Source organism: Pseudomonas sp. SDO5271_S396 (assembly GCF_054071795.1).
Window position 1 is genome coordinate 170,765 of sequence record NZ_JBSVWB010000005.1, and the last position, 43,256, is coordinate 214,020.

Annotated in this window: 25 protein-coding genes and 1 pseudogene (1 of these 26 cut by a window edge); 14 read left to right on the forward strand and 12 right to left on the reverse strand. The window is 61.9% G+C overall.

The window, feature by feature from the left end:
* From ACW9IN_RS06410 to ACW9IN_RS06425, 4 genes are all read right to left on the reverse strand, one after another.
* Nucleotides 1–1,273, reverse strand: partial view of an HD domain-containing phosphohydrolase gene (locus ACW9IN_RS06410; RefSeq protein WP_457365089.1) — the 5' portion only. The gene continues 68 nt to the left of window position 1, outside the view; the window shows 1,273 of its 1,341 coding nt (coding positions 1–1,273); it begins with the start codon at nucleotides 1,271–1,273; its stop codon lies beyond the left edge, outside the window.
* A gap of 168 nt (nucleotides 1,274–1,441) precedes the next feature.
* On the reverse strand, nucleotides 1,442–1,714 hold the full coding sequence (locus ACW9IN_RS06415; RefSeq protein ID WP_016970719.1) for a type B 50S ribosomal protein L31: 273 nt from the start codon (nucleotides 1,712–1,714) through the stop codon (nucleotides 1,442–1,444).
* A 100-nt stretch (nucleotides 1,715–1,814) separates the two neighbouring features.
* On the reverse strand, nucleotides 1,815–3,140 hold the full coding sequence (locus tag ACW9IN_RS06420) for an APC family permease (RefSeq protein ID WP_457365090.1): 1,326 nt from the start codon (nucleotides 3,138–3,140) through the stop codon (nucleotides 1,815–1,817).
* Between the two features lie 130 nt (nucleotides 3,141–3,270).
* On the reverse strand, nucleotides 3,271–4,092 hold the full coding sequence (locus ACW9IN_RS06425; RefSeq protein WP_457365091.1) for a carbon-nitrogen hydrolase family protein: 822 nt from the start codon (nucleotides 4,090–4,092) through the stop codon (nucleotides 3,271–3,273).
* Nucleotides 4,093–4,185: 93 nt separating this feature from the next.
* On the opposite strand from ACW9IN_RS06425, the pseudogene ACW9IN_RS06430 reads away from it, so the two are divergent.
* The 4 genes and pseudogenes from ACW9IN_RS06430 (at nucleotide 4,186) to ACW9IN_RS06445 (ending at nucleotide 14,505) form a co-directional block, all read left to right on the forward strand.
* Nucleotides 4,186–4,949, forward strand: a pseudogene (locus tag ACW9IN_RS06430) (response regulator transcription factor).
* A 29-nt stretch (nucleotides 4,950–4,978) separates the two neighbouring features.
* Nucleotides 4,979–6,598 carry an FMN-binding glutamate synthase family protein gene (locus ACW9IN_RS06435; RefSeq protein ID WP_457365092.1) on the forward strand — a complete coding sequence of 540 codons (1,620 nt, stop codon included), beginning with the start codon at nucleotides 4,979–4,981 and terminating at the stop codon, nucleotides 6,596–6,598.
* 165 nt (nucleotides 6,599–6,763) lie between these two features.
* A complete protein-coding gene (locus tag ACW9IN_RS06440; RefSeq protein ID WP_457365093.1) occupies nucleotides 6,764–7,903 on the forward strand; it encodes an OpgC family protein in 1,140 nt (379 codons plus the stop codon).
* 110 nt (nucleotides 7,904–8,013) lie between these two features.
* The gene (locus tag ACW9IN_RS06445) at nucleotides 8,014–14,505 is read left to right on the forward strand and encodes an NEL-type E3 ubiquitin ligase domain-containing protein (protein WP_457365094.1); all 6,492 of its coding nucleotides are present in this window, start codon (nucleotides 8,014–8,016) and stop codon (nucleotides 14,503–14,505) included.
* Nucleotides 14,506–14,508: 3 nt separating this feature from the next.
* On the opposite strand, the gene ACW9IN_RS06450 is transcribed toward ACW9IN_RS06445, so the two are convergent.
* Nucleotides 14,509–15,927: an amino acid permease gene (locus ACW9IN_RS06450; RefSeq protein WP_457365095.1), complete on the reverse strand. Its 1,419-nt coding sequence runs from the start codon at nucleotides 15,925–15,927 to the stop codon at nucleotides 14,509–14,511.
* A gap of 378 nt (nucleotides 15,928–16,305) precedes the next feature.
* Here ACW9IN_RS06450 and ACW9IN_RS06455 point away from each other — a divergent pair, with 378 nt between their 5' ends.
* Complete coding sequence (locus ACW9IN_RS06455; protein WP_457365096.1) at nucleotides 16,306–19,425, forward strand: transglycosylase domain-containing protein; 3,120 nt, start codon at nucleotides 16,306–16,308, stop codon at nucleotides 19,423–19,425.
* Here the strand turns inward: ACW9IN_RS06455 and ACW9IN_RS06460 are convergent.
* Nucleotides 19,384–23,511, reverse strand: a complete 4,128-nt coding sequence (locus ACW9IN_RS06460) for a hypothetical protein (RefSeq protein ID WP_457365097.1) — start codon at nucleotides 23,509–23,511, stop codon at nucleotides 19,384–19,386. The two genes, ACW9IN_RS06455 and ACW9IN_RS06460, sit on opposite strands and share 42 nt — an antisense overlap.
* 251 nt (nucleotides 23,512–23,762) lie before the next feature.
* On the opposite strand from ACW9IN_RS06460, the gene ACW9IN_RS06465 reads away from it, so the two are divergent.
* Both ACW9IN_RS06465 and ACW9IN_RS06470 read left to right on the forward strand, forming a co-directional pair.
* Entirely contained in the window at nucleotides 23,763–24,293 is a 531-nt protein-coding gene (locus ACW9IN_RS06465; protein WP_457365098.1) for a PadR family transcriptional regulator, read from the forward strand.
* A complete protein-coding gene (locus ACW9IN_RS06470; protein ID WP_457365099.1) occupies nucleotides 24,290–25,057 on the forward strand; it encodes a siderophore-interacting protein in 768 nt (255 codons plus the stop codon). The genes ACW9IN_RS06465 and ACW9IN_RS06470 overlap by 4 nt, the downstream gene beginning before the upstream one ends.
* A gap of 52 nt (nucleotides 25,058–25,109) precedes the next feature.
* On the opposite strand, the gene ACW9IN_RS06475 is transcribed toward ACW9IN_RS06470, so the two are convergent.
* Together ACW9IN_RS06475 and ACW9IN_RS06480 are read right to left on the reverse strand one after the other, a co-directional pair.
* A complete protein-coding gene (locus tag ACW9IN_RS06475) occupies nucleotides 25,110–25,736 on the reverse strand; it encodes a Pr6Pr family membrane protein (RefSeq protein ID WP_457365100.1) in 627 nt (208 codons plus the stop codon).
* Between the two features lie 4 nt (nucleotides 25,737–25,740).
* Nucleotides 25,741–25,974: a VF530 family protein gene (locus tag ACW9IN_RS06480; RefSeq protein WP_457365101.1), complete on the reverse strand. Its 234-nt coding sequence runs from the start codon at nucleotides 25,972–25,974 to the stop codon at nucleotides 25,741–25,743.
* A 213-nt stretch (nucleotides 25,975–26,187) separates the two neighbouring features.
* Between ACW9IN_RS06480 and ACW9IN_RS06485 the strand changes: the two genes are divergently transcribed.
* A complete protein-coding gene (locus ACW9IN_RS06485; protein WP_457365102.1) occupies nucleotides 26,188–28,206 on the forward strand; it encodes a TonB-dependent receptor in 2,019 nt (672 codons plus the stop codon).
* A gap of 532 nt (nucleotides 28,207–28,738) precedes the next feature.
* Nucleotides 28,739–31,153 carry a glucose/quinate/shikimate family membrane-bound PQQ-dependent dehydrogenase gene (locus ACW9IN_RS06490; RefSeq protein WP_457365103.1) on the forward strand — a complete coding sequence of 805 codons (2,415 nt, stop codon included), beginning with the start codon at nucleotides 28,739–28,741 and terminating at the stop codon, nucleotides 31,151–31,153.
* Between the two features lie 68 nt (nucleotides 31,154–31,221).
* Here ACW9IN_RS06490 and ACW9IN_RS06495 read toward each other — a convergent pair whose 3' ends face one another.
* Nucleotides 31,222–32,442, reverse strand: a complete 1,221-nt coding sequence (locus ACW9IN_RS06495) for a hypothetical protein (RefSeq protein WP_457365104.1) — start codon at nucleotides 32,440–32,442, stop codon at nucleotides 31,222–31,224.
* 548 nt (nucleotides 32,443–32,990) lie between these two features.
* Nucleotides 32,991–35,327 carry a putative bifunctional diguanylate cyclase/phosphodiesterase gene (locus tag ACW9IN_RS06500; RefSeq protein WP_457365105.1) on the reverse strand — a complete coding sequence of 779 codons (2,337 nt, stop codon included), beginning with the start codon at nucleotides 35,325–35,327 and terminating at the stop codon, nucleotides 32,991–32,993.
* Nucleotides 35,328–35,702: 375 nt separating this feature from the next.
* On the opposite strand from ACW9IN_RS06500, the gene lon reads away from it, so the two are divergent.
* The 5 genes from lon to cmoB all read left to right on the forward strand — a co-directional run bounded on the left by lon (nucleotide 35,703) and on the right by cmoB (nucleotide 41,104).
* A complete protein-coding gene (lon, locus tag ACW9IN_RS06505; RefSeq protein WP_457365106.1) occupies nucleotides 35,703–38,123 on the forward strand; it encodes an endopeptidase La in 2,421 nt (806 codons plus the stop codon).
* Between the two features lie 200 nt (nucleotides 38,124–38,323).
* Nucleotides 38,324–38,713 (forward strand): protease inhibitor I42 family protein, encoded by a 390-nt coding sequence (locus ACW9IN_RS06510; protein ID WP_457365107.1) that lies wholly within the window; start codon nucleotides 38,324–38,326, stop codon nucleotides 38,711–38,713.
* 1 nt (nucleotide 38,714) lies between these two features.
* Complete coding sequence (locus ACW9IN_RS06515; RefSeq protein WP_457365108.1) at nucleotides 38,715–39,371, forward strand: lysoplasmalogenase; 657 nt, start codon at nucleotides 38,715–38,717, stop codon at nucleotides 39,369–39,371.
* Between the two features lie 36 nt (nucleotides 39,372–39,407).
* A complete protein-coding gene (cmoA, locus tag ACW9IN_RS06520; RefSeq protein ID WP_457365109.1) occupies nucleotides 39,408–40,151 on the forward strand; it encodes a carboxy-S-adenosyl-L-methionine synthase CmoA in 744 nt (247 codons plus the stop codon).
* A complete protein-coding gene (gene cmoB / locus ACW9IN_RS06525) occupies nucleotides 40,148–41,104 on the forward strand; it encodes a tRNA 5-methoxyuridine(34)/uridine 5-oxyacetic acid(34) synthase CmoB (RefSeq protein ID WP_457365110.1) in 957 nt (318 codons plus the stop codon). Before cmoA ends, cmoB begins: the two co-directional genes overlap by 4 nt.
* A 72-nt stretch (nucleotides 41,105–41,176) precedes the next feature.
* Here cmoB and tadA read toward each other — a convergent pair whose 3' ends face one another.
* Together tadA and ACW9IN_RS06535 are read right to left on the reverse strand one after the other, a co-directional pair.
* On the reverse strand, nucleotides 41,177–41,677 hold the full coding sequence (tadA, locus tag ACW9IN_RS06530) for a tRNA adenosine(34) deaminase TadA (RefSeq protein WP_457365111.1): 501 nt from the start codon (nucleotides 41,675–41,677) through the stop codon (nucleotides 41,177–41,179).
* Nucleotides 41,677–43,059, reverse strand: coding sequence for a multicopper oxidase family protein (locus ACW9IN_RS06535; RefSeq protein WP_457365112.1), 1,383 nt, complete (start codon nucleotides 43,057–43,059; stop codon nucleotides 41,677–41,679). Before ACW9IN_RS06535 ends, tadA begins: the two co-directional genes overlap by 1 nt.
* Nucleotides 43,060–43,256 lie beyond the last annotated feature (197 nt).

The following is a 43,256-nucleotide window of genomic DNA, read 5'->3' on the forward strand; positions in this document are numbered from 1 at the left end:
CGATCAACTTATCCACCAACGGCAGGTTCAGTACCTTGCCGGCATTGAGCAGCAGCATGCCGTTGTCCGCATTGAGGTTGCGCGCCAGCACCATCCCCTCCAGCAACTCGCGGGTGCCGAGCACCTTGATGGTGGGATCGCCCAGGGTTACGTCGTTGAGGTAGGTGGCGCAGACCCGCACAAATACCTCGACCATCTGCGGGTCGTAAAACCGGCCAGCGTATTTACGGATGTACAGCAGCGCTTCGTCGCTGTTCATCTGGCGCTCGAGGATCAGGCCTTTTTGCAGCTCGATGAAATCCACCGCCAGCTTCAACAGCCGCGAACCTGGCGGAATTGCTTCGCCTTTGAGGTGATCCGGCGCGCCACTGCCGTCCCAGCGCTCCTGATGGTGGCGGATCAGCCGCGCGGCATCCTTCATCGGTTCCAGGGTCATCAGCAGGGATTCACTCTGGGCGGCGTAGGCGCGATAGCGCTCACGGTCGCTGCCGTGCAGCAGGTCCGAGGGCGAGGCCATCATGCTGTCGCTCCAGCTCAGCTTGCCGATGTTGTAGAGCGCGGCGGCCATGGTCAGGTCGCGGGTGCTGGCTTCGTCAACGCCCTGGGTGACGCACCAAGTACGCACCAACTCGATAATCTGCCGGTTGGTCTGCTTGGCGCGCGGCAGGCGCAGGTTGGCCAGCAACGAGAACACTTCGGTGCCGGTGGCATAGCTGTGCTTGAGCTCTTCATAGGCCAGGTCGAGCATGTCGGCGGTTTGCTGCAGTTCGCTGGTGCGCGAGGCCACGCGTTTTTCCAGGGTGGCATTGAGCTGCTTGAGGGCTTCGTTCTGTTGCAGGATCAGTTGTTCGAGGCGCAAGCGTTCGCGCTCGGAATGCTGATGGGCCAGGGATTGGCGCAGGGCCATGAGCAATTCTTCATCGTTCCAGGGTTTGCTCAGGTAGCGGTAGATTTCGCCCTCGTTGATCGCCTTGATGATCAGGGTCAGGTCGGTCTCGCCAGTGAGCAGGATGCGCACGGTATGGGGGTAATGCTGGTGGATATGGGCCAGCAGCGAGGCGCCGTCCATGTCCGGCAGGCGTGCGGCGCTCATCACCAGGTCGACGGGTTGGCCGGCGAGGATCGCCAGGGCGTCAGCCGCGCAAGTTGCGCTGTGCAGGTCGAAAGGTTCCAGCCGCAACAGTTGCGTGAGGCTGTGCAGCACGTCCGGGTGGGCATCGATCAACAGCACCACGGCGCGGTCGGCATCGGTGAAGGCTACGGACTCTCCCATGGAACACCTCGGATCGTCGGTGTGCGCTCCTTACGGTATGGGCCTGCCTCCCTGGCGGATACTGAGTAGTCTAGTCGGTTTCTGGCAGAATGATGGCCTTACGATATCAGCGCATAAAAAAAGCCGCTCCAGATACCGGAGCGGCCTTCGAGGTGAAACGTGAAACCCTCACGCGTCGGCTTTTTTCGGGCTTGAACCGAACGAAGCAAAACGCTTGTTGAACCCGGCAATCCGGCCTTCGGCCTGGGTCTTGCGCTGTTGACCGGTATAGATCGGGTGCGAAGCGCTGGACACGTCCAGCGGGATGTAAGGGTAAGTGTTGCCGTCGCTGTGTTTATGGGTGCGATCACTGTCGGCAGTGGAGCCGATCAGGAAGAACACATCGGCGGCGGTGTCATGGAACAGCACGGTGCGGTAGTCGGGATGGATACCAGCTTTCATAAGGCCTCCGGGGCGTCGGGGTACAAAATATGTGTTATACAGTAACACAAATCATGCACCCAAACGAGAACCTATTGCAATAAGAATAGGCCCGGTGCTTCTAAGCGGTTTCCTGAAAGTCCATTTCCGGTGGCTGTTGCGAGAAACCACGGGTGAGTACCCCCAGGTAAACCAGACCGATCGCCAACCACACCAGCCCCAGGTAAATCGCCAGGTGATCGAGGCTCACCATCAGCCATACGTCCGCCGCCAGGCCGATGGCCGGGAACACCAGGAACAGCACGAGTTCACGCAGGCCACGCGCCTTGGCGCCGATCCAGTAGTGGAAGATCACCGACAGGTTCACCAGGCTGAACGCCAGGAATGCACCGAAGTTGATGAACGACGTGGAAGTGGTCACGTCCAGCTTCAACGCCAACAACGCCACCACCGCGCACAGCAGGATGCTGTTGACCGGCGTGCCGAAGCGCGCATGCAAAGTGCCGAAGAACGATTTGGGCAGCACGCCGTCACGCCCCATGGCGAACAGCAACCGCGAACCACTGGCCTGGGCCGACAGCCCCGAGGCGAACTGGCCGACGATCAAGCCGATCAGGAAGATCGACACAAACAGATCGCCGCCGATGTTGCGTGCAATTTCATACGCCGCCGAATCCACGTTGGCGAACTCGAAGGACGGATGGGCAATCTGCACGAAGTAGGACACCGCCACAAAGATCAGCCCGCCAATCAGGGTGATCAGCATGATCGCCCGTGGGATGGTGCGGCGTGGGTCGCGGGTTTCTTCGGTGAGGGTGCTGACCGCATCAAAGCCCAGGAACGAATAGCAGGCGATGGCCGCACCACTCATGATCAATGGCATGTGCATCTGGCCATTGAAGAACGGCGCGATGCTCCACAACGGCTTGCTTGCGTCGCCGCCGATGTAGTGAATGCACAGTGCGACAAATGCGATCAGCACCAGGAACTGCACCAGCATCAGCAAGGCATTTATGCCGTTGGCCAGTTTGAGGCCGACGATATTGATAACGCTGGTGATGCCGATGAACGCCAGTACCCAGACCCACTGCGGCACCGCAGGGAACGCCGAATTCAGGTACGCCGCGCCGATCAGCCAGATGGCCATGGGCAGGAACAGGTAGTCGAGCAACACCGCCCAACCCGCGATAAAGCCCAGTTTGGGGCTGATGGCCTTGCGCACATAGCTGTAGGCGGAACCGGCCACCGGAAACGCCGAAGCCATGCGCCCGTAACTCATGGCGGTGAAAAACATCGCCACCAGCGCCGCAAGGTAAGCGGCGGGAACCATGCCGGCGGTGGATTGCGCCAGGATGCCGAAGGTACCGAGCACAATGATCGGTGTCATATAGGCGATGCCAAACAGCACCACCGCCCCTAACGACAGGGTGCGTTGCAAACGAGCCATGGGTGATTCTCCGCGCAATTATTAGATTTATGGCAGAACTGAAGTCGGTGAAGCGAGTGCATTGATTCTTATGGGTGCAGCGCCCCCTTGTAGGAGCCCGGCTTGCCGAACTCCTGCAAGGGGGGTGGTGTCAGGCTTTGGGGATCAGCAGTTCGCGCGTCCCGTCGCTGCGCTCGATCACCTCACCTGGCAATTTCAAGCGCTGGTCGTCCAGGTAGCGGTAGTCCTTGCGCGCCGCCGCCAGTTGGTCGAGGTCCAGCTCGACGGTGAATTGCCCTTCTTCACGTCCGGCTTCAAACAGCAAGGTGCCGAACGGGTCCACCAGCGCACTGCCGCCGGCAAACACCAATTCGCCATCGCCGTCTTCCACACGGTTGACCATCAGCGCAAACGCCTGGTTTTCCTGGGCGCGGGCCATGATCGCGGTGCGGTGTGTGGGGCCATACGGGTCCATGTTGCCGTTGGTGACCAGCAGCAATTGAGCACCCAACTGCCCCAAAGCGCGGGCGGATTCCGGAAATTCGATGTCGTAGCAGATCAACAGGCCGACGCGTATGCCCTTCCACAGGCAGGTGGCATAACGATCACCGGGGCTGACCACGCCGCGCTCCAAAGGCCACAGATGGGTCTTGCGATAACGCAAGGCGATGCCTTCGGGCGTGATCAGCAGGGTGGTGTTATAGAATTGGCCGCCGTCGTTCTCGATCATGCCGATCACCACGGCGACATCGCGTGCACGGGCAGCCTGGATAATGGCTTGCACGGTGGGACCGTCCAGCGGCTCGGCAACAGCGGCGACGGTTTCAGCCGAGGGGAAACCGGTCAGGTGGGTTTCCGGGAATACGATCAGTTGCGTATCGTCGGCGCAGGCAGCAATGGCCGCCAAGGCGCGCTCAAGGTTGTAAGCTGTATCGTTATCACGACCGGCCAACTGGGCAAATTCGACCTTCATGGGTATTCCTTGTTCTTTAGCTGTGCCGCAGTATGCGCAGCCTCAACCCACCAGGGAATCACGCGGCGGGGGTAACCCGATAGGGGTAGATCAATGACCATGTCGCTGCAAGACATCGCCTGGCACCGTGCGGTGGGGCAAATGATAGACGCGCTGGACCAGCCCAACTTCTGGACCCAGCTTGTCCGATTGCTGGACCAATACGTGCCGTCCGACAGCTGGGTGGCACTGCTGTTCAGCAGCGCGCACCGCCCGCTGGTGTTCGCCGAATGCCCAGGCGCCGACGGCACGCCGGACCAATTGTCCAGGACTACCTCAACGGCCTGTACCTGCTCGACCCCTTCTACATCGCCAGCCGCGAGCGTGCCCACACCGGGCTGGTTCGCCTGGCCGACGTCGCGCCGGAGCATTTCGAACTCACCGAGTACTACCAGCGCTACTTCCGCCTCAACGTCGTGGCCGATGAAATCCAGTTCAATTGCCACCTGCCGGACGGTCGCACCCTGTGCCTGTCCCTGGGCTCGAACCAACGCTTCGATCCGCAGCAAATCGCCCTGCTGTCACTGATCCAGCCCTGGGTGCTGAGCCTGCTGCGCCAGCGCCTGCCCCATGAACTCAGCCAGGTCAGCGTGCCGCAGCCACCGCTCCAGAATGACGACTGGGGCGCGCAGCTCACCGCCCGCGAGCTGGACGTGGGCCGCTTGATGCTCAGCGGTTGCTCCAGCAAGGAAATCGCCCGTAAGCTGGAAATCTCCGTGGAAACCGTGAAAGTCCATAAGAAACACATCTACAGCAAGCTGGGTATCAAATCCCAGTCGGAGCTGTTTTCGATCTTTCTACAGGCGCAAAACGCCTAGCCGATGAGTCCGAACCCAAGGAAAACCGTATGAGCCTGTCGTTACTAAGCCGTTACGCCTTCTTTGCCGTGTGCGTCATTTTCACCCTCGCCAGCCTCCCCTTTATCGAACATGAATGGCTGTGGCCCATCACGGTGGTCACCGGCGTGCTGAGCCTGATCGGCCTGTTCGACCTGCTGCAAAGTCCCCACGCGGTGCGCCGCAACTACCCGATCCTGGGTAATATCCGTTACCTGGTGGAAGCCATCCGCCCGGAAATCCGCCAGTACCTGCTTGAGTCCGACAGCGACGCCCTGCCCTTCTCCCGGGCCCAGCGGTCGCTGGTGTATTCGCGCGCCAAGAACGAAAGCGCCGACAAGCCCTTCGGCACCCTGATCGATGTGTACCAGTCGGGCTTCGAATTCATCGGCCACTCCATGCGCCCGGCGCCACTGAGCGACCCCAGCGCGTTTCGCGTGATGGTCGGCGGCCCGCAATGCAAGCAACCGTACTCGGCCTCGGTGTTCAATATCTCGGCGATGAGTTTCGGTTCGCTGAGCGCCAACGCCATCCGCGCGCTCAACCAGGGCGCCAAACTGGGCAACTTCGCCCATGACACCGGCGAAGGCAGTATCAGCCCGTACCACCGCGAACACGGCGGCGACCTGACTTGGGAGCTGGGCAGCGGCTACTTCGGTTGCCGTACCAGCGACGGGCGCTTCGACCCGGAACGCTTTGCCGTGCAGGCGCAGAACCCGCAAGTGCGGATGATCGAAATCAAGATGAGCCAGGGTGCCAAGCCCGGCCACGGCGGCATCCTGCCCAAGCACAAGGTCACCCAGGAAATCGCCGACACACGCGGCATCCTGATGGGCGAGGACTGCATTTCACCCTCTCGCCACAGCGCGTTTTCCACGCCGCTGGAAATGATGCAGTTCATCGCCCAACTGCGCGAACTGTCCGGCGGCAAACCGGTGGGTTTCAAATTCTGCCTGGGCCATCCGTGGGAGTTCATGGGCATCGCCAAGGCCATGCTCGAAACCGGCATCCTGCCGGACTTCATCGTGGTCGACGGCAAGGAAGGCGGCACCGGCGCCGCGCCGGTGGAGTTCACTGACCACATTGGTGTGCCGCTGCGTGAAGGTTTGCTGTTCGTGCACAACACCCTGGTGGGTCTGAACCTGCGCGACAAAATCAAGCTCGGCGCCAGCGGCAAGATCGTCAGCGCGTTCGACATCGCCAGCGTGCTGGCCATCGGCGCCGACTGGGCCAACTCGGCGCGCGGCTTCATGTTCGCCATTGGCTGCATTCAATCGCAAAGCTGCCACACCAATAAATGCCCGACCGGCGTGGCCACCCAGGACCCGCTGCGCCAACGCGCGCTGGTGGTGCCGGACAAGGCCCAGCGCGTGTTCAACTTCCACCGCAACACCCTCAAGGCGCTGGCGGAAATGCTTGCGGCGGCAGGGCTGGATCATCCGTCGCAACTGTCGGCCAAACACCTGGTGCGACGCATGTCGGCGACCGAGATCAAGCTGTTCTCGCAGTTGCATGTGTTCCTCAAACCCGGCGAATTGCTCACCGGCGAAGTGAATGGCGAGTTCTATTCGCGCATGTGGCAGATGGCGCGGGCGGACAGCTTCGAACCCCACGAAGCCAGCGCCGCGTGATGTTCCCCTGGCCTGCCCGGCACCGGGCAGGCTTTACATTCAGTAATATCCCGCCTTTGCAATTGCTTACAAATACCGCCAACCTGCGCCGGCCCGACGTGCGGCGTACGACAACACGCGCATTCGCCTGTCTTTACTAAACCTTTTGTTCAAGAGCCCGCTGCCATGCTGAACGGACGCGACCCGCGCATCGATTTTTTTCGGGGCCTGGCGTTGATCTTCATTTTCTGGGATCACGTCCCCCACAACCCCCTCGGCCAGATCACCCTGCGCAACGTCGGCTTCAGCGATGCGGCGGAAGTCTTCGTGTTCCTCGCCGGTTATGCCGCCGTGCTGGCCTACGGCAAGATCCTGCAACGCGACGGCTACTGGATTGCCTCGCTGAAAATCCTGCGCCGTGCCTGGGTGTTGTATGTGGTGCATATCTTCCTGCTGGCGATGCTGATGGGCATCGTGTTCTTCGCCAACAGCCATGTGGAAACCCGCGACCTCGTCGAGGAGATGGGCCTGACGCACTTCGTCACCCACCCGCAACAAGCGCTCACCGATGAACTACTGCTGCGCTTCAAGCCCAACCTGATGGACCCGCTGCCGCTGTACATCGTGCTGCTGGCCGGCCTGCCGCTGGTGTTGCCGCTGCTGCTGCGCAAGACCTGGGCGGTGGTGGCGGTGTCCACCACCATCTACCTGTTGGCACCGTGGATGGGCTGGAATCTGCGGGCCATTGCCGATGGCGTTTGGTACTTCAACCCGGTCACCTGGCAACTGCTGTTCGTGCTCGGTGGCGCGGCGGCGATCCACAGCCGCCAGCCACGGCCTGTCGAGAACAGACCACTGAAGCATCAGCCGATATTCGTCGGGGCATTGGCCTATGTGCTGGTCACCGGGGTGATTACCCTGTCGTGGCGCTGGCCCGAAATTCATGACGCGGCAATGCCGGCGTGGCTCAGCGACCTGATCTACCCCATCAGCAAGACCGATCTATCACCGGTGCGCCTGCTGCACTTCCTCGCCCTGGCCTACGTGACGGCCAAACTGCTGCCGGGCCGTACCTGGACAGAGGGACGATTGGCCCAGCATCTCTGTCGCATGGGGCGCTATTCGCTGGAGGTATTTTGTCTGGGCGTGGTGCTTGCGCCGCTGGCGGACATGATCAACGCCCTGGCCGACGATGCGTTCGCCATGCAGATTCTGACCGCGCTGGTAGGCGCCCTGTTAATGGCCGCACTGGCGCTGTGGCTGGAATTCAACCAGCAGCTGGACCAGTCGCTCAAGCCGGCACCCAAACGGGTCAGCGCCGTCTGAACGTATTCGAACAGCGCCACGAGTCGACGCACGTTATATAGGTAGCCCTCGCCACAGGCGGGCGGATGTTCCCATTTCCTTCCACGTCTCACTGTGTAAGGAAATGGCTCATGCCCGATCACCCTCTCAATAGCCCGTCCGGCCAATTGCAGTCCAGCGAACCCTGGGGCCGGCAACAGGCCCTGGAACTGCTGCGTCAAACGCTGGCGCAGTCGCTGAATAGTCTGACCCTCGTCCAGCAGCGCGACTACGTGCGTCTGCAACGGGAAGCGACTGCCGCACTCAAGGCACTCGAAACGGAAAATGCACGCCTGATCCAGGCGTTCAAGCACAACGGCCTGGCACTGTTGCGCAGCAAACTGGGCGGCCTCGACCCGGAAGCCATCTTTATCAACACCCGCTACCTGGAAAAAATCGACGTCCCACTGCCCTGGGAGCGGCGCAGCAGAGCCGTCGACGAGACACCGCAGTCGCCGCGCCCCGAGCGTGCCCTGGACGAGTCGCGATACCGCACTCATATTTCCAGGTTTTCGCTGTGGGAGGCCGCTTGCCTGAACTTCGATTTCGGCACCGGTAATCCCCAACGCTCCGGCCACAGCTACGTCGACGCCTCCTACCTCACCGGTGTGGACGAAAAGCAACTGAGTGTCAGCCAATTCATCAGCATCTGTCGCGAACTGGACCTGGGTGGAAAACTGCAGGTCGATTTGGCCGCAACCTTGGGCGCTGGCGGCAAGCTGCACGGTTTGATCGAAACCAGCACCCGCGCTCACCTGCGGTATGAAGCACTGGAGGCCTACCGCAACCGTGATAGCAGTGGCGTCACGCAAGCCCTGTATGAAGCGCTGGTGACCACGATCGAAGACACGGGAGCGCCGCTGCCTTTCGACATGCTGAGCATGAATCTGGATCTCACGCTGCTGCCGGCCGTGCCGTTTACCCCCTCCGGTACCCGCATCCAGGTGCCCTTGCTGTTGATTCGTGTGGGCAGCCTGGGCGTGATCGCCTATTTCCCGTTTCGCCCGGGCGGAGCCTTGCGCTATCACCCCGACGCCCGAAGCGCCGGCGCGCAATTCCATGCCGACCTCAAGAACAGCCATCAACAAGGCGACCTGGAGTGGTTCTCGCGACAGCTACCGATCACCGAGATCAATCAATTCAAAGACTTGCTGCACGACGAACCGCGACCATCGGGCCCGACCGGCTTTGCGGGTTTTCTCTACGACTCGTTTCATACCTTGTTCTCCGAGCGAACCCTGGAACATGTCCGCTTCGTCAACGACCCCAAGCCGGCGCGTGCAATGACGCTGGTGCAAGCGCTCAGCCTTCGTCATATCCAGCACTATCAGGCCAACCTGGGCATGCTCGCCACCCAACGCTCGGAGCGTGACTTGCAGGGGCTCATCGACGGTGCGGCGGCCATTGCCGGTGAGGTCATGGAGCTGTTGATGACCCCCATGCCCGGTGGCGTCACCGGTTTGAACCGGCTGATGCAGGGGGTGGTGTTCGGCAATCTGGCCTACAGCCTGATCATCGGTGTCAATGAGGCGACCAAAGGCCGGGCCGGTGATTTCGCAGCCGCCATGTCTGACGTGGCGGACCTGGCAATCAATGGTCTGTTGATTTCTACCGCAGGGCGCGTGCACCGCCAGCGCATGGAAAACCTGCTGCAACGCCTCGGCGATCCCCGCAAGGTGCCGCGCAGCGACGGAACGTTCGAACTCTGGAAACCGCAGCTCGCCCCTTATGCGGTCGCCAACCAGAACCTGCTCGCGGGCAAGGAGCCTGACGCCCAGGGTTTGTATCAGATCGACGGCAGGCAATATGTGCGTGTGCAGCAAGACGCCGTACAGGTTGTGGCCGAAGTCACGGCAAATCCAACCTCCGCCGGTTTCGTGCTCAAACACAAAAATGGCAACGGCTTTGCTGCGCCGGTGGTTTTAAATCCCGCGCTGCAAACCTGGAGACTGGACCTGCACGGCGCCGGCCAGCTTTCCGATGCCCAACTGCTCGCTCAAATGTTTCCCCACGATGATGCGCCCGTGTCCGAGGAACACATGCGAAACCTGCTGCGCAGCACCGGCGTGTCCCGCGCAACGCTGGATCGTATCTGGGCGGGAGAGGCACCACCGGTCAACCTGATCGAAGCCAGCCGGCGCGTGCAGGTCGACCGGGTCATCGAGCAACTGAGCAGCCGTTTTCACCGCAGCGGCACGATGCCGGCCCATGCCGACAGCGCTGTGCTCAGCTTGCTCACGCAACTGCCCGGCTGGCCCGCCGAGTCGATCATCCATGTGCATGACCAGAGAGGTCATTTGATCGAAAGCCATGCGGCCAACATCGACGCCGCGCGAGCGATCAACCTCAAACGCAAGGACGATGGCACCTACATCGCGCTCGACGCGCCGGACACCACGGTGGCCACCCAGGACGCACTGTTCGAGCTGATCCTCCGTCAGCAGCCCGCGACGTCGACCCTGGGCAAGGAAGGCAGCCCCGGTCTCACCGAAGCCCAGCGTATCGCCCGCCTGCGCCTGCAAATCAGCGGGTTGGCAAACAAGGAGCGGATTGCATTGTTCCAGGCTCTGACCCGCTACGCCGGCCAGGCCCGGGCCCAAGTGCCCGCCGACGATCCGGCACGGGTATTCGTGCCCGTCAAGGCGGCGTCCGAGGGTGTGACACCGTTGCTGAACAAGCTGCACGCGCAATTCCCGCCATTGAGCCTGGCCAGCCTTGAGCAGTTGCTGGAAAAAAAACCATTGAGCCCGGCACAGCAAAACGCCTATCTCAAGGGAGAACCGTTGCAGGTCGACGTACGTGAACATTTGGAGCACTACCGCACCGCCTTGCACATCGACGCCATACTCGACGAGCTGTACTACCCACGCGCGTTCAGCCACGCCGCCGACCGGTGGGCTCGGGAACTCGCCACCGGCCTGCTGCTGGAGCGCCTGGATCGTCACTTCGTCGTTACCGAATTCGTCGATGGCAACGCGCAAAATCGCTACCGCAACACCGGGCCCGAGGACACCACCGTCGAACTGTTGCATTACGGTAACGGGCGCTATGAAGCCTACGACATGCGCAATGGCGGGCCTATTCCGGTATCGCCCGACGTTAACAGTTTTTACCTGGCCATCGACTCGGTGCTGCAACCCCATGAGCGCAGGTTGCTGGGCATGACCTCGCCCCGCGACACCCGGGGCTTGCGCCAGACCCTGGCGGACCTGATGAGTGAACGCCGCACCCCTGCTGGGCTGGTCAAGCTGCTCGATGATTCGTTGCGCCAATATCAGCAGAATCCGGTACTGCCCGTTGATTTGCAGCCCAATTCCGAAGGTTTGTATGACTGGCAAGGCGGTCAATTAATGCCGCTTTACGGTTCGTTTTATCCCGTGATCCATGATCTGCACGTACGCAAGTGGCGGCTCAAGCATCCGAACAAGGTTGGCGTCGAGACACCGCTTCTTGAACACAATCGCCACGGTGCCTGGCGCCTGGAAAGCGAAAATCCGTTGAAATGGGACGACCATCACCTGTTCTCACGCTTGGGCGGTGCCGACTTCAATGTTGACTCATCGACCGCCGAACGCATTGTCAAGGTCACCGACACACCGGCCCGCGCCTTGCGCGAAGTGCACTGCGCCGGCCTGCCGCCGCCCCCGTTGCTCAAGGACAGCAGCAAACGCTTTGCCATCGAGCGACAGATCCTGCACTTCATCAAAACCATGACCCACTACTCGGCAGCAGGCAGAGCACGGCCATCGCTGCAATTACTGCTGGTGTGCGCGTTGCCCCAATGGCCAAAAAGCCATGTTCTGGAAGTGCATGACGAGGCCGGTCGAACCATCACCCATTACCCTGCGGCCAACGCCCACGCACCACAGAAAATCCGCATGTCACGCGAGCAGAGCCGCAGCCTGGAACCCCTGCTTCGCCTGGTGAGCGACGATATGCTGACCCGTGCCCTGCTCGGCGAATTGCCCGAAGGCCAGGAGCAGCGCTTGTTCAAACTGGCAAAGAAAATCGCCGAGTACGCGCACCGCGAGCGCGGACAACTCTTCGAAATGCTGTACGCCCAAAGCGAACCCAACGGGAATGGCGTGGAAGGCCGCTTGCGCAATCACTATCCACAGATGCCCAGCAGCGCCATCAAGGCCCTGATCGAACATGCGACCACCAAAGAACTCAAGCAACTGAACGAGGGGGGGCCAATTCCGTTGCGCCTTGAAGAACAGGCCAGGCTGACGAGCCACGACCTGCGCTTGAACCGCGCCTTCGAAGGTTTGTATCTGACCACACTGAACAACCCGGACAGCGAAAAAATCATGCTGCACCTGCTCAAGCATGTGCCCGGCTGGCCCGACCAGCTGCGCATCGATATTCATCGAGACGACGCCGGCGGCCCGTTGCTGGAAAGTGCCGGGCACCTGAGCGGCACTGTGCGCAAGGTCCTCGCGCAGACAGACGGGCGCTACCAGGCCTACGACACCGGGGGCAAGCCGGTGGCCGAGAGTACCGATCTGCTCACCGCCCTCTGGCATGGATTGGACGACAACGAGCGCCACGCCCTGGGCCTGGACGACAGTGGCGACACCACACCGCTGCGTAACGCGATCGCCGACCTAGCCTTCAACCAGCGCGTGGCCATCAAGGGCTTGCTGGGCTTGCCGCATATTCCTTATTGGCTGCAACCACCGGTACCGATACACAGCACATTCACCGCTTACCCGTTCAGTCTGAGCAATCTATGGCCATTCGGCGGCAACCAGCCGGCGGACATCGTGGCCAGGGTGCGCGAACTCTATCCAAGGATGAATCGCGCCGCGGCCAATGACTTTATCGACTCGTTGGGCATGAACGACGCGCAACTCGTGCTGGAGCTGGACCGACGCAAGGCAGAGTACGCGAGCCTAGAATTCGGGCTGGAGAAATGGGCATCCGACCACTCCCCCCTGGATGACGATGACCCACTGGGCATGAACCTCGCACGACGCAGGTATGCAGGGCAGCAGATTCTTCGCGCCTGGCGCAGGGAAACGCAGCAAATGATCGCCGGAGGGCTGTTCAACGCTCACACTCTGGAATTGCAACTGGACGCCAATACCCTGCCTGATCCCGACTTCATCCTCGGCACCAGGGGCTTCGAACACATCGACTACCTGAAGATTTCCAGCGACGGTTTTCCTCCTACCGGTAACGCCTTCTTGAGCAAATTCGCCGGTCTCAAGTCGCTACGGCTCGATTGCATGCTCACCGACCTGCCGAACAGCCTCACCGACATGGTGCAATTGGAACACCTGGATCTGAGTGACAACCAGATTGTGCTGACAAATGAATCCCGCCAGCGCCTGGCCGGCCTGACACGCCTGGAAATTCTGAATCTTGACGGCAACCCGCTGGGACTGACGCCCGACGTTTCGGCCATGCACTACTTGCTCAACCTGAATCTGCAAAACACGGGCATCAGCCAATGGCCCATCGGTGCCGAACATCTCACCCAACTGCACAGCCTGCTGTTGCAGGAAAACCGTATTACCACGGTGCCGGAGGTATTGTTCACCAACACGGCCATGCAAAGGACAAATCGCGGCACGATCCTGCATGACAACCCCCTGGATGCCCCGACCCTGCAACGACTGACCGAGTACCATCAGCGCACCCGCATACTGCTTGGCGGGGCGATGCCCGGTACCTTGCATGTGCAGCCGTCGGCGGATGATTTCACGCCGTGGCTGGCCGGTGTGCCGCCTGCCGATCATGGGCAACGCAGAGTCGTCTGGGAGCAACTCCAACGGCATGAGGGGGCGAGCCCGGACGATGTCTTCCGGGTCTTGCGGGATCTGACCCAGGCCCACGACTATAGAAGCCTGCCGCGACGGCCGGCGCTGGTGTCCAGGGTCTGGCGCGTGCTGCACGGCATGGCTGAATCCCACGCGTTGCGCGAACAGATTTTCCTCAATACGTACCTCGCAGGCACGTGCGGCGATGGCGCCATTCTGGCGTTGAGCAACATGGAAATCCTGCACAGGCAGCACCAGGCCATGGAACGCCCCAATTCCAACCAGGCCAACCGTGATCTGCTGGAATTGGCCGAAGGTCTGTTTTATCTACGCACACTGGACAACTTGGCCGATGACCATCTGACGGCCTTGCGCAATGCGCGCGGACCTGAAGGGCAAGAGCCCGATGATGTCGAGGTCAAACTGTACCTGCGGCTGCATTTCCGAGTGAACTACAGGCTGCCGTTGCAGCATGAGGAGCGGCTTTACGCACCGGGCAACGACCTCACTCAGCAGGACCTGGCCCGCATTACCACTGCAATGGCAGCAGTGAGATCGACCAATGGCGCAGCGAACGCTGTGCTGATGGAAGGCTTCTGGATCAACTACCTGGCACGCAGCATCCCGGAACCCTTCACCACCATCGAGGAAGTGACCCGCCGCAAACTTGAAGCACTGAAGCAAGAGATTCCCGACGTCCGCTCCATGGATTACCAGGAGCGGCGCCAGTCGATCAAGGAAGAACAGGAAGCCGAACGCAACCGCCTGATCGATCAGCTGACCCGTGCGGCCCGCAGCGGTGCGCAACGGGCCAATTGAGGGTCAGACCGATTGCGGGGAGCCGCGCTCGGCGCTGGCGGGTTGCAGCTTGAAGACGTAGAAGAGCACCGTCAGCAACACCAGAAATGCCGGCCCCACGTAGAGCGCTACGCGGGTGTCCGGGAAGTACGCCATCAACCCCACCACCAGCACCAGGAATGCCAGTGCCAGGTACGAGCTGACCGGGTACAGCCACATGCGGTACTTGAGACCGGCCTGTTCGGCCGGGCTCAAGCCTCTGCGGAATTTGAGCTGGGCCAGCAGGATCATCAGCCAGGTCCAGATCGCACCGAAGGTGGCGATGGACGTTACCCAGACGAACACCTGGTCCGGCACCAGGTAGTTGAGCAACACGCCCAGCAGCAAGGCGAAGATCGACAACAACAGTGCCTTGCGTGGCACTCCGTTGCGTGAGGTGGTGCCGAAGGTGGCCGGTGCCTGACCGTTCTGCGCCAGGCTGTAGAGCATGCGCCCGGTGCTGAAGATGCCGCCGTTGCACGACGACAGCGCCGCCGTGATCACCACGAAGTTGATGATACCGGCGGCGGTCTTGATGCCCAGTCGCTCGAAGGTCATCACGAACGGGCTGCCCTGGGTGCCGATTTCATTCCACGGATAGATCGACAGGATCACGAACAGCGCACCGACGTAGAACAGCAGGATGCGCCAGAACACCGAGCCGATTGCGCTCGGGATGGTCTTGTGCGGGTTGCGCGCTTCACCGGCAGTCAGACCGATCATTTCCACACCCAGGTACGCGAACATCACCATCTGCAGGGACATCAACACCCCCTGCACCCCATTGGGCATGAAGCCGCCGTGGGTCCACAGGTTGGAAATGCCCAGCGCCACGCCGTCATTGCCGAAGCCGAACGCGATGATGCCGACACCGCCGATGACCATCGCAATGATGGTGACGATCTTGATCAGGGCAAACCAGAATTCGAATTCGCCAAAGGCTTTTACCGCGATGAGGTTGATGGTGCCCATGCTGACCAGCGCGGCCAGGGCCCAGATCCAGCGAGGTGTATCGGGGAACCACACCCCCATGTAAACCGCCACGGCGGTGATCTCGGCGATGCACGTCACCAGCCACAGGAACCAGTAGTTCCAACCGGTGAGAAAGCCCGCCAACGGGCCGAGGTAATCCTGGGCGTAACGGCTGAACGACCCCGCTACCGGGTTGTGCACCGCCATCTCACCGAGGGCGCGCATGATCACCAGGATCGCCAGGCCGCCAATGATGTAGGAGAGCATGATGGCCGGGCCGGCCATTTCAATGGCCTTGGCCGAGCCGAGGAACAGCCCGACACCGATGCAGGCGCCGAGGGCCATGAGGCGAATGTGCCGTTCACCGAGTTCGCGTTTGAGCGGGCCGCCTTGAGCGGTCTCGCCATGGGGCAGTGGGTTGCCGACTGGCATAGGGTACAACCTCATTTTGTTATTGGATTGTCCGTCGAGTTTCCAGGGAACAGGCCGGTAAGCCCGGGCCCTTGCCGAAACCTGCGCCGCCTCATGGACGGCGCCTTCTTGCCGGGCAAGATCAGCGGGGCGAGCAGTATAAAAAGCCCGGAGCAGGCTCTTTCACTATAAAGACAGGACAATTCAGGTAAAGAACGTGCAGAAATCGCACCTTACAGGAGCATTTGTCCTGCCCGGCGCGACAAAACGTCACGCCAGGCAACGGACTACCTGCCGTTCGGGGTTTCTGACGCCATCCATACATTTCCCTCACAGAGCGTTCCCAGCGACTACGCTTCAAGCAAGTCCGATCAATCTGCGTGTAGGGATCAATCGACTATGGGCGCACTGTGGCAAACCGACTCGACCAAGGCTGCGAAAGTACAAGGCAGTTCGGACCCAGCGCCGTCACCCCAAAATAAACCCGGGCCCCGTTATGGCCGTCGGCTGTTTTGGCTCATCGTGCTGATGGCCCTGATTGCCCTGGGTTTTGCCGCCGCCAAAGAGATGCGCACCTCGCACCTGCAAGCCCAGGAACTGAGCCGTCTGGCCCGCGACCTCACTTACCGGATCGAACCCGGCCCCAGTGACGCGATCGCTTATCCCGGCGCCGGCCCGTTCGACCGGCGCCTGGGCTACAGCGACCTCGACACGTTCCTGCCACGCCTGCTCAAGCGCGGCTACGTGATCGAAGCCCAGTCGCGCTTTTCCCCCGCGTTGATGGACTACAGCGCCAAAGGCCTGTTCGTGCCCTATGCGGAAAAGATCCAGGCCGGGTTGTCGATCACCGATTGCCGGGCGGTGCCGCTGTACCAGTACAACTATCCGCAACAGTTGTACTCAAGCTTCGCCGCGATCCCGCCACTGGTCGTCAACAGTCTGCTGTTCATCGAAAACCGCGACCTGCTCGACCCCGCCCAACCCCAGGCCAATCCCGCCGTGGACTGGCCGCGCTTCGCCAAGGCGGCCTGGTCGCAAGTCGCCAAGCTGCTGCACCTGCCCGGCCAGAGTGCCGGCGGGAGCACCCTGGCGACCCAGCTGGAAAAATACCGTCACTCGCCCGATGGCCTCACGCTCTCCGGCAGTGAAAAGCTGCGGCAGATGTTTTCCGCCGCCGTGCGCGCCTACCACGACGGGCCCGAAACCCTGGCGGCGCGGCAGAATATTCTGCGTGACTACCTCAACAGCGTGCCGCTGTCGGCTGTGCCCGGGCACGGCGAAGTGCATGGCATGGCCGAGGGGTTGCGCGTGTGGTACGGCGCCGATTTCAACCAGGTCAACCAGGCGCTGGCCGGCCCGGTGAATGCCGAACAAGGCCTGGCGTTGCGCCAGGTGCTGTCGCTGATCATCGCCCAGCGCCGCCCTTCCCATTACCTGGCCAAGGGCCGCGAAGAACTGGCACAACTCACCGACAGTCACTTGCGCCTGCTGGCCCAGAACGGCGTGATTCAACCGGCCCTGCTCAAGGTTGCGCTAGCCAGTACCGTCACCTACCGCGACTGGGCGCAGCAACCGACGATCCAGCCGATCGAAACCAACAAAGGCATCAGCGTGGCCCGCAGCCGCCTGGCTGCCCTGCTCGACCGGCCCCTCTACGACCTGGATCGCCTCGACCTGTCCGCCACCAGCACGTTGCAAGCCCAGTTGCAGGGCCAGGTCAGTGCCTACCTCAAGCACCTTGCCGACCCCGAGTACGCGCGCCAGATCGGCCTGCTCGGCGAACGCCTGCTCACCCCGGCCAGCACCGCGCAAGTGCGCTACAGCTTCACCCTGTTCGAGCTGACACCCGACGGCTCACGGGTACGTGTGCAAACCGACAACACCGACCAGCCCTTCGATATCAACGAAGGCAGCAAGCTGGAACTGGGCTCCACCGCGAAACTGCGGGTACTCACTACCTACCTGCAAATCATCAGCGAGCTGCACGACAAATACGCGGCAAAAAGCCCGGCTGAACTGAAAAAAATCAGCGTGGATGACCAGGACCGCCTGAGCCGCTGGGCCCTCGACTACCTGATCCAGACACCGGACAAATCCCTGGAAAAAATGCTCGACGCCGCCCTCGACCGCACCTATTCGGCGAGCCCCGGCGAACGCTTTTTCACCGGCGGCGGTCTGCATACCTTCCACAACTTCCGCAGCCAGGACAACGGGCGCAACCCGACCCTGCGGGACGCCCTGCGCGAGTCGATCAACCTGCCCTTCATTCGCCTGATGCGTGATCTGGTGCGCTACGTGACCTACTCCGGCGAGAACAACAGCGCCGAGTTGCTCAAGGACGACAACGACCCGCGCCGCCAGGAATACCTCGCCGGTTTTGCCGACCGCGAAGGCACCACGTTCCTGCGCAAGTTCTGGCGCAAATACCAGAAGAAGGACACCCAGGCGAGGCTCGATACCTTTCTCGACAGCCTGCGGCCCACGCCGATTCGCCTGGCAGCCGTGCACCGCTACCTGCTGCCCAGCGCCAGCCAGGAGAGCTTCAACCTGTTCGTGCGCTCCCACATGACCGGAGTGAAAAGCCCGATCAAACTCACCGACGAGCGCCTGGACAAACTCTACAAGGACTACGGCCCCGGTACCTACGACCTGCCGGACCAGGGCTACATCGCCAAGGTCCATCCCCTGGACCTGTGGCTGATGGGTTACCTGCTCAACCATCCCGACGCAACCTTCAGCGACGTGGTCAAGGCCAGCCAGTTCGAACGCCAAGAGGTCTACAGCTGGCTGTTCAAGAGTCGACATCAGCGTGCGCGGGACAGTCGCATCCGCACCATGCTGGAGATCGAGGCGTTTCTGGACATTCACCAGCGCTGGAAAGCCGTGGGCTATCCCTTCGACCATCTGGTGCCGTCGCTGGCGACCGCCATCGGCAGTTCCGGCGACCGCCCCGCCGCCCTCGCGGAACTGATGGGGATCATCCTCAACGATGGCGTGCGCCCCAAAGTGCTGCGCATCGACACGCTGCACTTTGCCGTCGGCACACCCTACGAGACCCAGGTAGTGAACGACCCGGCGCCTGGTAAACAGGTGATTCCGGTGGAAGTGGCCAGGGCCTTGCGCGGCGCGCTGTCCCAAGTCGTGGACGCCGGGACGGCCAAGCGCGTGGCGGGCAGCTTCAAGCTGGAAGACGGCACACCGCTGGCGATGGGCGGCAAGACCGGCACGGGTGACAACCGTATCGAGGCCATTGGCGCAGGCGGCCGGATCATCAGTTCCAAGTCGATCAACCGCACTGCGACCTTTGTGTTTTACCTGGGTGAACATCACTTCGGCACGCTGACCGCCTTCGTGCCCGGCCAGTCCGCCGAGCACTTCACCTTTACTTCGGCATTGCCGGTGCAGGTACTCAAGGGCATGGCACCGATCCTGATGCCCTACCTGCAACCCGGCGCCTACACCCAGTGCCTGCCGCCGTCACTCCTCAGCGCTGAAAAACAGGCGTCGGGCCAGCGGTAGCTGAATCTGCGCGCGGCGAATCTCCAGGGTTTGCCGCACCCGTCCGGTCTGGCCCTGGCGCATGCGCTCGAACGCCGCGGCCTCCACTTGCGCTTGAGCCTGGCGCCCCAGGCGTTCTTGCTCGGGGCTCTTGAGGTGGGCGGCGGTGAAGTGATCGTCCGGCCCCTGGCTGCGCGCGTAGTGAAAATGCGCGAAACACACAGCCTTGCCGGTGTGTGCATCTTCCACCCGATACGCCTGCAGGAAGTCATCGCGTCGCCCTTTGAGGGCTACCCGCGCTCCCTGGCGAATGATGCGGACGGCGTGCTGGCTGTGCAGAAAAGCCACATCCTCCTGACTGACCGCCCGCGCCAGCGTCGCACGCACCCGTGCCTCCAGACCGGCTGCCTGCAAGCGGGCCACGGCCGCATTCAATTGGCTGCGCACGGCCCGGGCATTGGCCAGTTGCACGCTCGCCAGGCGACCCACCTCAATGCTGGCGAGCTTGCGGCCCAGGCTGTCGGCGACCCACTGGCGAGTGCGAGCCTGAGCGTCGAGCAATTCCTGCAAGGAGGCCGGGTCGTTGGCCTTGCCGACCATGGCCTCAATGTTGGCGATGGCCTTATCGACCCCGGTCAGCAACGCTTTGCCCTTTTTCAACAAGCGGCCCAGTTCGGCATCGGCCACGGGCGACGGCGAGCTGTGTACCAGGTCCCACACCCCGTCTTCGTCTTGCGTAAAGGTGCCTATCAATTGGCCGTCGGCGTCATGCACACTGGCTCGCTCAGCGCCTTGCTCACCACTCGGCGCCGACTGAACCACCCATAAATCGCGCTGGCGTGTACGAATGATTTTTTTACGACGCGAAGGCTGTGCGGCCACCTCCACAGCCCCTTCGTGTTCCGGCTGCAACAGGACGGTCAGTTGCTTTTCCACCTGCTGGTGCAAACCGGCCAGCAGATGTTGCAGCTTGTCCAGGTAAGCCAGATCGAATTTTTCCGGCGCCATGGCGCGCCAGAACTCGATCTGGTCGTCGGTCTGCGCGTACACATGGTCAATACTGTCCAGCACTTCCATGCGTTCGGACGCTTCGACGGGCAGGTTTTCCAGCTCTGCCTGGGAGCGGCTGGCCCAACGTGCACGATTGACCGTGAGGTTCATGCTGGCGAAAAAATCATCGTCCAGGGGCGGCCCTGGAACATCGATGGCGATGCCCCACAGGGTGCTCAGTTGCAGGCTTTGCAGGTCGAAAATAGAGGGGCGGGCCGGCAGGTCGGCATTCAGTGCCCGCGCTTTGTCGCGCCCGTATTTGGGTACCTGCTCCAAGGCCTTCAGGTGGCGTTGCTCCAGAATGCGCCAGTGGATCGCCTGCTCATGGATAGCCGCCAGTTCACGCATGCCCTGCCCCAGCGTGGCATGGGCCTGCGGGTCAAGAGGACCTCCACCTTCCGTGCCACTCAAGGTGTCGAACAAGGGCCGGATGCGTTGATTGATCGCCAGCGTCTGCGTGCGGGCATGGCTGTCCAGCAGGCGCGTGGTCAGGATGACACTTTCCAGCGCCCGGCACAGATCCTCCTCATAGCGCGGACGCGGGCCCAGCTCACGCAGTTGCTTGAGCGCCTGCAACTCCAGCAGTGAAAAATCCAGCGTTTCCTGCGCTTGTTTTATATACCGGGCCTGGACCTGGGCGCGCTGCTGTTCATTGATGCGCTCAGCCGGTTGATGAGCCAGGTTGCGCGCCACTTCCATGGCCACGCTCGCTCGGGCGCGGTCGACGCCGGCCTGTCGATAGGCTTGCTCAAGGGCTTGCCGACGTGTGACTTGTAGAGCGGGGTCCGGCGCGGTATCACCGCCGCCTGCCAGGCGCAGTTGCAAATCGAAGTCCCAACGACCCTGCCCCTGGCGTTTGAGCCAGGGCCCTGGGGTGGCGCCATCGGCGCTGATCACACGGGCCCGGTCATGTTCGATGCGCACACGGAACCACTCGCCACGCACTTGCGCCAGCCAACGGTCGCCGGCATGGAACAAGCCCTGCCAGCGACCGCTGCTTTCGGCAATCGGCAGTGGGCCAAAGGGCGTGGGCAGCACCAGGCGCTGAATACGCGCAAACAGGTCCGGGGTCAGTTGGTCACGGGCATTGGCCCAGCGAATGGGAGTGAAGTCCCGCAGCGCAGGCTCACGCGCCAAGCGAGCTGGCTCCAGAGGGCTGGCCTGATGCGCCAGCACCGTCGCCAGGTTGACCAGCAGATCCATGAACGCAGCGGGCTCATCCTGACCTACGGCGGTTTGTGCGCTGCTCATCACCTGCACCAGCCAGCCACCCAGCAGCGATGGTCCGCGCAGATAAGGCAGGAGCACGCCCAGCAACAGCCAGCCACCCTGCTTCAAGGTGGCCCAACGCCGCTCGGCATTGCTCACCGATTGCCGGTCGGCCAGCGTGATCAACGCGTTGGCGGTAGCGATGAACACCTGATGTTCCGGCGCCTCGGTCGCGAGCTGCTTGCTGAGCCGCGCCGGCGCCGGCGGTTCATAGCGGGTGAACTCATCACCCTGCAGAAAACGGCGGATGTGCGGGCTCTGGAAGCCGCCATTGGCATAGACCGCCTGGCGTGCCGGCGCGAGCCAGGCGAGCACCTGGTCGTGCAGCTCACCCGGCGTCTTGATGGCATCGAACAAGGCGTCGAGGGAGGGAAACTCTTGCAGCGTCGGGCTGAACAACGGGCGGTACAGCAGATGGGGACCGGCATCGCTGTCCACAGGCCCGAGGACAAACATCGCCGCCACGGTATCGGCCTTGGCCGCAGGCGCCGCCTGGAATGCCAGGGGCCACAGCGTCATCGCCTGAGCCCGTTGAACACCGACCTCGGTCAGTCCGTTGAGCCCTTTTATTTTCATTTCCAGCGCCAGCATCGGCAGCTGGATGCGCAGTTGCTCGCTGAACAACCGCCCGCGCCGCGCGGCCTCGGCGGGATCGTCCAGCAACTTGCTTTTCAACAGCGCCGGGTAAGCCTGGCCTACATCCGCGTTGGTGACGCAGGTCTTGAGCTGCGCGTAGGTGACACCGGCAGGTGCCAGTTGTCCATTGACCAAGATGGCCTTGGGCTCGAACGGAAACCCGCTGAGGTTCTCCAGCGCCAGGTCGATCAGGTTAACGGTGATCGGCTCGACCTGCCCCGCGATAAAACCACCCGGCACCGGGACAGCGGCGGCGATAACCCGTTCGAAATGCAACTGGACCTCACTGGGTTTGAACGGGTAATCCTTCAGGCAGGCCGTTAAACGCGCCTCGGCAAACTCGCGGATCGAGCCGATGCCGTCGAGGAAATGCCCAGTGTTCGTCGCCTGTCGGGCAAGAGTCTGAAGCAGGCGTGCATAGGCAAGGCTGTCCTCGACGCCGGCATGGGCCAGCCACACGGGCAACTCGGCCTGCAAGGTCGCCTGCACGGGCGATAGCGGGCTGGCAAACCAGCGCCGGGGGTCGAGGATGTAATCCAGCATCGCCTGGTAGTCCGAGGCCGTACGAGGCACCCGACAATCGATCTCGGCAATGGCGCGCAATTGATCGGCCAGAAAGCTGGCGGACAGAGCGTCGAACGGATCGCCAGGCACGGGTGCCGCCAACCATTGGCTAGGCTGATCGGCGGGCAACAGCGCACGCAGCTCACGGGACACATGGCCCCAGCGGCTGACATTATCCACGCCCACTTCGCGCCAGTAGGCTTGCAAGTGCTCAGCGAAGTCCTTCAACAAGCGGGCACCGCACTGGTTGATCAGCGCTTCCAGCTCCGCCAGGCTCAGTGCGACGGGCAGATACACCTCCCGCGCCCATTGCGCAGCACTGTGGTAGCCGTCCACCAATTGCACCGGCGCCGCCGTCGCCAGCCGTTTCAGCAGCCAGTCAGCCAGATGTTGACGCGATGCTTCATCCGGTTTGCGGATGCTGATCAACCTGGCCGCCAATCGGCGCTCGGCAAAGTGCCGGTCCAGGTACGCCTGGGCGCTGATCTGAGCCACACCACGCAGGGTGGGCAACACACGAAACAGGGCTTCGAGGCGCTGGGTTTGCAAGGGCTGCAATGAAGGCCGGGAGGACTCGTCAATCGTCATGGGGATGCTCTTTCGAAAACCCCAACGCTACCCTGCGCGGCTCACCCTGCTGCGTTAAACAATTAGACGTGCGAATCCCACACGCGGTAGTCGAGGCTGCCGATATCTCGCCCCTGCCCGGGATGACAAATGTCCTTTATTTATTCCCGTTGCCCGGAAAGTCCAAGCTGCTGACCGTTTGTCAGAGGTGCTTGCCGGCGAATAAAGATATATCTTAAGTTATATCTAAATATGACCTGGAGCCTATGACCATGAGAGACCATTCTCACGCCCGCGACGGTTTCGACCCGCGCGCCGGTCGCGAACGCGGCGGACGCGGCCCCCGAGTGTTCGCACCCGGCGACCTGAAGCTGCTGCTGCCGGCACTGATCGCCGAACAGCCCTGCCATGGCTACGACCTGATTCGCCGGATCGAAGGCCTGTTCGACGGCGCCTACACCCCCAGCCCCGGCGTGATCTACCCCACGCTGACCTTTCTGGAAGAAAGCGACTTGATCGTCGGCGATGCCGACGGCGGAAAAAAACGCTACACAATCACCGACGCCGGTCGTCTCTTCTTGAGTGAGCAAGCGGTTGCCCTGGATGGCGTGCGCATGCGCATCGATGTGAGTAAGCGTTCATTGCGCGGCCAGGATCGTCCGCCGGAAATTCACGAGGCGGTGCACAACCTGCGCCATGCCTTGCACTCACACCACGGGCGCTGGAGCCCGGAAGAAATCGTTCGTGTCGCGGCGCTGCTCAATCGCACCGCTCAATCCATCGCAGACGGGAAAGACTCATGAATACGCAAGTCATCCACCGCGTGACCCACGAAATCAAACGGCGCCGCCTCGACGTGCTGCGCGTTGTCGACATCACCCCGCGCATGCGTCGCATCACCCTGGGCGGGCCTGAACTGGCGGGCTTTGTCAGCCTGGGCAGTGACGATCACATCAAGCTGCTGTTCCCGCAGAACGCCGAGGAACAGGCGGCCCTGGAAAGCCCGACTTTCACCATCAAGGGCGACGGCCCGCAACCTGCCATGCGCGACTACACGCCTCGGCGCTTCGACCTGAGCGTCGGCGAGCTGGACATCGACTTCGTGCTGCACGGCGATGGCCCCGCCTCCACCTGGGCCGAACAGGTGCAAGTCGGCCAGCACCTGTACATCGGCGGGCCACGGGGCTCGATGATCGTGCCGGATATCTTCGATAGCTACCTGCTGATCGGCGATGAAACCGCCCTGCCGGCTATCGCGCGACGCCTGGAAGAACTGCCGGCAGGCCGCACGGTGCTAACGGTGATCGAGATCGCCAACGCTGCAGAACGGCAGGTGCTGAACAGCGCTGCCGATGTCGAGGTGATCTGGGTAATCCGCGGCCAGGATGATTTGCTGGAGACCGTGCAGAAGCTGACCCTGCCGAGCGGCTCGCTGTACAGCTTCGTGGCCACCGAGACCAGGCTGTCGCGCCAGGTACGGCGTGTACTGCTCGACACTCACAAGGTCAATGAGGACTATCTCAAGGCCGTGGGTTACTGGCGCGCCGAAGGCAGTGAAGAAGAGTGATATCGCCGGCACATTAGAACCCGATGTGGGAGCTGGCTTGTCGGGTCCCACATCAGCTCGAAGGTGTTTTCAACAACCTGTCCAACCCCACCACCGCCACTGCAATCACCACAAAACCCGCCAGAATCCCCCCGGCATTCACGAATACTTGTGGATAACCCAGGCTGTCGACATCGATGAACGGGTACTGATACTGCCCGAGCAAATGCCCGCGCAGCAGCACATAGGCGAAGTACACCAGCGGGTAGATCACCCACGCGCCGATATGCCTCAGGCGCAAGCTGCCTTTGGGCACACACTGCCACCAGTAGATGCAAAACAGCACGGGCATCACATCGTGCAGCAACTCATCGGCGATAAATTGAAAACCTTCTGGCTGCCACAAATGCCGCAACAGCAGGTTGTAAGCCAGGCCCACCACCACGATGCTCACAGCGATGCCACTGCTGATCGCAGGCGCCAGGAAAAACCGTCGCGCGGCTGAGTCTCTATTCATCAAGGCATAGCTGAGCACCACGGCCACCAGGGTGTTGGTGAGCACGGTGAAGAAACTGAAAAAGTTGATCAGCCCGCCCAGCAGGCTCGCGCCGCTGGACCAGCGCGAATAGAAGATCAGGTATTGCTGGATCGCCAGCCCCACCCAACCGGCCAGCACCGCCGCTGCCACAAACCGCTTCATGGGCTCAGTCCCTAGGGCGTTTGGTGCGCATCAGCTTCACGTACAACCCTTCGACTTTTTCCCGGGCCCAAGGCGTCTTGCGCAGAAACGTGAGGCTCGACTTGATGCTCGGGTCACTCTTGAAGCAACGGATATCAATGCGCGCGGCCAGCCCTTCCCATTCGTAGTGTTCCACCAGGGTGGTGAGGACGTGCTGCAGGGTCACGCCGTGGAGAGGGTCGTTGCTTGTCGCGGTCATGCCGGGCCTTTTTGCAAAAAGAGGAAACACAGCCGCGCACCTTAGCCGACGGGGCGTACCGGTGGAAGCATCCCATTGAATATAGCCCTTGAAGAAAAGTTCCCCTTCTCAGCCAAAAAAGAGATGTTATATTGTAACCATAGTTATCAAAATCAACCCGCTCGATACCGTTTTAAGCCTTCTCTTTTCTGCCGCTTTGCCAAGGAATGTCCGATGTCCCTCTCTTCTCTGTGGCGCTTGACCCCGCTCGCCGCCGCCCTGCTGATCTGTTCTGAAGCTCAGGCCCTGGAACTGCAACCCCAAGTCATCACCGCCAACCCGCTGGGCAGTGAACAACTGGCCTCGCCCACCACGGTGCTGGAGGGCGACGACCTGACCCTGCAACAAAAAGGCAGCCTGGGTGAGACCCTGAACAAGCAGCCTGGCGTGTCGTCTTCGTACTTCGGCCCGGGCGCCAGCCGCCCGATCATTCGTGGCCAGGATGGCGACCGCATTCGCCTGTTGCGCAACGGCGTGGGCGCGCTGGATGCGTCGTCGCTGTCCTATGACCATGCCGTGCCGCTGGACCCGGTCAACGTCGACCGCATTGAAATCGTACGCGGCCCGGCGGCCTTGCTGTACGGCGGCAGCGCCATCGGCGGCGTGGTCAACACCTTCGACAACCGCATCCCCACCGAAGCCATCGAAGGCATCCACGGTGCCGGTGAACTGCGCTACGGCGGCGCCGACACCACTCGCAGCAGCGCGGGCAAACTGGAAGCCGGCAACGGCACCTTCGCCTTGCACTTGGACGCCAACGCACGGGAGTTCAACGACCTGAAAATCCCTGGCCAGGCCCGCAGCCGCCACGCCCCGGCCACCGAAGACGCCCCCGGCAAAAACGGCCGCCTGGGCAACAGTGACGGGCGCCAGGATGGCGGCGCGGTGGGCGGCTCCTACACCTGGGACGACGGTTACGCCGGCTTGTCCTACAGCAACTACGACAGCAACTACGGATCACCCGCCGAGCAGGACGTGCGCATCCGCATGAAGCAGGATCATTACGCGTTCGCGTCCGAGATCCGCAACCTGCAAGGCCCGTTCACCTCGGTGAAACTCGACGCCGGCTACACCGACTACGAGCACCGCGAAATCGAAGGCGGTGAAACCGGCACCATCTTCAAAAACAAAGGCTATGAGGCGCGCGTCGAAGCCCGTCACCAACCCCTCGGCCCGTTCAATGGCGTGGTGGGCGCGCAAGTGACGCGCAACGAGTTTTCGGCCCTCGGCGAAGAAGCCTTCGTGCCGAAGACCGATACCAACGCCGGCGCGTTGTTCATCCTCGAAGAAATGCAGGCCACCGAGCGCCTGAAGCTCAGCCTCGGCGGGCGCCTGGAACACACCAATGTCGATCCGGACGCCAAGGGCAACGCACGCTTTGCCGGTGCCGACAAGAGCAATGACTTCACCGCGGGCAGCCTGTCTTCAGGCGCGGTCTACACCCTGACACCGATCTGGTCCCTGGCCGCGACCCTGGGCTACACCGAACGCGCGCCGACCTTCTACGAGCTGTATGCCAATGGCGCCCACGTCGCCACCGGCACCTATGAGCTGGGCAACGCCAACCTGAAGAAAGAAAAAGCCGTGTCCAGCGACCTGGCACTGCGCTTTGACAACGGCACGCACAAGGGCAGTTTTGGCGTGTTCTACAGCCACTTCTCCAACTACATCGGGCTGCTGGGCACGGGCCGTACATTGAACGATGAAGGCGAAGAAGATGCCGCCGGGATTCCCGAGTACGAATATTCCGGCGTACGCGCCCGTTTCGCCGGCTTCGAAGCCCAGGATCACTGGAAGCTCGGCGAAGGTGCCTACGGCAAGTTCGCGCTGGAACTGTCGGGCGACTACACCCGCGCCACCAACCTTGACACCGGAGAGGCCTTGCCGCGTATCGCACCGCTGCGCCTGAACAGTGGCCTGCTGTGGGAGCTGGACCGCTGGCAGGCCCGCATCGACGTGGAACACGCCGCCGGCCAGGGACGTGTGCCAAGAAACGAAAGCGGCACCGATGGCTACACCACCCTGGGCGCGAGCGCGGGTTATCGCTTCAATGTCGGTGGCAGCCAATGGCTGGCGTTCGTCAATGGCGAAAACCTGACCAACCAGACCGTGCGCTATGCCAGCTCGATCCTGCGCGACATTGCGCCGGCGCCGGGGCGGAGTGTGGAGTTTGGGGTGCGTACTACTTTCTAACGCCTCGATTCCTGTAGGAGCCGGGCTTGCCCGCGATTGCATCACCTCGGTACTTCAGTGACACCGAGGTGATGCAATCGCAGGCAAGCCAGCTCCCACACAATCCGCGGCGGCTTTGTTGGGGCTACTGCGCACGCGGACAAGCCCGTTCACTACAACAGGCCTGCTCACCCGAAAGGGCCTTCCCCACACCTGCCCCGCTGTTTGGCAGTGACATTCGGTCACTGTTACCAAATCCGAAATGATGCATCTTGCGATTTGCGCTTTCTCTGGGCGCCTTGGCGCTTTATCCTTGCCGGCAACAAACTGAAACGTTTCATCTTGCGGTCGCCCCTATTTTGCCAATAAATCCGTCCCACAAAGACAGCGCTGTCTTTGCCTTGAACGTGCGCGCAAATCCATCACCCACCTGTGGATAACCCAAGTTATCCACACAAAAACCAAATACTGCTGAACCAAGCCCGTGCCAAATCGTCATCTACAGTGAAGACACACGGGGAAACACAATTCCAACGTCATGGAGAAACACACTATGAGCACTGATGGTGCTTCGAGCCCCAGCCGCCTGCTGCCCAGGTTGCTTGGCGTCTTGCTGCTGATCATGGGCCTGGCCTTGCTGGCCGGGGGTATCAAGCTGACGATGCTCGGCGGGTCGCTGTATTACCTGCTGGCCGGTATCGGCATCGCCCTGACCGGCATCCTGTTGCTGGCCACCCGCCGCGCGGCGCTGGGCCTGTACGCACTGGTGTTGTTCGCCAGTACGGTGTGGGCGCTGTGGGAAGTCGGCCTGGACTGGTGGCAGCTGGTGCCACGCCTGGCGCTGCTGTTCGCCCTCGGCATCGTCATGCTGCTCCCGTGGTTTCGCCGTCCGTTGCTGCGTGGCCAGGCCGCGCCAGTGGGCACTGCCGCGTTGAGCGTGGCCGTGGTACTGGCGGGCGCTACCGCCGTGGCCAGCCAATTCACCAACCCCGGTGAGCTGGTCAAGGGCCAACTGGACCGCGACGCCGTGCCGGGCATGGCCAGCGCCGCGCCAACCCAGGCCGATGGCGACTGGAACTCCTATGGCCGCTCGGCCTTTGGTGATCGCTACTCGCCGCTGAAACAAATCACCGCCGACAACGCCCACACGCTGGTGCCGGCGTGGACCTACCGTACCGGCGACATCCCCGGCCCGAACGACCCGGGCGAGACCACGGCGGAAAACACGCCGCTGAAGGTCAACGGCATGCTCTACGTGTGCACACCCCACAGCCAGGTCATCGCCCTTGACCCGGACACCGGCAAGGAAATCTGGCGCTTCGATCCGAAGATCAGCAGCCAGGGCGCCGAAAACTTCAAAGGCTGGGCGCACATGACCTGCCGTGGCGTGTCGTATCACGATGACGCCGCCTACGCTTCCGAGCAGAGCCCCACCGGCAGCGCCAGCCCGGCTGCGGCGCCGAACGCCTGCCCGAAACGTATCTTCGTACCGACTGCCGACACCCGTCTGATCGCCCTCAACGCCGACACCGGCAAGATGTGCGAAGACTTCGGTGACAAAGGCCAGGTCGACCTGCGCGCCAACATCGGCAGCTTCGCCCCGGGCGGTTACTACTCCACCTCGCCGCCAGCCGTGACCAAAAACCTGGTGGTGATCGGCGGCCACGTCACCGACAACGTGTCCACCGACGAGCCCAGCGGCGTGATCCGCGCGTTCGACGTGCACACCGGCAAACTGGTGTGGAACTGGGACAGCGGCAACCCCGACGACACCACCCCGCTGGCCGAAGGCAAGACCTATACCCGCAACTCACCGAACATGTGGTCCATGTTCGCCGTGGATGAAAAACTCGGCATGCTCTACCTGCCGATGGGTAACCAGATGCCCGACCAGTACGGCGGTGACCGCACCCCGGACTCCGAAAAATACAGCGCCGGCCTGACCGCCCTGGACATCGACACCGGTCATGTGAAGTGGACTTTCCAGTTCACCCACCATGACCTGTGGGACATGGACGTGGGCGGCCAGCCTTCGCTGATCGACATCAAGACCGCCGACGGCGTGAAACAAGCGGTGATGGCGTCGACCAAGCAAGGCAGCATCTACGTGCTGGACCGCAGCAATGGCCAGCCGGTGGTACCGATCAACGAGATCCCGGTACCGCAAGGCGCCGTGGCCGGTGATCACACCTCGCCGACCCAACCCAAGTCCGACCTGAACTTCATGCCGCCGCCCCTCAAGGAACGTGACATGTGGGGCGTGACGCCGTTCGACCAACTGATCTGCCGGATCGACTTCAAGTCGATGCGCTATGACGGCCCGTTCACCCCGCCGTCGTTGCAGGGCTCGATCGTGTACCCGGGCAACTTCGGTGTGTTCGACTGGGGCGGTATTTCCGTCGACCCGGTTCGCCAGATCGCGTTCGTGAACCCGAGCTACATGGCGTTCAAATCCAAGCTGATCCCGGCGGCCGATATCGCCAAGCAAGGCCCGCGCGTCAGCGAGACCGAAGGCGTGCAGCCGAACAAAGGTGCGCCGTACGGCGTGATCCTCGAAGCCCTGCTCTCGCCGATGGGCCTGCCGTGCCAGGCACCGGCGTGGGGTTATGTGGCAGCGGTCGACCTGACCACCCACAAAACCCTGTGGATGCACAAGAACGGCACCGTGCGTGACAGCTCGCCGGTGCCGATCCCGCTGACCATGGGCGTTCCAAGCCTGGGCGGTACGTTCACCACTGCGGGTGGCGTGGCGTTCCTCAGCGGCACCCTGGACCAGTACCTGCGTGCCTATGACGTGAAAAACGGCAAGCAACTGTGGGAAGGCCGCCTGCCAGCGGGCGCGCAAACCACGCCGATGACCTACACCGGCAAGGACGGCAAGCAATACGTGCTGGTCGTGGCCGGCGGTCACGGTTCCCTGGGTACCAAACAGGGTGACTACGTAATGGCGTTCAAGCTGCCGGATTAAGCGTTACCGGTGGCAACGAAAAGGCGGCCGCCCAGTGATGGGCAGCCGCCTTTTTTCATGGGCCTGAGCTAGAAGTAGTAACCGATATTCACATTGGTTCTGAAGTACCAGTCGTTGCTGCCCGATGAGGCGGTCGAGGTCCAGCCGGTACCATTTTCAGCGCCGCCGTAAGGGTTGGCGTTCTTGCCCCAGGTCAGGTCCACCCAGGTCACGATCGGCCCCGCCAGAAACTTCACGCCCAGGGTGTCCATCTGCGAGCTGTTCCAATGGCTCTCGTCTTTGTGCAGCATGCTGTAGTCGTTGTAGAACTTGACGCTTTTGACCTTGCCCAGTTGGGGCGTATCCAGCGTGTAGCCGATGTTGAACACGCCCACGTTACCCTTGGCCGCCACCAGATACGCCGGGCTGACGCCGTTGCTGCCCATCAGCACACTGGCATCGCTGACCCCGTCGGGGTTCCGCAGGTTGTACTGATAGCGGATCCCCATCAGTTGCGTGCTCCACGGTCCTTTATTCAACGTGGCATGTGCGGCGGTCGCCCAATAGCTGCCGTTGCGGTCGGTGGTGCCGTTGTACACCTGGGAACCGGTGAGCGACACGCCCACCTCATTATTCCAGCCATCACTGCCCCAGGGACGCGCCAGGCGCAGGCTGAGTTGGTTGCGTTTCTCATTGTCCTGACCGTGCAGGCTGGCCAGGGCATTGTCCTTGAGGTCACTGTAGGTACCGACTTCCGGGGTGTAGCGCCGGTCGGCGGGGATCATGCGCGGGAAGAACGCGGCCTGCAGGTTCCAATCCCCCAGCGGGTGACTGTATTTGAGCCCTGGGGCGGCGCTATCGGCGTAGCCCAGAAAATACGGGATATGAAAGGTCCAGCCATTTTCCGGATAGGGGTAAATACCGAAGGGTTTGTAGACAATGCCCAGTTGCAGGTCATCGCCGCTCTGAAATTTATAGCCGACCAGGGCATGCTCGATCGAACGCCGGTTACGGTCCTGGAAGGTGTAGCCGCCGTCGAGGTAAAACCGGTCCCACTGGCCCTTGACCTCGAAGCGAGCGATATCGAACAGCAAACGGGCCGGGTCATTGCTGCTGGTTTTCCAGTCTTCGTACCGATGGTTCAGGCGTACCGAACCGCCAAAGTCCAGCGACCTGGCGCCATCGTCACTGCTCCAGCTCAGGTGACCGAAGGGTTTGGGCGACGTGCTGTCGTCGGCCAGCAAGGGGGTACACAGCAGAGAGGCGCAGCACAACAACATCAGGCGCAAAGGCCGGTTGAATCGGGACATGGCGGTTTTCTCCAAGCAATAGAGTGCCGTGAGGTCCAGCTGCGAGGCGCAGACCTTTGTATAGGGATGGGTTAGGGGTAAATCGCTGACCTTGTCAGCGCTGGCGGTCAGCCAGCCGGGGGACTGGCCGGCCTGAAGCCCTGCTTGATAGCGTGATCCTGGACCTGACTCGACTTGCACGTGCGCAATGGCATAGCTGACCCCCACTCAACCGCTTAAGGTGATGCACCGCCTGTGAGCGTCCTGCCTTCTTCCGGTGCGATTAATATGGCGTACACACTATTATTGTGATTTTTTAACGCCATATCAGCGTGTGCAAATCGTGAGCCATGGAAGATTGAATTTTATAAATTTATAATAAATACATATAAATCAATAGATTATAAAAACACTTTTAAGAAACGAGCCAACGAGCAATGACACCCTCGGTAACACATATGAGTGCATACACTTAAAACACCCTCCCCCATCCACAGATCGCCCCCCATAAAAAACGCCCGATGGAGTACATCGGGCGTCTTGAATCGCATCCCTCTACCGTCGCCGCTCTAGATCGGCACCCGCTCACGCCGCATCCACCGTTCGAACGCCTGGGCGTTCAGTGGCCGGCTGATGAGGTAGCCCTGGGCGGTGTCGCACTTCCACTGCTTGAGCAGTTTCAGGCTGGGCTCGAACTCCACGCCCTCAGCCACCACCTTGAGGCCCAGGTTGTGGCTCATTTCGATGGTCGAGCGCACGATCACGCCGTCACCGCTGGTGCTGTCGAGGTTGCGCACGAAGGACTGGTCGATCTTCAGTTCCTGCACCGGCAAACGCTGCAATTGCGCCAGGGAGGAGTAACCGGTGCCGAAGTCATCCACCGAGAGGCTGATCCCGCAGCCGCGCAGTTGCTCCAGCACGCTCAGGGCCTGTTTCGGGTTGTGCATGATCGCGCTTTCGGTGATCTCGAAAATCAGCTGCTGGGCCATTACATCGTGCTGCATCAATAAGGTGGTGACGCGGATGGCCAGGTCGTCATCGGCCAGGTCGTCCACCGAGATATTCACCGACAGCTGGATATGCAAACCCCGCTGCGCCCATTCGGCGATCTGGCGGATGGCTTCTTCGATCACCCAGAGGGTCAGGCTGCTCATGCTGCCGGTGCGTTCGGCCAAGGGGATGAATTCGGCGGGTGACACCAGGCCCAGGGTCGCGTGCTGCCAGCGCAGCAACGCTTCGGCCTGGCGCACATGACCGTGGGTGAGGTCGAGCTTGGGCTGGTAGCACAGGTACAACTCGCCCTCGACCGCCGCCCGACGCAGGTCGCGGATCAAGGTGATCTGGCGTTGATGGGCGAGGTCGCGGTCCTGTTGATAGATCTGCAAGTGCCCGGGCAGGCTGGCCGCATCGTGCCGGGCAATCGCAGCACGGCTGATCAGTTCTTCCACCTGCTGCCCATCGGCCGGGTAGGCGGCGATACCGATGCTCACCTCATGACGCAATTCGTCATCGCCGATGCGCTGGGGCTCGGTCAACAGCGCATACAAGCGGTCGGCGCGGGCCACGGCGCGGTCGATCTCGGTGTTTTCCAGCAGTAACAGAAACTCGCTGCCGGCGATCCGCGCAGCGGTGTCACTGGCCAACAGGCTCATGGACAGACACCGGCTGGCCTCGCGCAGCATCTCCTCCACGCCCTGGGGACCGAAGCCTTCGTTGATCACCCGATAGTTTTCGATGCCCAGGTACAACAACACGACCGGCCGCCCCGCGCTGATCGCACTGCCCAGGCGTTCCATGGCGAGGGCACGATTGGGCAGGCCGGTGAGCGGGTCGTGCAGGGCATTGTGGGCCAGTTGTCGCTCGCGAACGGCGATGCCGCTTTGCATGGCATTGAACGCACGGGCCAGCAGGCCGAACTCATCGTGGCTGCGCACCCGTACCGGCGCGCGGTAATCACCGGCGCCGATGCGCTCGGCGGCTTCCACCAGCGCATTGAGCGGACGCGATACCCGTCGCGCCAGGAACAACGCAGCGCCCAGCGACACCACCAGCACCGCCATGGCAATCGCAAGAAACTGCCGGTCCAGCGGCGCAAAGGATTCCAGGGCATGGTCCAGCGGGCTTTGCAGCAGCACGCGGACCTCATCACCGTCACCGGTATTGGCCAACGGCAACACCTGGCTGAGCACGCGCTGCCCGTAAAACAGGTTGATCTGCGCCTCGGGGTTGGGGTGAGCGTCACGCAGTGTGCTGATGATCGCGGCCTGATAAGCGTCGGGCTGGGTACTGAACAACTCGCCGACCTGACCGTTCTGCACACTGAGGAAGGACACTTCCAGATTGCTCATGGAGCGCAGCTCATTGGCGAACAGCTTGTCCATGGGGAACCCCATGATCACGCGAGCAATGGGCAACGGGTCGAGCACTTCGTCCTGCACCAGCAGATAGGGGCGCCCGTCCATGGCCACAATCAGCATTTGCAGGCCGCTGCGCCGGGCGTGACGCAGCGCGTCTTCATAGGGGAACGATTGACCGCGCGTCAGCAACGGCAACGTACTGACCATTACCTTGCCATCGAGGCCCAGTACAAACACTTCACTGGCGCGGATGCCGGTACCGTGACGGCGCAGGGCGGCAAGGATCGGCACGGTCTTGCCTTCGGCGACCGCTTGCTTGAACGGGCCGTCGACGGTGAGCCAGTCAAGACCGTATTGCAGGCGACGTCCGCGCAGGTCCAACAAGCGCTCGAACACCTGGCTGCCGGTTTTGAGCTGGACTTGCGCCTGGTTTTCCACGGCCCGGGTGGTGGCGGTCTTGACGGCAAAATAGGTCGCGGCGACGACCACCAGCAGCAATAGCGCCAGCACCCCGGCAATGCGGGTTTGGAACGTATGGCGCCACCTCATTGCAGTGCCCTCTGGCAGCCTTCGCCGGTTCCTGCCACTACGTCCCTTTGTCATAGGCCTCCCTGGCAACTGCTGACTTGGCGTCAAAAAAACGTCCACCGAGATTGAGTATTTGCTCAAACCAGATTAGCTGGGACCTTGGATTCGTGCACCCAATAAAATCAGGGATTTCGCTGTCATTTTATTGGCGACACTCGCTTGACCGGTGGCGTGTGGAGCCCGCATCGCTGCCTCACCGGCCTTGAAGGACGAATCAATTCGCGGCGTAGGAAGAAGCTTCTGATTTCATGCAAATTGTTGCCAACCGTCCATAGCCATTGAAACCACCGCAGCACCGCCCCATCTAACCTCCATACTTCCTGATGCAGGTGCCCCATGAGCGACCAGCAAGCCTTCCCCGATTACGACCTGAACGACTACGCCGACCCCGAAAACGCTGAAGCTCCATCGTCCAACACCGGCCTGGCGCTGCCCGGGCAAAACCTGCCGGACAAGGTCTACATCATCCCGATCCACAACCGGCCTTTCTTCCCGGCGCAAGTGCTGCCGGTGATCGTCAACGAGGAACCCTGGGCCGAAACCCTGGAGCTGGTGAGCAAGTCCGACCACCATTCCCTGGCCCTGTTCTTCATGGACACGCCACCGGAAGACCCGCGCCATTTCGACACTTCCAGCCTGCCGCTGTACGGCACCCTGGTGAAGGTGCACCACGCCAGCCGCGAGAACGGCAAATTGCAGTTCGTGGCCCAGGGCCTGACCCGCGTGCGCATCCGTACCTGGCTCAAGCACCATCGGCCGCCGTACCTGGTGGAAGTCGAGTACCCGCATCAACCGAGCGAACCGACCGACGAGGTCAAGGCCTACGGCATGGCGCTGATCAATGCGATCAAGGAATTGCTGCCGCTCAACCCGCTGTACAGCGAGGAGCTGAAGAACTACCTCAACCGCTTCAGCCCCAACGATCCATCGCCGCTCACTGACTTCGCCGCCGCACTCACCTCGGCCACCGGTAATGAATTGCAGGAAGTGCTCGACTGCGTGCCCATGCTCAAGCGCATGGAAAAAGTGCTGCCGATGCTGCGCAAGGAAGTGGAAGTCGCACGCCTGCAAAAGGAAATCTCCGCCGAAGTGAACCGCAAGATCGGTGAGCACCAGCGCGAGTTCTTCCTCAAGGAACAACTCAAGGTCATCCAGCAGGAGCTGGGTCTGACGAAGGATGACCGCAGCGCGGATGTCGAACAGTTCGAGCAGCGCCTGGAAGGCAAAGTGTTGCCACCCCAGGCGCAGAAACGCATCGATGAAGAACTGAACAAGCTGTCGATCCTGGAAACCGGCTCACCCGAGTACGCGGTGACCCGCAACTACCTGGACTGGGCGACCTCGGTGCCATGGGGCGTGTACGGTGAAGACAAGCTCGACCTGAAACACGCGCGCAAGGTGCTGGATAAACACCATGCGGGCCTGGACGACATCAAGAGCCGCATTCTCGAGTTCCTTGCGGTAGGCGCCTATAAAGGCGAAATCGCCGGCTCCATCGTATTGCTGGTGGGCCCGCCGGGTGTGGGCAAGACGAGCGTGGGCAAGTCCATCGCCGAATCCCTGGGTCGGCCGTTCTACCGTTTCAGCGTCGGAGGCATGCGCGACGAGGCCGAGATCAAGGGCCATCGGCGCACCTACATCGGTGCCTTGCCCGGCAAGCTGGTGCAGGCGCTCAAGGATGTGGAGGTGATGAACCCGGTCATCATGCTCGACGAGATCGACAAGATGGGCCAGAGCTACCAGGGCGATCCGGCCTCGGCCCTGCTCGAAACCCTCGACCCGGAACAGAACGTCGAATTCCTCGACCATTACCTGGACCTGCGCCTGGACCTGTCCAAAGTGCTGTTCGTGTGCACCGCCAACACCCTGGACTCCATTCCCGGCCCATTGCTGGACCGTATGGAAGTGATTCGTCTGTCGGGCTATATCACCGAAGAAAAGGTCGCCATCGCCAAGCGCCACCTGTGGCCAAAACAGCTGGAAAAAGCCGGCGTGGCGAAAAACAGCCTGACCATCAGCGACAGCGCCCTGCGCGCATTGATCGATGGTTATGCGCGTGAAGCCGGGGTGCGCCAGCTGGAGAAACAGCTGGGCAAACTGGTGCGCAAGGCGGTGGTCAGGTTGCTGGACGAACCGGACGCGGTGATCAAGATCGGCCCCAAGGACCTGGAAAGCTCCCTGGGCATGCCGGTATTCCGCAACGAGCAGGTGCTGTCCGGCACCGGCGTGATCACTGGGCTGGCCTGGACCAGCATGGGCGGCGCCACCTTGCCGATCGAAGCAACGCGCATCCATACGCTCAACCGTGGCTTCAAGCTCACCGGGCAATTGGGTGAAGTAATGAAGGAGTCCGCCGAGATCGCCTACAGCTACATCACCTCGCACCTGAAGTCGTTCGGTGGCGACCCGAAATTCTTCGACGAAGCCTTCGTGCACTTGCACGTACCGGAGGGCGCCACGCCCAAGGATGGCCCGAGCGCCGGCGTGACCATGGCCAGTGCGCTGCTGTCACTGGCGCGCAACCAGCCGCCGAAAAAAGGCGTGGCCATGACCGGCGAGCTGACCTTGACCGGGCATGTGCTGCCGATCGGCGGCGTGCGCGAGAAGGTGATTGCGGCACGGCGTCAGAAGATTCACGAGCTGATCCTGCCGGAACCCAATCGCGGCAGCTTCGAGGAATTGCCGGAGTACCTGAAGGAAGGCATGACCGTGCACTTTGCCAAGCGCTTTGCGGATGTGGCGAAGGTGTTGTTCTGATCGTGATGTAATGCCTGGCCTGGCCTCATCGCGGGCAAGCCCGGCTCCCACAGGGATCGGTGTTGTTGATGACAAATCGGTCAAATGTGGGAGCGGGCTTGCCCGCGATTGCGTTCGTCGCCACAACACAACCCCCTCTTGTCACACCTTGTCTCATCTTCGGTTATGCTCGGTCTTCGTCGTCATACAACGGAGCCTCCATGACCGCTGCCCGCCTGCTTCTCCCCTTGAGCCTTGCCCTGCTGGCCGCGTGCGCCAGTGCACCGAAGCACAACGTCACGGTGGACAATCAGAGCGCCTGCCCGCTCCAGCTGAAAAGCGGCCAAAACCTGATCCTCACCCTGCCGAGCAATCCCACCACCGGCTATCGCTGGGCCATCCAGGATTCCGCCGGAGGCGTGCTGCGCGCACTGAGCCCTGAGGTCTACAGCAGCGCGGAATCCGGCGTGATCGGTGGCGGCGGCCAGTCGACCTGGCGCTTCCAGGCGTTTACCACAGGCCAGGGCCGTTTGCGCCTGACCTCTCAGCAACCCTGGGAACCGGAAGCCGAACCCGTCGACACCTTCGACTGCGCCATCACGGTGAACTGAGATGCCTTGGCTGATTCTTGCGTTGATGGGTGCCGGCACCTTCATCTACGGCCTGACCACCCACGCTACGTTACTGTGCCTGCTGGTCAAACCGCTGCCGGTGTTGGCCCTGCTGGGCTGGCTGCATGATGCGCCCCCTACCGACTATCGACGCTGGATCAGCCTGGGGCTGATTTTTTCCCTGGTCGGCGATGTGCTGCTGGCCTGGCCGGGCGACCTGTTCATCTTCGGCCTCGGCGCCTTCCTGTTCGCGCACCTGGCGTACCTCAAAGCCTATTTCAGCGACTGTCGCCGCCTGGCGCTGTTGCCGCTGGGGTTGGCGCTGGGCGTGGGTGCGATCCTGTTGAGCATTCTGATTGCCCATGGCTTGGGCGACCTGCTGATTCCCGTGGTGGTTTATGCGCTGGTGATCAGCGCGATGCTCTGGCGTGCCCTGGCCCGGCTGGGCACTGAGGTGCCGAAACGCTCCGCGTTGCTGGCGGCGGCAGGCGCGGCATCGTTTGTGTTTTCCGACACGCTGATTGGTATCAATCGCTTCGTCGTGGCGTTCGAGGCGGCGCCGTATTTGCTGATCATCACGTATTGGCTGGGCCAGTGGGGGATCACTGCATCGGCTTTCCATCAGACAACCCGCGCGCACGAAGGCCAACTTGGCTAAAATGCCGGCCTTTCCTTTATCGTCGCCGGAACCACCGTGAGCAAAGAACCCGATCGCCTATTCGCCCAGCCCCTGTCGCAGGTGCCGGACTTCGCCTTCAACGAAGACGTGGTGCGGGTGTTCCCGGACATGATCAAACGCTCGGTGCCAGGTTACCCGACCATCGTCGAGAACCTCGGTGTGCTCGCGGCGCAATTTGCCCAACCCAACAGCGTGCTGTACGACCTGGGCGCATCCCTGGGCGCCGTCACCCAGGCATTGCGTCGTCATGTGCGCACCGACGGTTGCCGGGTGATTGCGGTGGATAACTCCGCGGCGATGGTCGAGCGCTGCCGCGAATACCTCAACGGCCAGGACTCGATGTTCCAGGAGTTGTTGCCGGTGGAGGTGATCGAAGGCGATATTCTCGCGCTGCAGTTCCAGCCGGCCTCGGTGGTGGCGCTGAACTTTACCCTGCAATTCATCGCCCCGGATGAGCGCCTGGCGTTGCTTTCGCGTATTCGCCAATCGTTGTTGCCGGGCGGTGCACTGATCCTCTCGGAGAAGCTGCGCTTCAACGATGCCGAGGAACACGCACTGCTCACCGATCTGCATATCGCGTTCAAACGCGCCAACGGCTACAGCGAACTGGAAATCGCCCAGAAACGCAGTGCCATCGAAAACGTCATGAAGCCCGACAGCCTCGAAGAACACCGCGAACGCCTGCTGGCCGCCGGGTTCTCCAAAGTGGTGCCGTGGTTCCAGTGTCTTAACTTTGCCTCGTTGATTGCCTTGCCATGATTGATCTGTCCCCCCTCGCCCGCCACTTGGTCGGCACGCCCCTGGCCGTGTGGGCCCAGGGCCTGCAAGCGCAACTCGATAGCAAGATGGAAAAAGGCCATGGCGACCTGGAGCGTTGGCGCAGTGCGCTGGATGCACTGCCCGAAGTGATGCCCAGCGAAGTCGACCTGCTCAACGGCCTGACCCTGGACACCGACTGCGACGACGCCACCCGCGCGCAGATGCGCACCGCACTGATGGGCTTGAGCCCGTGGCGCAAAGGGCCGTTCCACCTGTTCGGCGTGCACGTGGACACCGAATGGCGTTCGGACTGGAAGTGGTCGCGGGTGGCCCCGCACTTGAACCTGAAGGGCAAGCGCATCCTCGATGTGGGCTGCGGCAACGGTTACTACATGTGGCGCATGCTCGGCGCCGGCGCCGACAGCGTGATTGGCGTCGACCCGAATTGGCTATTCTTCTGCCAGTTCCAGGCGGTGCAACGTTACCTGTCGGAACCCAAGGCCTGGCACCTGCCGTTTCCATTCGAAGATTTGCCAGCCAACCTGGAGGGCTTCGACACCGTGTTCTCCATGGGCGTGTTCTACCACCGTCGCTCGCCCATCGAGCACTTGCTGGCGCTGAAGGACACCCTGGTCAAAGGCGGCGAGCTGGTGCTGGAAACCCTGGTGGTGGAAGGCGATCAGCAACAGGTGCTGGTGCCGGAAGACCGCTATGCGCAGATGCGTAACGTGTGGTTCCTGCCGTCTGTGCCGGCACTGATGCTGTGGCTGCGCCGCGCCGGCTTCAGCGATGTGCGCTGCGTGGATGTGAGCGTCACGACCGTCGAGGAACAGCGTGGCACGGAGTGGATGAAGTATCAGTCGCTGAGCGACTTCCTGGACCCGGAAGATCACAGCAAGACGATTGAAGGGCTGCCGGCGCCGATGCGGGCGGTGATCATCGCCAAGAAATAGCCCCACTCCATCTGAATAAATGGAGATCAACTGTGGGAGCTGGCTTGCCTGCTCCCACAGGGGTATGCGGTGTCAGGTGGTTTGTGGTTTTACGCGGCGGGCCTTGAAGAACTCGCTCAGCACGGCCCCGCATTCCTCGGCCAACACGCCACCTTCAAACAGCACCCGATGGTTGAGAAAACCCTGGGTAAAGAACTGCCCCTGGCTCTGCACGATCCCCGCCTTCGGTTCCAGCGCGCCATACACCACCCGTGCGATACGCGAATGCACGATCAAGCCCGCGCACATGCTGCAGGGCTCCAACGTCACATACAGGGTGCTGCCCACCAGACGGTAGTTGCTGATCGCCTGCGCGGCGGCGCGGATGGCGACCATTTCGGCATGGGCGCTGGGGTCGTTGCCGCTGATGGGGCAGTTGAAGCCGCGACCGATGATTTCACCGTCCTGCACCAGCACCGCGCCCACCGGCACTTCGCCGAGCGCGGCGCCTTGGGCGGCAAGGGCCAGGGCTTCGCGCATGAAGTCCTGGTCGCGGCTGCGGTCGATGATGGCCGCGGGGCGAATCTGGCGCATCAGGCTACCTCGATGGCGGCCATCAGGCCGGTTTCCATGTGGTCGATCACATGGCAGTGGAACATCCACACCCCGGGGTTATCCGCCACCAACGCCACGCGGGCACGTTCGTTCTTGCCCAGCAGATAGGTGTCGGTGAAATACGGAATCACCTTGTGGCGGTTCGAGGCGATCACCTTGAAGCTCATGCCGTGCAGGTGGATCGGGTGTTGGTACTGGGTCATGTTCTTCAATTCGAAAATGTAGCTCTTGCCCTTCTCCAGCCTGGCAATCGGGCGATCCGCACAGGTCTTGTCGGTGATGTCCCAGGCCTTGCCGTTGATCTGCCAAAGGCTCGGCGGCTTGCCGTTGTCGACATTCACCGACACCGAACCGACCCATTCGAAATTGAAGTTGAGTTTTTCGGCGTTAGCCAGGTCCGGCTCGGCAATCGGGTTGGCCGGCAGTGCCGGCGGCCATTCGGTGGGCGCATCACTATTGGCCACCGAGCGGAAGGTGCCCAGGCGCACGGGGCCGTTGCGGATGGACAGTTCCTCGCCCGCCGGCGGCGCTTTGATTGCCAGACAAATGCGCATGCCCGGGCCCAGCCAGTATTCCTCGCCCAACGGGCGCGGCTCCACCGGGTTGCCGTCCAGCGCGTAGATCTGCGCTTCAGCATCCGGGATGTTGAGGCGATAGGTCAGTGTGTTGTCGAGGTTGAGCAGACGCACACGGGTAATCTGCCCGGCAGGCAGATCGATCACGGCCTGGGACACGCCATTGATGGTCGACAGCCGGCCCGCCGTGCCGCCACGCGCCGCTTCGCGGGGAATACTGAAGGCGACGAAGGCACCCTCCTCGTCCACGTGCCAGCTTTTCAGGCTCAGGGTGCGTTCGTGCTTGAAGCCAGTGGGCTCGCGCTCCTCGATGATCAGCGGGCCGACCAGACCACGGCCAAGCTCTTCGCTGCTGTTCACATGGGGGTGGTACCAGTAACTGCCGGCATCGGGCACGCGGAATTTGTAGTCGAAGTATTCGCCAGGCAGCACCGGCAACTGGGACACGTAGGGCACGCCGTCCATTTCCAGCGGCAGGCGGATGCCGTGCCAATGAATGGTGGTGGCCACCGGCAGGTGGTTGATAAAACGTACCCGCAGCCATTCACCCTGGCGCACCCGCAACTCGGTGCCCGGCGCCGAAGGGCCGAACGCCCAGGCCTCGGTTTTGTGTCCTGGCACCAGTTCCACGTCCAGGGGCGCAGCGATCAGTTCGTAATCGTGCCCTGCCTCGGCCTCGGCGACTTTCCCCAGCCAGTAGCGGTAGGCGCCACCAGCACCAACGCCTACGACGGCCAGGCCTGCAAGACCACCCAGGATTTGTCGACGGGAAAAGGATCGGGACACAACAACCTCACGTATCAGCCGCAGGCCCGGGGCCTGCAAAGGGCAGATACGATACACCTGCATCGGCTAAACAGTAAGGGTTCGCATTGCCACAGGTTGAATTCAAAAGGGTTTCGCTGGATGACCACAGCTCTGGACACAACAAAGATCGACTGTGGGAGCGGGCTTGCCCGCGAATGCGGTGGGTCAGTCATAGA

Excerpts from the sequence above, each read along its gene's own strand:
- cmoB (WP_457365110.1), top strand. The coding sequence starts at position 40,148 with ATGATTGATCTGTCCCCCCTCGCCCGCCACTTGGTCGGCACGCCCCTG.
- tadA (WP_457365111.1), bottom strand. The coding sequence starts at position 41,677 with ATGCGCCAGATTCGCCCCGCGGCCATCATCGACCGCAGCCGCGACCAG.
- ACW9IN_RS06515 (WP_457365108.1), top strand. The coding sequence starts at position 38,715 with ATGCCTTGGCTGATTCTTGCGTTGATGGGTGCCGGCACCTTCATCTAC.
- ACW9IN_RS06500 (WP_457365105.1), bottom strand. The coding sequence starts at position 35,327 with ATGAGGTGGCGCCATACGTTCCAAACCCGCATTGCCGGGGTGCTGGCG.
- ACW9IN_RS06420 (WP_457365090.1), bottom strand. The coding sequence starts at position 3,140 with ATGGCTCGTTTGCAACGCACCCTGTCGTTAGGGGCGGTGGTGCTGTTT.
- ACW9IN_RS06470 (WP_457365099.1), top strand. The coding sequence starts at position 24,290 with ATGAATACGCAAGTCATCCACCGCGTGACCCACGAAATCAAACGGCGC.
- ACW9IN_RS06425 (WP_457365091.1), bottom strand. The coding sequence starts at position 4,092 with ATGAAGGTCGAATTTGCCCAGTTGGCCGGTCGTGATAACGATACAGCT.
- ACW9IN_RS06490 (WP_457365103.1), top strand. The coding sequence starts at position 28,739 with ATGAGCACTGATGGTGCTTCGAGCCCCAGCCGCCTGCTGCCCAGGTTG.
- ACW9IN_RS06445 (WP_457365094.1), top strand. The coding sequence starts at position 8,014 with ATGCCCGATCACCCTCTCAATAGCCCGTCCGGCCAATTGCAGTCCAGC.
- ACW9IN_RS06455 (WP_457365096.1), top strand. The coding sequence starts at position 16,306 with ATGGGCGCACTGTGGCAAACCGACTCGACCAAGGCTGCGAAAGTACAA.
- lon (WP_457365106.1), top strand. The coding sequence starts at position 35,703 with ATGAGCGACCAGCAAGCCTTCCCCGATTACGACCTGAACGACTACGCC.
- ACW9IN_RS06475 (WP_457365100.1), bottom strand. The coding sequence starts at position 25,736 with ATGAAGCGGTTTGTGGCAGCGGCGGTGCTGGCCGGTTGGGTGGGGCTG.
- ACW9IN_RS06465 (WP_457365098.1), top strand. The coding sequence starts at position 23,763 with ATGAGAGACCATTCTCACGCCCGCGACGGTTTCGACCCGCGCGCCGGT.
- ACW9IN_RS06485 (WP_457365102.1), top strand. The coding sequence starts at position 26,188 with ATGTCCCTCTCTTCTCTGTGGCGCTTGACCCCGCTCGCCGCCGCCCTG.
- ACW9IN_RS06510 (WP_457365107.1), top strand. The coding sequence starts at position 38,324 with ATGACCGCTGCCCGCCTGCTTCTCCCCTTGAGCCTTGCCCTGCTGGCC.
- ACW9IN_RS06495 (WP_457365104.1), bottom strand. The coding sequence starts at position 32,442 with ATGTCCCGATTCAACCGGCCTTTGCGCCTGATGTTGTTGTGCTGCGCC.
- ACW9IN_RS06480 (WP_457365101.1), bottom strand. The coding sequence starts at position 25,974 with ATGACCGCGACAAGCAACGACCCTCTCCACGGCGTGACCCTGCAGCAC.
- ACW9IN_RS06460 (WP_457365097.1), bottom strand. The coding sequence starts at position 23,511 with ATGACGATTGACGAGTCCTCCCGGCCTTCATTGCAGCCCTTGCAAACC.
- ACW9IN_RS06440 (WP_457365093.1), top strand. The coding sequence starts at position 6,764 with ATGCTGAACGGACGCGACCCGCGCATCGATTTTTTTCGGGGCCTGGCG.
- ACW9IN_RS06450 (WP_457365095.1), bottom strand. The coding sequence starts at position 15,927 with ATGCCAGTCGGCAACCCACTGCCCCATGGCGAGACCGCTCAAGGCGGC.
- ACW9IN_RS06415 (WP_016970719.1), bottom strand. The coding sequence starts at position 1,714 with ATGAAAGCTGGTATCCATCCCGACTACCGCACCGTGCTGTTCCATGAC.
- ACW9IN_RS06435 (WP_457365092.1), top strand. The coding sequence starts at position 4,979 with ATGAGCCTGTCGTTACTAAGCCGTTACGCCTTCTTTGCCGTGTGCGTC.